This is a genomic window from Pseudoalteromonas atlantica (assembly GCA_007988745.1).
Taxonomy (GTDB): Bacteria; Pseudomonadota; Gammaproteobacteria; order Enterobacterales; family Alteromonadaceae; genus Pseudoalteromonas; species Pseudoalteromonas atlantica.
In genome coordinates this window covers 1-51,960 of the sequence record BJUT01000028.1, presented here as the reverse complement: position 1 = coordinate 51,960, position 51,960 = coordinate 1, and the positions used below count along the sequence as shown (strand labels likewise).

Here is a 51,960-nt window from a genome sequence, read left to right as displayed (position 1 = left end):
TGCTACGTTATCGCCTATTTGTGGGGAACAACCACACTATATAGGCTCTGCCTTGCCTAAATACCAAACAGACAGCTGCAAATTTAACCTTAAAAGATCAACAGACCCTAGCATTAAGTAAGAAAGTGCTAATGAGTATAAAATTTCAGTCAAAGTAAAAGCCATTTTATTTTAAATATAAAATGGCTTTGTTAGGTTGGGTTTAACGCAGGGTGAGCTGCTGGTTTATTTCTTCAAAAATACCGGCGTCGTCTATGGTTGAAGGTATTTGTAGTTCGTCGCCATCGACCAGTTGACGTAAATTTTTGCGTAGTATTTTACCTGAGCGAGTTTTTGGTAATCGCTCTACGCTTACTATCGTTTTAAGGCACGCTATAGCGCCTATTTGGTTGCGTACTGTTTGCACAAGCTCTTGCTCTACATCGGTAGGGGAGCCGGTAAAGTCGTTTTTAAGTACGATCATGGCCATCGGTAATTGGCCTTTTAGTGTATCGGCAACCCCAAACACCGCGCACTCTGCAACGGCTGGGTGGGATGCGACTATTTCTTCCATTTCGCCGGTTGAAAGCCTATGACCTGCTACGTTTATAACATCGTCTGTACGGCCCATTATAAATAGGTAACCATCGCCATCTATGTAACCACCATCGCCGGAAAGATAATACCCTGGGTACTGAGTTAAATAACCGGTTTTAAAGCGCGCTGTGTTTTGCCAAATGGTGGGTAAGCAACCTGGTGGCAGCGGCAATTTTATAGCCACCACGCCTTGCTCGTTTGGTGCGCATTGCTCGCCTTGCATATTCAATATTTGCACATCAAACCCAGGAGTTGGCACGGTAGAGCTACCTGGTTTTGTTACTAATTCTTCTATGCCTACGGGGTTACAGGCAATGGCCCAGCCGGTTTCTGTTTGCCACCAGTGATCGAGTATTGGCAGGTTGGTTTTTTCTTTTAGCCAGTTGTACGTTGGCGGGTCGAGCCGCTCGCCAGCTAAAAATAGTCGTTTTAAACTACTGGTGTTGTACTGCTTAAAGCCCTTTGCATTTGGGTCTTCTTTTTTGATGGCTCTAAACGCAGTGGGCGCTGTAAATAATGCATTTACTTGGTACTGCTCTACTACTCGCCAAAATGCACTGGCATCAGGTGTGCGAACTGGTTTGCCTTCAAACAACACTGTTGTACAGCGATAAATTAGCGGGGCATACACTATGTAGGAGTGCCCAACGACCCAGCCTATATCTGAGGCAGCCCAAAATACGTCGCCGGGCTGCATGCCGTAAACGGTTTCCATGCTGTAGTGCATAGCAACACCATGGCCGCCGTTTTCACGCACTACGCCTTTAGGCGTGCCTGTAGTGCCTGAGGTATATAAAATATAAAGAGGATCACGCCCACTTAAAGGTACTGGCTCTACTGCAGTGGCTGTTTGCATTGCCTCATCCCAGTTAATATCTCTTGTGGGGATAAGCGTGGCAGCTACTTGTTCGCGCTGGTAAATAACGCAGTGATCTATTTTATGATTGGCAAGATCTATGGCGTGATCAATCAGCGGTTTATATTCTATTACGCTATCTACCTCTACACCGCACGAAGCGCTCAGTATGAGTTTAGGTTTAGCATCGTCTATACGTACGGCGAGTTCATGCGCTGCAAAGCCACCAAATACCACAGAGTGTATAGCGCCTAATCGGGCGCAGGCCAGCATGCCTATTACAGCTTGGGGGATCATGGGCATATAAATAACAACGCGGTCGCCTTTACTAACGCCTAACGATTGCATTACACCGGCAAATTTAGCTACCTCTTGCTGTAACTGGTAGTAGCTATACTTCTGCTGCGTGTTGGTTACGGGGGAGTCGTAAATAAGCGCGGTTTGCTCGCCAAAACCGGCAATAACGTGTTGGTCGAGCGCTAAAAAACTGGTGTTTAGTTGGCCATCATCAAACCAATGGTAAAGGCCGTCAGTGTCTTGTGTGTAGGCGTTTTCGGGCTTTTTATACCAAGGTAGGCGCTTTGCTTGTTCAAGCCAAAATTGTGCTGGGTTTTGTTTAAAGCTTTCGTATTGTTGTTTATATGGGCCTAACATAGTGGGCTCCTAATACTAAATGTGTGTGAGAGACCTTACAAAAGGTAGGCTTTTTTTTAATCGATAGGTATTCGACTATGGTCGGCTAAAAGTTAAACAACACTTTAGGTTTTAAAATACAAAATTGACAATACAAAGCGTGTGGCTCAGCATGGCGAGCAATTAAAATAAGAGAAAACACAATATGAGTAACGTAGTAAGAGTAGGGGTTGCGGTTATTATAATGCGCCAAAACACTATTTTATTAGGTGAGCGAATAGGGTCGCATGGTGCAAATACATGGGCAACGCCTGGTGGACATTTAGAATTTGGTGAAAGTGTTGAGCAGTGCGCAATACGCGAGGTATTTGAGGAAACAGGGCTAAATGTGAGTAAAATTACTAAGCTTGATTTTACTAACGATATTTTTAGTGCTGAGAATAAACACTACATTACTTTATACGTAAAAGCCGATTACGAGGGCGGCGAGCCTGTGCTAAACGAGCCAAATAAATGTATGCAGTGGCGCTGGTGCGACATTAATAATTTACCATCGCCACTGTTTACATCACTTAAAAACTACTTAACTACAACAACGCTTACGGTTTAGTTGATGGGCTTAATACTAATTTTTTAAAGCTCACTTGGGCGTAATCACCATTTTGCTTGTCGGTGGCCCAATCGCCAGTGCCTAAACAGCCTGGGTACCAAATGCCTTTAGCGCTTTTGGTGCTACATTGGTTATAAGCACCCGCTTTAAAGTAATGCCAATCGGCAGCATAGCCATTAGGGTGATCTTTTTCATCTACCTTGCCATAGGCATCTACGTTATTGCCTAAGTTAATTGCGTAGTTAACGTCTTTTTTGCCTTGGGCGCTAAAGGTTAAGTACATCATGTTTTTATGCACGTTTACTGTGTAACTAAAGTCTTCGCCAAGCGCTATGCCTGTCGCACCGGGATCGTCCGAGTTTTCCCAGGTATTACCCCACACAGGGTATGTAATGTCGGTTCGGTTAGGATCTTTTTTTGGTAAGTTACGTTCGTAATTCCAAAAAACAGATCCGGTTTTATGGCCAGGCCATTTTTTATAATAAATTTTAAGTGGTTCGTTACCCCAGCCAAAACCCAGTTTTGTATCTATTAAGGCTTGGTCTTTACCTGCGTGAATTTGCCCTACCACCACAGAGTAAGCGGCTTTTTTATTAGGATCGTTAGCGCGAAGCGCAACATGATCCACCTTTAGCGTGGCTTCCATTTTTCCGCCTACCGAGCCAAAGCGCTCCGATAGCGGGTGTACAGCTAGGGCAAAATTATTCTTTGAATTTTTAGTTTTTATTTTGGTATTAGTGCCGCGGATCATTTGTCTTAGTTCACTGCGGGTATTGGTTGAATTGGCACTGGTAAGCGCTTTATTTGGCGAGGTAAATACCATATAACCTTGATCATCAAGGTAGAAAAAATCAGGGTGCGCGTAGGTTTGGATCTCTTCTACGTCTACGGTATCTATTTTTCCATCGTTATTGAGATCTACAGGTACGTTTATTTTCCATTGCGATAAATCAAATTTTGACGCAGGTACTGCGACATTACTATCAACAGGTGTACTTGTGCTGGCACAGCCCATAAATAGCAAAGGGGTAACAGCAGCCAGTGCTGTGAGTTTAAAAGTAGATGTTAGATTTTTCATTGTTGTCTCTGTGTGATGATATTAAAAATGAGCGATATTAACTTCGCTTAACTTTAATCTAACATACCAATTTAAAATATCAACATTACCAATTTTTTGTTTTTGTAGTTTTTATAGTGCCTTTTTGGTTATACCAAAGTGGTTTTTTTGTTGTTGTTGTTTTTTGCGTTTTTTATTTAGGTGTTTGCGCTGCGCTTTTTTTACATGCTTAACTATCCACTTTGTCATAAGAGGCATAAGTTCTGGCGCAAAGTTATGGCCCATCCCAGGGACTACTCTTAGTTTGGCTTTTTTTATAAGGCTTGCCGTTTTTTTGCCTGCACTTACGGGTATTACCACATCGTCGCTGCCGTGAATTACTAAAGTAGGCGTTTTAATTTTACGAATTAAATGTTGCCTGTCTTTACTCGCGGCCATAGCAATAAGCTGGCGTTTGTAGCCACTTGGATTATGCGAGCGCTCTACAATTTGCGTTGCATGATGGCGAAGTGCGTCTTCTGATTGAGGGTAAGCGGGGCTGCCAATAAGTTGGTTAAGTTTAATGTTGTAGTTTATTGCCTCATCACGGCTGGATGTTTTGGGCTTTAATTTGGCAAGCTTTATAAATACGCCAATGCTTTTGGCACTCAGCCTTGGCAGGCTAGAGCTTGACATAATAGTGGTTAAACTTAGCACCTTTTTTTTATGTTGAGCTGCAATTAGTTGAGCAATCATACCGCCCATAGAAGCACCTACAAAATGCGCTTTTTTTATTTTAAGCGCCGCCATAAGCGCTAATACATCGTTTGCCATATCATCAAGTAAATAGGGCGTTTGCGTGCGTATGGGCAGGCGTTTACTTAACCACGATTTAAATAAACTCGGGCTAGGGTGGTGCTCTAAATGAGTAGAAAGGCCAGTGTCGCGGTTATCAAAGCGTATAACCCTAAACCCTATTTTTACTAAGGTGTAGTAAAGCGAGTCCGGCCACACGGTCATTTGTGCGCCTAAACCCATAATAAGTATGATTGCGGGGGCTTTTTTATCGCCTTCGTCTTGGTAACTGAGTTTTATACCCTGAGGTGTTTTAATTGTTCGCATAGCCAACTAGCAGTGTTTGCGTTGCTAAAATTATAGACCCTGTTTATTACAACTTGTTGGCAGTAGCCGGAAGCGGTAGTTGCCACTTGGTTAAAATAGCCTGATATTCGCCGTTTTCTTTTAGCGTGTTAAGTGCATGGCTAATAGCGCTTGCGGTGTGTTTATCTACGGTTTTGTTGGCACTAAAATATAATTTTGAAGGGTAGTCGGTTAAATGAATTCGCTTAGTTATTAAATTGGGATTTAGGCCTGAGTGCTTTAGCTCGTTATTTAATGTAAGTGTATTGGTTAGTACAAAGTCAATGCGTTTTTTATAAAGCATTTGCCACAGTTGCTGATAGTAGCTTACAAGAACAAGGTTTTTGTCTTCGGTAAAACCGGCGTTTTTTAAATAGGTGGCACTTGAATAGCCACGTATTGTGGCCACTTGGTAAAATTTTGCGTGATTAAGGTGGGTAACTTCATCAGTACGGTTTTTTAAGCTAACTAAATAAGCATCGGCAAAGTATGATTCACCGAGCCAGGTGTATTGCCTTGCTCTAATGGGGGTTTTTAAAAGAGACAACGCAATTGCATTTGGGTTGTTTTTAAGCATTGTAAAAATACGCGCCATAGGAATTATTTCAAACTTGGCGGATAGCTTTGTGTGCTTAATGGTGGCTTTGGCTAAATCGACTAATGCGCCGTCGGGTTCGTTATTTTCATTTATAAAATGATAAGGTGGGAGATCTTCTGCTACAAAGGTAATGGTCTGTGCGTTGCACATGGCGCTATAAAGCATAAACACACAAATACTTAATACTACACGCACAAATTTAACCCACATTTTTAATTATTATGCGCTCTAGTTTAAAGAGTGTTGATTAAAAGGTATACCATAAATGTTTATTTAATGTGAATAACACTGCGGTTCATTTACGTTTTAAAAATTGTGTGGGTGTGCAATGGTGCCATCGTAAAAAAGCACGATTAAACGAGCTCTGATCTTTAAAGCCTAACAGGTTAGCTAGTTCGCTAAGTGGCAGCGTGCCAATTAACGTGTGGGAGCGGTTTTTTCTTTCTTGTTCGAGCAATTGCGCAAAGGTTACATGTTGTTTTTTTAAATGTCGCTGTAGCGTGCGCGGTGTTACGTTTAGTGCGCTTGCAACTGCAATAAGCTGGCAATTTTGTAATGTTGTTTTTGCAATAAGTAGCTGTTTAACTTTTTCTGTTAAGTACTGCTGACTTTTAAAACGCGATAGCTGCTGTTGTGAAAGCTGCTTAAATGTAGCATTTACAATGGCGTTGTCGGTTTTAAAGGTAAGGTTTAAATAACTGCTCGGAAAGTTTATTTGGTTATGCGCTGCGCCGCTTATAACGGGGCATTTAAACCAGGCCTCTAACTGTTGTGTGTGCCTTTTAGGCCAATTATGTATAAAGCTGATACTGCTTGGGCAAAGCGATGCGTTTATTAATTGGCGAATAACGCTTACCCACGCAGTCATGTTTCGTAATACTACTTGTTCATTACAATGAGGATGAGCATGCCAGCGCACCGTAGCGGTGTCTGCAGTTTGTAAAAACTGCGCTTTACCAATATCTGCCACTAAGCTGTCGTAATTTAACAGTGCCTTTATAGCGCTACTTAGGGTATCGCTCGATTCTATTAAATAGCCCAATATACCGTAATCTGCGGGGCGAATGTGCATACCTAAAGTAAAACCAAACAGCGGATCGTTTAGCGCTTTTTGGCCATACACAAGCAGCGCATTGTAACTTTGTAAACTAATACGGGGTGCTAATTGCTGACTATGCTGGCGACTAAATTCAGTAAACCCGATTGCCTTAAGAGCCGTATTAGAATCAATATCTTGGGTTTGCAAGTAATCTAAAATGCTCGAAAAGTAATGATCAGCCAGTGTATGCATTTGTCGTCTAAAGCTAAAAAATGGTCGTGTATGAGCAAGCTTGCCATGTTCAATTTTTATATGCTAGTTACATGAGTAATTATCTTCGCTGTAAACAATGATCTTTATATCAATCAAACAAACGCTTAATGCAGATCCTTTGCAAATAATAACCACCTTGTTGGATCATCAGCAGTTAGATCGCTTTTTTAATGCCAAGTTTGAGCTAATAAAAACAGCAAATAGCGGTGAGCTAAAAGGCGGTAAAGGCGCTATTAGGCAAGTAAAAATGGCAAATGCCACGTTTAATGAGCGTATAATAATGGCTAACCCCAGCCACATTTGCTATCGAATAGAAGGTAATAAGCCTGTGGCGCACCATCAAGGTGATATTTATTTAGTTGCTAATACAGGGGCTAAAAGTATCACTACCGAGCTTAATTATTGTATACGCTGCAAAGCGCCGTGGTGGCTGCCAAATGCTTTGCTAAAACACCTAATTAGTAAAGATATAACCCAGGCATTAAATAAACTGCAGCATTACTTTATGGTGGGCAAAGTATGAACTCAGAAATTATTTTACTTGCCCTAAGCCCTGTATTTTTAGTGTTTGTATGCTTTGAATTTGTAAAATTTAAGCGCTATTACAATATAAAAGACAGCCTAGCAAACACCGTTTTAGCCTTGTTGCACCAAGGCGCAGATGCAATGGCACTGCTGCTACTTATGCCATTTTTTTACATGCTTTACGAGTACCGCTTATTTGATATAAAGCTGAGTGTATTAAGCGTTGCTTTTGCATTTTTACTGCAAGATTTTTTGTACTATTGGTTTCATCGTGCGTCGCATCATATTCATTGGTTGTGGGCTGCGCATGTGGTGCACCACAGCTCCACTAAAATGAATTTTACCACTGCGTTTAGGCAAAGCATAATGTACCCAGTAGCCGGCATGTGGGTATTTTGGCTACCTATGATACTGCTAGGCTTTGACCCTTTAACCGTATTTAGCGTAGTGGCACTTAATTTGGCATATCAATTTTTTGTGCACACGCAAATAGTGGCTAAGTTAGGCTGGTTTGAAAGCGTATTTAATACGCCATCGCACCACAGGGTTCATCATGCAATTAATAAACGCTACCTTGATAAAAACTTTGCCGGTGTGCTTATTATTTGGGATAAATTATTTGGCACATTTGTAGAAGAAGACAAAAATCAGCCCTGTAAATACGGCATAGTAGGGCAGCTAAATAGTAATAACCCACTAATAATAACGTTTCATCAGTGGGCTCATTTATTAAAAAGTACCTATACGGCGAAAGGATTAAAAGCTAAATGCAAAGTGCTATTTGGCTACCCAACCAGTAGCGTTAAAGTTAAATAACAGACTTAAAAGTAAAACTGCACTGCAAAACTAGCCGCAGTATTATAGCTGTGCCATTTTTCGTGCTTTATTTGGCTGCGAAGCGCTATATTACGCGACAGCGCGTAGCTCCAAGTTAGGGCAGCTTCGCTGTGGTTATTAGCATTATTATCGCTTAGCCAAAACATATTACCTGTAAGGGCTAGTTTGTGATTGTTATTTACTTGCCAAATAACGCCCGCCTCACTGCCTAATCCAACGCTGAGCTGGTTAGTAATATCTCCAGTATTTAGCTCAAACTGTCCCAAAATGTAGCCATGCACACTGTTTGGATTGCCATAAGATTTACCGTATCCACCCTTGGTAAAAAAACGGCCAGAGCGTTTGTTTGGGCTTGGTTGCCTATCAAAGCCCATTTTTATATTCCACGACCAGCTATCAAATACACGGTTATCGGGGGCAAGCGACATAGCATCAAGTAAGTAAAAGTGCTCAATATGGCTATTCCCGCTATCTGATAGGTTGGCTGATAAGTCAAAAAAGCTAATTTGTGCACCGGGTATAAAGCCTGCGGGTCTGTCTAGTAAATCATGATAAGCAAGGCGATAAGCTACATTGGTGGTGTTTTGCTGGTTATTATTTTGCACTCTTTTAGCCGTTAGCCTTGAAGAGCCATGGCCTTGCTCTGGTGACGCTTTAGGCTTTGCCGGCTTAGACAAAGGTGAAGGAACCGCATACTTACTGCGCATTAAAAGTAACTTAGTAAGACGAGGGGCTATTTCCTCACGGTTAAGTGCTTTGTCGTAAAATTCAAAATTTAACCATTCGTACGCCATTTCTAATATGGCAACAAGTTCTTGCTGTGAGTAATTACGTGTATTTAATGGCTTGCCTTGCATAAGGGCTCTGGCATCACTTAGTTGTTGGTCACTTAATTGCGTTGAATAGTGGAATAACTTAGTGCCAAAGGCGGGACGATAATTTGGCGTTTGCAGTAAATTGTTATCCCTTAACACGGCAACAGTGTCTGAAGGAATAGCCTGCATATTAAATTGTGAGGTTAAGTTAAGCTCCTCATTTGCTAATTGCAGTAACGCGAGTAACTGATAGGAGCAATTTTCGTCTATAAAAAAATAATCAAAAGTGGCGTTTTGTAGCTCCCACAAATGCAGTAATACCAGCTCAACTTGTTGCTCGGTTAAGTTGAGTTTGTATTCCCAAATATCGCGTGATTCTAAATCATTATATTCGCGTACTTTTTTATAATACGGCATAAGCGAAAACTTACCCGGGTAGCTACCAATAAGGCCTTTTAATGCGTACATAGCAGCGTTATCTGAGCCATCAGGTTCTGCCGCAAAGTTTACAGCAAAGGCAATCAGCTCTTTACTACGGGTTTGATCTTTAGCATCGATGCGCAGCAAAGTGTGCCCAAACATAGAAGAAGGGCTGTTCATAAATGCAGTAGGGAATACAAGCGTAACTCCTTTAGGATTAATGACTTGTTGCCAGGCCTTAAGCTCAGCGCAATCAAGAGCAGGCCAATTGTTTTTAATTTTTGATTTTAGCCATGTGTAGCGAGCTGGAAATTGGCAGCTGTATTTTTGTTGACTGCTTTTATTGGCATTAAATGCGCTAATGGTGGCATTTAGCTCATCTACTGGGCTGGTTTTACCTGTAGGCGATAAAAAAAACTCGGCGCTATCTACTTCGCTTTTAAAGCTACCTAATGTGGTATTGCGGTAGTGGCCCAGTTTAAGCCAATAAGGGTGTGTGGCTAAGGTACTTTTTTCAATACTTTTAGCATGTGAATGCGTACTAAAAAGTATGGCTAGCAAGGTAAATAATATTTTTTTCATAATCACTAAATCATAAAAAAGCCGCTAGAGGATACTCTAGCGGCTTTATTTATACATATAAAACCGGCTAATTTAGCTGATTAAGAAAGAGTATAAGAAGCTAGTTGTGCATCGCTTGCTACAACAGCGTTTAGGTTTTCTAACACTGTTTGTGAAGTTACGTTCTCAGAAGTAAATACTGAAGAAAACTGTGCTTGAGCAAGCTTGTTGAATGCTGCTTTATCTTGTTCTGAAACGCCCCAAACCTCAGCAAGTGTTGCTAAAGTTTCGCCTTCACCTTGAGACATATCACGAGCAAGCTGCTCCATGTTGCCATCGATGAATAATGCGATTTTTTCAGAAGAAGTAACTGTACCAGTACCGTCACAACCTAAAGTACCAAATGTGATACCGAAAGTTTGGTTACCAGAAGTACCATTAGTTGTAGCGCCTAAAATTTTAACGCCTTTACCTTGCTGACCAGCAAATAACATAGAGCCTAGGCCACAACCAATATCTTGGTCAGCCATTGCATTAGAGAAAGGAAGTAAAGAAAGTGCTGCTACTGCGATTATTTTTTTCATATTCATAAATCCATATACGATTAGTCTTTATTTAGGGTAAATAAAGATCGCGGAGGATTCTAACAGAGTTGTAGAAAAAAGGAACATAACTAGCTATGAATTTTTTCATGTTGCGTTTACTTTAAGCAATAAAATAAACAAGTTACTTACTGTTTTTAGCTTGCTTTTAAGAGCTTGGCTTTTTACTTCTTGGCGCTCCGAGTAAAATAAACATGTGGCAAATACAAATAGATAAAAACGCACTCACACCTAAGGCACCGCCATAACCATCAAGCTTTGGTACTAGGTATTCAAATAAAAACGAAAATAAAATAGATGAGCTGGCCACGGTATAAATACCAAATCGGTGTGGGGCGCTCATGCCTATAAACGTGCCGCCAAAAAACACGACTGAGTATAAGTCGGGGTTTAGGTTTAAAGCACTTAATAGTAAATAAGCAATAATAGAAAGCGAGGCCGATGCACGTATGCCGTCAAAACGATTATGTTTGGCTAAGTAAAACGTTAGAAACGCACCTAATAAGGCTATAAATGGGTATTCTAAATTCATAAAACCATTCCTTTGGCCAACATAAATAAAGCCACGCTGGCAAAGGCAACACTGCCAAGCTTACCGCCAAATCCGGTAAACATATTTATGGTAAGCACATATAAACTGGCGCCAATAACAGAAATTATGGCTATTTCCCAATAACTTGTAATTAAGTATGTAGAGCACATACCGGCAAAACTACCTGCGTAAATAGCCGCATAGGGATGATTTTTAAACCGAGCAGGAAAAGGAATAAACGAGCCAATTAGCCCTGTAAGCGCCGCCGAAATAACTAAAGGCAATGCAAAAGTAGTGTGCATGGCAAAGCAGGCAACAAAGCCTAAAAAGAAGGTTATAAACTTTAAAAATAAGAATTTAATCATAGTGGCGCATTTTAAACTAATCCTTTTACGCTTTCTAACTATCTCTAATAAATAAAATGTGGGTGTTAGCGTTAAATGTTATTAAGGCTACTTTTTAAGCTGGATTGGTATTAACTATGCTTATTTGTGGCTGTTAATGTTTCATAAATTATATTTTATGTATAATAGAGGTTATTAATATACAAATTTAAAAGATTAAAGGTAATTTATGTCTAACTGTTTGCACTTGGCTATACCCGCTGGCGATTTAAAAGTAGCGAAAACGTTTTACTGTGATGTGCTTGGCTGTAAAACAGGGAACAGCGAAGAAGGGCGCTGGGTAGACATAGACTTTTGGGGTAATGAGCTCACCTTACACCAAAGCGAAGAGCGCTTACCCACTGTTCGCCACGATGTAGATATGGGCGCAGTGGCGGTACCGCATTTTGGTATTCATTTATCTGAAGATGAATTTAACGGTTTAAAAAAACGTATAGAAGATGCGGGGCTTGAATACCTAGATAAACCGTATCGCCGTTTTGTTGGTGATGAGTTTGAACAAGAAACCTTTTTTATTGAAGATCCAAACGGCAACGTGCTTGAAATGAAAACCATGGTAAACCCTGAGGTTTTATTTAAAAAAGCGTAAGCAATATTTATTAAAGAATAGGCCACTTTTGTAGTGGCCTTTTTTGTACCTATAGATGAAAATAATTACACCGTATGAGTGATATTTATTCACTCTACAGTACGGAATTTTAAACGTAGACTAACGCGCAACTCTCATACTTTATAGTTATTTATGTTGCTGTTAAAACTCACCATTGCGCCATTACTTTTATTATTTATTCACTTTGCTCAAAAACGCTTTGGCAGTTTTGTAAGCGGTATTATTCCGGGCTTGCCTATTACATCGGGCCCTATTTCGTATTTTATTGCGCTTGAGCAAGGTAAGTTATTTGCCAGTAACTCGGCTGTGGCGTCGCTGTATGGCATGAGCGGTATAGGCTTATTTTGTTTTTGTTATGCTGCCATGCTTGCAAAATACGGGGTAGTTAAAGCGCTGTTTGCTGCATTAACACTATGGTGCGCTTTTAGTGCATTTACCTTGTTATTGCCGGTGAATATTGCCTTTGCATCGGTGCTCTCGCTCAGTACTTTATTGGTGCTTGCGCTGGCATCGAGTAAGTTAAAATTTGCGCCCGATGCCAAACCTTTTACCGCTGCGTGGGAGCTGCCGCTAAAAATGTTACTGGTCAGCTGCTTTATTATGTTAGTTACGTTTATATCGGCAAAAATAGGGGCAATGTGGAGCGGGTTACTTTCTACTTTTCCGGTAATTTTGGCGGTTATGGGCAGTATTGCGCATGCAAGTGATAAAAAATACTCGGCGTATAAGGTGCTTAACGGCGGCATTATTGGCTCGTTAGGGGGCTGTGTGTTTTTTGCTGTGATTGCACTCGCGCTTAAGTTTGAATTTGTGATTTGGCAGGTATATGCAGCGGCTGCAGTGTGCTCAACTTTATTTACCATTATTATGAGCCACTATGTAAACCGTAAACAATTTGCCAAGCCGGCTACGGTTTAATAGCAATAAGCAGTATTGCTTAAATTTAGCCATCTACTAACGTGAGCGGTTTAACCTTTCGTTGTATTTTTTCGTGGTACATGGCGGTGTCGCCCGCTTTTAAAATTTCATCAATAGAGTGGGGCGGTTCACTAAATACGGTAGTACCCATACTCGCTTTAATGGCTATAGGGTCGTTGTTGTGATTTATTGTGAGCCTATTTAAGGCGGTTTTTAAATGATGAGTTTTAGGATTTACCTGCGCATTAGTATAAAAATGTGCAAGTACGACAAATTCATCACCGCCTAAGCGCCCTACAGCATCGCTGCTGCGAACACTGCTTTTTAAGCAACGGGCAACGTTGCATAAAGCGTCATCGCCTACAGCATGGCCGTAGCTGTCGTTTATTTGTTTAAAGTCGTCTAAATCTATATACATCAAACATAATACGCCGCCTTTTTTGGCGTGCATATTGATAAGCGCGGATGATTTTTTAGCCCAGCCCCTGCGGTTTAAAATACCACAAAGGGGGTCGTAGTCTGCTTCGGTTTCGGCGCGCTTTTGTGCAATTCGCATTCGGCTTATACGCCTTGAAACCGCAACAGCTAATAAAAATGATTCAACCGCAAACGCTAAGACAAACCCATAACGCTGCATAAACGGGCTTTGGTTAATAAGCAGCACCCTAAAAATCATACTTACTAATACAAAGCTAAGCGCTACAAATACGAGTGTTGCCTCGCGTACACCTTTGAGGGCTTGCATGGCTGCTAAAGTAAAAATAACAGCCACAATAAACAGCGAAGAATAAGCCATTATATGCCCTGCTATTGTCCAAAATAACAGGTCGGTAACGAGCATTTTAAGTACCGCGCATAGCATTACAGTACAGGCCAATGTTTTGAGCAGCTTGGTTAATTTAGGCCAGCGTTTATTAGTCTCGAGTAACGCAAGCATAAACCATGTGGCACTTAGTACGGTTAAGCCAATGCTAAGTAGGTATAAGTTAAAAATAACGCCAGAGACATGCTGCGTTACAAATAAATACAGTTGCCCTTCTTGGAGTAAAATAAAGCTGCCAATACAAAAAATGTAAATGCTGTAGAGCTTAAATACACTTTCGTTAAGTCTATGTCCCATTATTAATACATAAAAAATAAGTGTAATGCACAACCCATAAAATGAGCCCATAATCAGCGAATGTTGCTGTGCTTTTTTAAAATAAATATGAGTTGGCTGCCATTTAAACCGCGGTGTGTAATTAAGCTTTGATTCTAATGTTATTGTGGCTGTAAAAGCCCCCGAGTCCATTAAGTAGGCTACTTGCCCTGCTTTTAAGGGCGCTTTTACAGTGTTGTTTTGCTGCCAAGTAAAGCTATCTAGCCCCGGGCGTAAAAAGCTTAGTACGCCACCATTTTTAACAGAGCAACTTATTTTATATTGATTAACACCGCGTTGAGCAGTGAGTTCAGAAGGAGTATTTACCTTTAGCACAGAGGCAGGCGTGGGTGAGTTTAAGTGCTTTATTTTACATGTATCGGCAGCATGAGAATCAAAAGTAATAAATAACGTGAGCAAAGTAATGAAAACAAAAAAGAGCGCCCCCTTATTTTTAGGTGGGAAAAACGTCAATCTATTACCTTTATAGCTCATAAGCGGATCCAATTTTTACTACTTTTTTTATACTAGCAGAGCCGGACTATTTAGCTATTAGTTTACTGTTTAATAACGCTTAAAAGTGCGCTATTAAACTAGCTCCTGAGGTGCTTATGCCCGCTAAGTACAAAATAGCCGCAACTTAGTTAAGCAATTAAAAACACCATGTTGATAATTTGGCAATAATATTCGTATTAATTGTTTTAAATGATGATAGTAAACTGTACTCATTGGTTACTAGCCTTATTAACAATAAAACAGGATCACACTATGAAATACTTACACTCATTATTAAGCTCTAACGCAGGAATGGCAGCACTTATTTTACGTGTACCCGTTGGTTTAATTTTAGCAGCGCACGGCGCACAAAAATTATTTGCTTGGTTTGGTGGCTACGGTCTTGAAGGCACAGGGCAGTGGATGGCAAGCATTGGCCTTGAGCCTGGCTATTGGCTTGCAATGATGGCAGGCAGCGCTGAATTTTTTGGCGGCATTGCCTTAGTCATTGGTTTATTAACGCGCCCAGCGGCTGTAGTTACGGCGTTTACTATGCTGATTGCGATATTTAGCGTACACATTAGTCATGGTTTATTTGCAGCAAACAACGGCTATGAGTTCGCACTTACTTTGTTAGTTGCCACGGCTGCACTGGCTATACAAGGGGCAGGTAGCTTATCGGTTGATAACGTAATTGCTAAAAAGTTAGCGAACAAATCGCTGCCTCAGTAGTAGTAAATAACAATTCAGTATTAAAAAAATAGCGGCTAAATTAGCCGCTATTTTTGTATGGGTTAAGCGCTGTTTTATTTAGCACTGAATTTTAAAGAGTAGTTGTATTGCTTTTGCTCTAGTAAATACTCTTTATGGGTACTTGGGCTCCACGAGTCATCGCCGCCAACCCCCATATGTTGATGGTCAATATGTACATGTAAGCAATCATCAGCGACTAGCTCATTAGTGTGCTTTGCTTGCGTTAACATGCTTTGCGAATACTCGTTGGCGGCAAATAAAAACGTACCAGTCACGTTTAAGTTATTAATGCTTAGTAATTGGCAATCACTACGTACGCCATTATCGGTTGGGAATATATACGGAGTATGTAGCTCATTATATTGTGCGCTGTAATACCCTAAGCGCGCAGCAGCTTTACGATCTGGGTAGTTTTCAAATGGGCCTAAACCAAGCCAATTTACTTGTATATCGCTTGGTTTATTAAGCGTTGTGCTTACCCCTATGCGTGGCATGGGCGGGAGAGTATCGTTTAGTTGTACATCAATATTTAAGTTAATTTCACCTGTATTATTAAGTGTATAAAACCAAGTTGTTTTTGCTTGTACTGCGCCATTAAATTCATAACTAAATACACAGGTAATACGTATATCTACTTTTGATTGCACGACTTCAAACGAGCGACATGTACGCTGCCACTGCCCAATACCTGCTCTTAACCAGCGTGCTTCCCATGCGTTAGGGTCTAGGTTGTCTACTTCGCTTACGCCTATGTCGTTATCAAGCGGGGCGCGGTAAAAATTATCAACCAATGGGCTTTTAATAACTTGGGTTTGATTGTGCAGCCATTGCTCAATAAGGCCTGATTGGCTATTAAACACAAGTTTAAAGGTATCGCCTTCAATGCTTAGCTGTGTGTTGGTTTCGCTAATATTTAGTGCGCCGTGCGTTGAGGCGTTTGTTAACGCAGGCGAAAATGTATCAGCGCTTAAACTTTGGCTATTTATAAGCTTAAATTGCTCGGTGTTTAATACATGCTCGGCATTTGCAAAGCTTGAGTCGTTAATCAGTGCAACATCTAAATTAAGGTGATATTGCGCACCTGCTTTAAACACCAATTTTGTATTAATCGTTAGCGTTTGCGTGCTTTGCGGAGCAATATTAATAACTTGCTCGCCTTGCTCTACACATTGGCCATTTTCTATTAACTGCCAAACCAGTTTTTCGTTATCGGTTGCTCTAAATACATAATCACTAAATACATCAACGGTGTATTGGTTTTGAGTTTGCTCTCGCAGCGTAAATTGTAAATGTTGCTGGCTGTATTTAGCTTCAAACAGGCTTGGGTGCGGTGTACGGTCTGGAAATAATAAGCCGTTTATACAAAATTGGCGGTCGTTTAGTTCATCACCAAAATCGCCACCGTAAGCCCAGTAATGCTTGCCGTTTTTATCTGTTTTAGATAAACCTTGATCGACCCAATCCCAAATAAAGCCACCTTGCAAACGCGGGTATTCTCTAAATGCTTGCCAGTAATCGTCAAAGCTACCTAGGCTGTTACCCATTGCATGGGCGTATTCACATAAAATAAGTGGGCGCGTTTCACCTGGTAGGCTTAACCATTTTTTTATAGAGTATTTAGGTACGGCGTCATCGGCAACATGGGTATCTACACGGGCATACATAGGGCAAATAATATCGGTTGCGGTGGTATTTGCGCCGCCACCTTCGTATTGCACTGGGCGCGATGGGTCAAAGCTTTTAGACCAGCCGTACATCGCATCGTGGTTGGCACCGTGCCCGCATTCGTTACCCAGTGACCAAATAATAATAGAGGCGTGGTTTTTATCGCGCTCAACCATTTGCGTATAGCGCGACATAAATGCACCAGCCCACTGCGGATCGCTCGCTAAACGCCCCATAGGAAACATGCCGTGGGTTTCTATATTGGCTTCGTCTACTACGTATAAACCTAGCTCGTCACATAACTCGTAAAAGCGTGGATGGTTAGGGTAGTGAGCGGTGCGTACTGCATTAAAGTTATTTTGCTTCATCAGCTTAATATCTTCAATCATGTCGGTGGTACTCACCGTGTGGCCGTTTTCGGGGTGGTGTTCGTGGCGGTTAACACCGCGAATAAGTAGCGGTTTGCCGTTTAAGCAAAGCTGCCCGTTAAGCATTTCTACTTTTCTAAAGCCAATGTTGTAGGCTTCTACATCTACAGTGTTGCCTTGCTCATCTAGTAAGCTTACAACACAGCGGTATAAGGTCGGGGTTTCGGCGGTCCATTTTTTAGGGTTTTGTATATCAATTGTTTGAAATACTACATCGCTCCAACCGCCTTTTTCATCAACGCGTTTATTGTTAGTGCTTTGTATGTGTGGCTCACACAGTGCCTGTTCACCATCAAAAACCTGTACTGCTACTTGGTAGTTATTTGGCGCATCTATTGCGGTTTTTATATGTAGCGCTGCATCGCGGTAGCAGGCGTCTAAATCTGGGGTTATAAATACATCGCGTATTTGGTGTTGTGGTTTAGTAAGTAAATTAACATCGCGGAATATACCGCTTAGCCACCACATGTCTTGATCTTCTAGGTAACTGCCATCGCTCCAGCGAATAACCATAACCGCAATGCGGTTGGTGCCAGCCACTAACAGTTTGCTTAAATCAAATTCGCTGGGTAAGCGGCTATCCTGCGAGTAGCCCACCCATTGACCGTTACACCAAAGGTGAAACGCCGAGTTTACGCCTTCAAAAATAATATGATTACGCTGAGCTAATTGATCCGCCGTAATAGTAAACTCAGTGCGGTAGCAACCTGTTGGGTTATCGCTTGGTACAAATGGCGGGTTTACTGCAAAGGGGTATTTAACATTACAATAAATAGGTTTATCAAAGCCGTGTAGTTGCCAGTTAGAAGGCACTGGAATACTTTGCCAGTCGCTGGCGAGTGTTTCACTTAGCAATGACTCATCAACCGCTTCGGGTTTATCAAATAATTTAAAATCCCACTGGCCGTTTAAACTTTGTTTTTGTGATTGTGTGTTGGTACGGGCATGGTCAACGCTTTTAAAACCATTAAGTGGGCTGTGTGCTTTTACTTGATTAACTTGCACCGAAATAGGGTTTTCCCAATCGCGACGGTTAATTATGTGCTGTAGTGAGTTCATTAGTGTCCTATTGCATGTGTGGCAATTAAAGTGGCTTAAATATAGCTAAAATAATGTGTTGCGGTTATGCTTAAAGCTCTCTTTTATTTATCCAAAACTATCATTTTAAATTATGCGCAACACCATTGTAGATGTACTCGATATTGGCCCAGAGTGTACAGAGCGGTTTATTGATTTAGCCACGCTTTCGCAAATGCCAAGCCTTGAAATAGAGCTGGCAGGTTGCTCAAATTTATTGGGTGATTATTGTGTTGCGCGTACTAACCCGCTTGAACACACTCTTTTTTATACCTTGGCTGGCCAGGGCACGCTAAAAACCATTAATAACCAATATGCACTTGCCGAAAATAGCTTAGCTATATTGCCTGCAAGGCAAAGTTTTGAGGTTAAAATAGCGAGCGAAAAATGGGATGTTATTTGGCTAAACCTTGCAAACACCAAGCGTTGGCAACATTTAAATTTAGCGCAGGCTAAAGTATTAACTAATCAGCAGTTAGCGCCATTACATTTAGCTATGGAGCTTTTATACAGCGAGACAAACGCTACTTTGCGCGAAGGCGTAATGCCTATTTTAAGCCACTACTTAAATACTACGCTTCAAAGCGAGCCGCAAATAGGCGGGCAAAATAGATTAACCAGCTTGTTTTTAGAGGTAGAAGAACGCCTGCAGTTTGATTGGACAATAGAGGCTATGTGCGAACAAGTACATTACTCAGCACCGCATTTACACAGGTTATGCCAAGCGCAATTTGGTAAAAGTCCTATGCAGCAGCTGATTTATTTACGTATTAAACGGGCTAAAAACTTGCTACTAAATACCCGCTGGCCGGTTGCCCATATTGCCGCTTACGTGGGGTACCCTAATATATTTAATTTTTCAAAACGGTTTAAAAAATCAGTGGGCGTGTCACCCACTGAGTTTAGAAAAATGAGCATTTAAAAAATAGCTTGGTATAAAAAGCCTGCACCAATAGCCATAGTAATAATGACAAACAAAAAGGCGGCTATCATTTGGTTTTTAAAAATTGATTTAAGCAAAATAACTTCTGTTAAGCTTGCGCCCGCGCTGCCAATTATTAATGCCATTACCGAGCCAAGCGCCATGCCTTTTTTGACCAATGCGGCACTTAGCGGAATAACGGCTTCGGCTCTAATATAAAGTGGAATACCAATAATGGCTGCAATAGGAATGGCATACCACATACCATCGCCCGCATATTTAGCAATTAGCTCGGTAGGAATAAAGCCATAAATAAACGAGCCTATTGCTACCCCTAGCATTAAGTACGGAAACACCTGTTTAAAGTCTTTAAAGGTTGCATGCCACACTTTTACCCAGCGATTAGGCTGCGCTTTTTTAGTAGGCTCTATTGCTTTAGGTTCGCCGCAGCTTGTGGTTGCACAGCTTGGCTCAACTTCTTTAGGCTCACTACAGCTTGGTTTTGCGCAGCTACTAGTAGATTCTGTGCTGTAAGCTTCTGGTTTTACATACCTTTCAAAGCCTAGCTTTTCAAGGGTATAGCCTGCTACAACCGACACCACCATAGCCACTAAAAAGTAAAATAAAGCGACCTGCCAGCCAAAGGTAATTACAAATAACCCAATGATCACCGGGTTAAGTAGCGGGCTGCCAAATAAAAATACCATCATAGGGCCAAAGCCCGCTCTCGCTCTTAATAATCCTTTTAAAAACGGAATGGTTGAGCACGAACAAAATGGTGTAATAGCCCCCAATAAAGCAGCAACAACGTAGCCCTTACCGTTTTTTGAACTTAAAATAGATTGAATTTTTTCGGGTGTTATAAATAGCTGTAAAACACCCACTAAATAACTAATAACAATAAATAAAATAGTTAACTCTGTAGCTAAAAAGGCAAACATGCCTAACGCCTCTTTTGCCATTGCTAGCATTTCATTACTCATAACGCACTCCAAAGTACACAGGGTATAACTTACGTTAAGTAAGTTATATTTCGAATTTTATGGAAGTATATTGATGGGCAATAATATCGTCAATACTTTATTTCTAGATATATAGAAATAGTTTTTATGCCCTTGTTTTTAAATGTTTTATTTTTTAACTTTTAAGGTAACTTGCTAATAAAGCTGTATTTAAAGATTCAAATTGTTATTATTTCTAATAATTTAGAAATTACGAGGTTGTAATGGAAATTATCGACGTTGCAAAAGCATTAAAAGAATTAGGCCATCCTACGCGTTTAACTATATATAAGCGTGTAGTTAAAGCAGGGCACACTGGAATTAGTGTTGGCAATATACAAGAAGAGCTAAGCATGGCGGGCTCTACACTTTCGCACCATATATCGGGCTTAGTTAACGCTGGGCTAATTAGCCAAAGGCGCGAAGGGCGCACGCTTTATTGCGTGGCTATGTACCAGCGCTTAGACGATGTAATTGGTTTTTTACAAAACGAATGTTGTGTAGACGAAGGGCAGTAAACTTTTATCAACGGTTTTGCGCGTTGTTTATTGACCTCAAGACGCGCGCGGGTTTAATATGCCGCTGTTCCTAGTTTGTAAAATAGGAACCTACTTTAAATTTAATTAGGTAATGGATGCGCTCAAACTACTTTTTAGTCGTGATACTTCTTGTGCTTGTACACAGCTTTATTAGCTGTGATGCTGCCGCGTATCATTTACAAGAAGAAGTCGATCATGCTTCGCACATTCAGTCTGTGGCCGATACAGACGATGAAGACGCGCAACCACCTACCGAAATTCATGCCCATCAGCATTGCCACTGTGGTTACTACAGTACGATAAATCATTCAATAAGCCCTGAACAAAGCCAAGCCACAAACAATGCTTGTTACAATGGTTTAAATTACCCACCAGATGTTCCGCCACCCAATTTTTATAGCTAGTTTTTAATTTTAAACACTTTGTATATAACTGCCTGCGCCTGTGCGCTACAAGGCTAGTTATGTACATATTTAGGTTGCTTAATCGCGCTTGTTTTTAAAATAGGCATAGTGATTAAGCCAACTCTGTTTGTTAAAACGGATATGCTATATGAACAAAAAACTACTTATGCTGGTGGCGCTACTGTGTGCACTACCAACACTGAGCGCTTTGGCAAAAAGCGAGCCTCAAAACGTATTAACGCTAAAGCAAGCGCTTAAAAATACCGAGCAGCAAAACTTACAGCTTAAACGCTACCCGTACCATCAAAAAATATTAACCGCGCTTAAAAGCCAAGCCGCGCTTTCACCTAACCCTGAGCTGAGCTTTGAAGCTGAAAACTTTTTAGGAACTCATGGCTCTCATGCGTTTTCGGGGGCGCAGTACACGCTGGCTTTAAGCCAGTTAATTGAGCTTGGCGATAAACGCCAAAATCGTATTAATTACGCTACTGCAAATATAAAAGCGCAAACAATTGAGTATAAAAATACTCGGTTAGCACTTTTAGCAACCACCGCTGAGCGTTATTACCAAGTGCTAAAATTTCAGGCGTTAATTGCACTAAACAGTGAGCGTAAAAACACTGTTAAGCAGGCACTCAACGCAATTGAAAAACGCGCTAAAGCCGGTGCGGTCTCAAGTGCTAATGTAACCCGCATGCGTTATGCATTAAGCCAAGTAGATTTAAACACGGCCATGCTACAAAGTGAATTTGAGCGCTCTCGCTTAGCACTCAATGAGCTTTGGCAAGAGGAGCAAGTGAGTGATTACTATGCGGGAGATTTATCAAAAATAGCTGCTATTAAAAGTGAGGCAGCGTTACTTGATATGGTAAATACAGCACCAGAATTTGCACTACTACAGCAGCAATACATGCAACAAACGGCTAATTTAGCACTGCAAAAATCAACGGGTCAAAGTGATTTAACCCTTGGTGGTGGTGTGCGATATAACCAGCAAGCTGATGCCAGCTCGTTAGTGTTTTCGTTTTCAATGCCGCTGCAATTAAGTAACGCTAATGGCGGTAATATTGAGGCGGCGCAGCATCAGCTTACGCTACTTAATGAACAACAAGGGCAATTACGTATACAGTTACGTAAGCAAATACGCACGCTCTATGCGTATTACCAAGGTAAAGCGGCGCAAGCACAGCTTTTAACACAGCGCGTTATTCCACAAGCGCAAACGCTCATAAAACAAAGTTTAAAAAGCTATCAACAAGGGCAAATATCGGTATTGCAATTACTCGATGCACAGCAAGCTTTATTTGATTCTAAACGTGCACTTATCAACACCCATAGCGAGCTATATCAAGTGCTCCTTACCCTTGAGCGTTTAACTGGCCAACCTTTAATTGAGACTCATCAATCATGAATAAAACTCTTATCGCATTATTAATTACGCAATTACTTACACTCCCATTTTTAAGTAGCATGGCTATGGCATCTGATGACAATCACGAAGAAAGTCATGGTGACAGCCACGAACAAGGCCATAAAGACGAACACACACAAAAAGGCCCACACGGCGGCTTTTTACTAACCAATAACGCCCTTGATTTAGAGCTTAAATTAACCCAGTTTGCCGGTAATACCGAGCTGCGAATATATGGGTTTAAGAACAATAAAACCGTTGATATAAACCAGTTGGACGTAACCATAAACGTGCAGCGTTTAAGTGAAGCGCCACAGCTAATTCGCTTTAAAGCTGAAGATGACTATTTAGTAAGTACCGTGAGCGTAAACGAGCCGCATTCTTTTAAGCTTGATGTAATGGCTCGCTATAAAGGCGCTGAAATAAATTATCATTATGAGCAAGAAGAAGGGCGCACAACGCTAAGCGAGAAAGCAAGTGAACGCGCTGGTATTAAAACTGACATTGCAAAAGCAGGTAGCGTTGAGCTAACCGATACTTTATTTGGTGTTATAGCACCCACTGCGCAGAGCACCGTTGAAGTAATGGCGCCTTATACCGGGTTAGTTAACGATATTTTTGTAAGCATTGGTCAAAGCGTTAAAAAAGGCGATAAGCTTGCCAGCATAACCAACCGTGAAACCCTACAAAATTACACCATAAAAAGCCCAATTACAGGTGTTATTACCGAGCAATATTTAAAGCGCGGCGAGCTTGCCAGTAGCGCTTTAATGCAAATAGTAAACCTTGAAACCGTATGGGTTGAGCTGTCGGCCTTTCCCGATAACATTGAAAAGCTCGCCATAGGGCAAAGCGCTACAGTGTATGACTTACATCATCATTTAAATGCCCAAGGTGAGGTGTTTTACATAGCCCCAATGATGAGTGGTGGGCACATTGCACGTGCGCGAATCGAGCTTAAAAACCCTGATGGCCATTGGCGACCAGGTATGCATGTTAATAGCGACATTAGTACTGCAAAAGTAGATGCGGCTGTACGCGTCAAAGCGAATGCTATTCAAGAATTTAACGGCAAACCTAGCGTGTTTATAAAAAGTGGCAATGTGTTTGAAGTACGCCCAGTAAAACTCGGTGCTAAAAACAGCGAATGGGTAGAAGTGCTCGAAGGGCTTTCGCCAAACAGTGAGTACGTAACTGAGAATAGTTATGTAATTAAAGCCGATATTTTAAAAAGCGGCGCAAGTCACTCTCACTAGGAGGCAACATGATTAACTGGATAGTTTCGTTTGCGGTTAAGCGCCGCATGATGGTGCTTGCACTCACACTTTTATTTGCTGGGTTTGGCGTATACAACACACAAAATTTAGCCGTTGATGCGGTACCCGATATAACTAATGTACAAGTGCAAATAAATACCAAAGCGCCGGGCTTTACCCCGCTTGAAGCCGAGCAGCGCATTACATATTTGATTGAAACTGCAATGGCGGGTATTCCTAAGCTTGATTACACCCGCTCAATTTCGCGTTATGGGCTCTCGCAAGTAACCGTTATTTTTAATGAAGGGACCGATATTTATTGGGCGCGCCAGCAAATATCAGAGCGCATACAAAGTATTAGATCAGATTTACCTGCCAATATTGAGCCAAACTTAGGGCCAATTGCCAGTGGGTTAGGGGAGATTTTTACTTATTCTGTGCATGCAAATAACGGAGCATTAAAAGACGATGGTACGCCATTTAATGCAGAAGATTTACGTACCCTGCAAGATTGGGTTATTCGCCCGCAGCTATTAAAAGTAAAAGGCGTTACCGAAATAAACAGCCAAGGGGGTTTTGAGCGCCAGTACCAAGTAGCGCCCATGCCTGAAAAGCTACTCGCTTATAAGCTCACACTAAGTGATGTTATTACAGCACTTAAATTAAATAACAGTAACCAAGGTGCAGGGTTTATAGAGCGTTTTGACGGGCAATATTTAGTGCGCTCACCAGGGCAATTAAAAACCATTGATGATATAGCCAATACCGTGGTTGCTAAGCGCGATGATGCACCCGTTCGCATAAAAGATGTGGCGAACGTGCGTTTAGGCAAAGAGCTCAGAACCGGCGCCGCTACTTATAATGGTAAAGAAACCGTGCTTGGCACCGCCATGATGCTCATTGGTGAAAACAGCCGCGTAGTGGCAAAAGCCATGGCTGAAAAACTTAAAGATGTACAACTTAGCCTACCAGCAGGTGTAGTGGTTGAGCCTGTATACGACAGAACAACCCTAGTTGATAAAACCATAGACACTGTAAAAACGAACCTGTTCGAAGGGGCTGTGCTAGTTATTGTTATTTTACTGCTGTTATTAGGTAATGTAACCGGTGCGCTTATTACGGCCATGGTTATTCCGCTTAGTATGTTATTTGCCATTACCGGTATGGTAGGTAATAGAGTGTCGGGTAACTTAATGAGCTTAGGCGCAATCGACTTTGGTTTAATTGTTGATGGCGCTGTAATTGTGGTTGAAAACTGTTTAAGGCAACTTGGCCTTGCGCAACATAAGCATGGCAGGCTACTTACACTAAACGAGCGTTTAAATGTGGTAACCGCCGCCACTAAAGAAGTGTTCAGCCCAGCAGTATTTGGCATTTTAATTATTATGCTGGTGTATTTACCGTTATTTGCACTGAGCGGGGTTGAGGGCAAAATGTTTCAGCCAATGGCATTTACCGTTGTAGCTGCACTAGTTGGCGCACTTATTTTTGCCGTTACCTTTGTACCTGCCGCTATTGCGGTATTTGTACGCGGTAAAGTGAGTGAAAGCGAAAATGCAGTTATGCGCGGTATTAAAAAAGGTTATAAACCGCTACTTGGCTTATCGCTAAAACTACCGTGGGTGATGGTATGTATTGCGGGTGTTTTAGTGATTGCACTTGGCTTTAAAGTTAAAAATATGGGCGCTGAGTTTTTACCGCAACTAGATGAAGGCGATATAGCCATGCATGCACTGCGTATTACCGGTACCGGTATTGGGCAATCGGTAAAAATGCAAAAAGAGCTAGAGCAAGCCATTTTAGCTAAGCCGGAGGTGGCAAAAGTATTTTCAAAAATTGGTACGCCCGATGTAGCAAACGATCCGATGCCACCTAACGTTGCCGACACCTTTTTAATGTTAAAACCGCGTGAGCAATGGCCAAATCCTGCTTTACCTAAAGAAGAACTGGTTAAGCAAATTCGCCATTTGGTAAATGAAGTACCAGGTAACAACTATGAGTTTACCCAACCAATAGAAATGCGCTTTAACGAGTTAATAGCTGGCGTGCGCGCCGATGTGGCAGTGCGTATTTACGGCGATGATTTATCAACATTAAAACAGTATGGCGAAAAAGCCACAGCCTTGGTGCAAAGCATTACTGGCGCAACCGATGTACGCCTTGAGCAAATGGAAGGCCTGCCTACGCTTTCGGTTACGCCGCTTCGCGACCACATGGCGCTGTTAGGTTTAACAGTAACTGACATACAGCAAAGTGTAAGCGCTGCTATAGGTGGTGTAAAAACTGGGCTAATTTATGTAGGCGACAAACGTTTTTCGTTATTAGTGCGTTTAGATGAGCGTTGGTCTAGCGATATAACACAGCTTGCACGTTTACCTGTTGCTGTGCCAAAAAGTGCTAATCCCGACCTTGCATTTGTACCGCTGGGCGAAGTTGCAAATATTAGTATTAATAAAGGGCCTAATCAAATAAACCGTGAAAGCGGTAAGCGTAATGTTGTAGTAACTGCAAATGTAGAAGGGCGCGATTTAGCAAGCTTTGTAAGCGATGCACAAACTGCTTTAAATGCGCAGCTTAATTTACCTAGTGGTTATTGGATTGAATACGGCGGCACGTTTGAACAACTAGAATCGGCAAGTAAGCGGCTATCGCTGGTGGTACCGGTTACTTTATTACTTATATTTGGCCTGCTTTATAGCGCGTTTAATTCACTGCGTGATTCGTTAATTATATTTAGCGGCGTACCACTTGCCCTTAGTGGTGGTGTGCTTGCGTTACTGCTACGCGATATGCCGTTATCAATATCGGCAGGTGTGGGGTTTATCGCGCTAAGTGGTGTAGCGGTATTAAATGGCGTGGTTATGCTGTCGTTTATTAAGCAGTTAAGAGCCGATGGGCTTAGTTTGATAGATGCAATACAAACCGGTGCGCTTTCGCGCCTGCGACCAGTACTTATGACGGCTTTAGTGGCGAGTTTAGGGTTTATTCCTATGGCGCTAAATACAGGCACCGGCGCTGAGCTACAAAGGCCGCTGGCAACGGTTGTGGTTGGCGGAATTATTTCATCAACTCTACTGACGCTATTAATATTGCCTGCGCTTTATAAATTAGTGCATGCAAAGTTTATTAGGCATAAAAAGGCTGAGCTTATTTAGTATAGTCTGCAATTTTTTTAATATAAATTATCTATCTGGTTAAATATCTTAACTAAAATAAGCACTCATTTTTTACTTTACTGTGAGCAGAGGAATAGAGTTAAAGGTACTATAGGTATGCAAAACCATCATTTTTCGGCTGATTTCCTAAAATATTAGGCCTTGAGTGAAACAGAGCTAACAAGATATGTCGTGTAGCAGTATAAAGCTATTTTAATGGCTTTTTACTGCTAACTTTTTGTTTATAAAATCGCGCATTTCATCGGTTAATACACTGCTAGAAATATATTGCATACCTTTATTATGGTGCACTAAGTAGCCGTGGTTAGTTTTAATAATATGGGTTATTTCTGCCCACTTAAATGTATGGCTTTTATAGTGGTTTTCGGTGCTAATAGCGTCATCGGTAAACGAAAGAGTAACCGTTGAGCCCGAAGCACGACTAAACATTTGGCGCGTAACCCACCAAGGCCTGCGGTAATAAAAGGCAACGCATTCTAATACACCTAGCATTATTAAAAATGTACCTAGGTAATGATCGTCCATAGCGTAAATACTAATTAAACCTAAGCACACCAGTAATGCCAGCAAAAAATACTTTGGCTTGGCTGCTTTACTATAAGAGTGGGACTCGTCAAAGCATTCGTAGTAGTAGGGTTTATCGAGTGTGTAAGTGGTGGTCAGTGCCATAATTGCTAATAAGTAATAGTTTTCGCTATTTTAACAAGCTAGCGTAAAAATCACACCCGTTAATGTAGGCTATGCATTATAAGAGTTAGAAGCCGCTTTTTATTAGCGCACAAAAAAACGGCTTATTAAAAGCCGTTTTTTACGTTACCAAACAGATTAACAGTTAGTTTCTTCTGCGTTAACGCCTTCTTTTACATTTTCACATGCATCTTCAACAGAGTTTTGCACGTCAGTTACTGCTTCATCAATACGCTCACCTGCTTCTTCTGCGTGGTTGTCTTCACAACCCATCATAAAGAAACCTGCAAATACGGCGATTAGTGCTGCTTTTAAAGTTGTTGAGTTCATAATGTAATTCCTTGTATATGTTGATTGTTTAGTGTTTTAAATATGTTAGTAGCTACCTGGGCGATTTACCGCGCAGCGCACCTGAAACTAAAGAAATCACTAAAAGTACTAAAAAGATAAAGAATATAATTTTTGCTATACCAGCTGCGGCACCTGCGATACCACCAAAACCTAACACTGCAGCGATTAAAGCAATAACTAAAAATGTAATTGTCCAGCGTAACATTGTTTTCTCCTTGGTTATCAAATTCGTTCGAAAGTAATAATGCCAGTTGCGTGCCAGAGTTTAATTTTATTAATTTTCAATATGTTATGGTTTTTTGAGCGAAGATTGTAAACTTAGGATTGGTAAGTTTTACGTTTAACGATGTAACTTATTCACACTATTGTAAAGAGAGTAAAAAAATAAATATTTTTTGTGCGCTGCTTTACTAGTCTTGGTAAGACCAATTTACATTTTAGCCCAAACTGATTTTTTACCTGCCGTTTAACTTACTATTTTTTATAGTTTTTAAGTTTTTTTGGGTTTAACCATATAACCTTTGCCTATAACGGTTATTTTTATCATCTATATCTAAGCTAGTTTAACCCTGTATTAGCTATGTTAACTATTGTGGCTGTATGTTATTTTAATTTTAATTGGTTTTACCAATTGACAGGTGGTGGACAAAGTTAAAAGTTTTGTTATCATTCGGTGAATAATTATTTAAATAAAGCGGTTTTTTATATCGCTATATAGTGCAGGGGGAGAAAAATGGATATAGGAGCTGTACTCACAACCGCAGGTAGCTTGATGCTGACGGGCATGGTGGGCGTGTTTGTATTTCTTTCAATATTGATTGGTGCTGTGTCACTCATGTCTAACTTGGTTGCTCGTTTTGACGAGGCTGAAGTTGCAATACCGGTTAAATCACCATCTTTAAAATCTCAAGGTGTGCCAAGCGAGCACATCGCTGCTATTAGTGCTGCCATTGCTCAGTACAAATCAAATAATAAATAAGAGGCACACATGGCTAAATTAAAATTAACAGAACTTGTTTTACGCGATGCTCATCAGTCTTTACTTGCAACCCGTATGCGCTTAGATGACATGCTCCCTATTGCTAGCAAACTTGATGATGCCGGTTATTGGTCTATTGAGTCATGGGGCGGCGCTACGTTTGACTCGTGTATTCGTTATTTAGGTGAAGACCCGTGGGAGCGTATTCGTGCCCTTAAAAAAGCAATGCCGAATACTAAACAGCAAATGCTATTGCGCGGGCAAAATTTATTGGGTTACCGCCACTATGCCGATGACGTGGTAGAAAAGTTTGTAGAGCGTGCCCACAAAAATGGTGTAGATGTATTTCGTATTTTTGACGCCATGAACGATGTACGTAACTTAGAAACGGCAATTAAAGCGGCTGTAAAAGTAGGAGCACACGCGCAAGGCACTATTTCTTATACTGTAAGCCCAGTGCATACCCTTGATATGTGGTTAACCCTTGCAAAACAGCTAGAGGATTTAGGTTGTCACTCTATTTGTATTAAAGATATGGCAGGCTTATTAAAACCATATGATGCAGAGCAACTTATTAAAGGGCTAAAAGAAACCGTTTCTATCCCTATTGCTATGCAGTGCCATGCAACCACAGGTTTAAGTACTGCTACATATCAAAAAGCCATTGATGCAGGCATTGATATGCTTGATACCGCTATTTCTTCAATGAGTATGACTTACGGTCATTCAGCTACAGAAACCATTGTAGCGATTGTTGAAGGAACGCCCCGCGATACCGAATTAGATTTAAACCAGCTAGAAGAAATAGCGGCTTACTTTAGAGATGTACGTAAAAAGTACGCTGCCTTTGAGGGGAGCCTTAAAGGTGTTGATGGCCGTATTTTACTCGCGCAAGTACCTGGTGGCATGTTAACCAACATGGAAAACCAACTGAAAGAGCAAGGCGCAGCAGATAAGCTAAATGAAGTATTACTTGAGATCCCACGCGTGCGTGAAGATTTAGGTTTTATTCCGCTAGTTACTCCAACATCGCAAATTGTAGGCACACAAGCAGTACTAAATGTGCTTACGGGTGAGCGTTATAAAACAATTACCAAAGAAACCGCCGGTGTTTTAAAAGGCGAGTATGGTTTAACACCTGCACCTATGAACAAAGAGCTGCAAGAGCGAGTGCTTGATGGCAGCGAGGTTATTACGTGTCGCCCTGCAGATAATATAGCCCCAGAGCTTGCATCGCTTGAAGCAGAGCTGCAAAAAGAAGCGCAAGAACAAGGTTTAACACTTGCTGATGAGCAAATAGATGATGTGCTTACCTATGCATTATTCCCACAGGTTGGCCTTAAATTTATTAAAAATCGCAACAACCCAGATGCCTTTGAAGCAGTGCCAAGTGCTGATGATGCAAACGCTAAGCCTGCAGCAAAACCTGCAAATAACAAAGGTGTTAGCGCTGAGCAATACAGCGTTAAAGTTGACGGTAAAGTTTACGATGTAGTGGTTGCGCAAGGTGGCGAGCTTAAAGAGGTAACGCTAAAAGATTCAGAGCACTTACCACAATCAGCATCGGTTGCATCAGGTGAAACACTGAATGCGCCACTGGCGGGTAATATTTTTAAAGTAAAAGTAAAAGCAGGCCAAGCCGTAAACGAAGGCGATGTGGTTGTTATTATGGAAGCGATGAAAATGGAAACCGAGGTTCGTGCAATGCACTCAGGTACTGTGGCTGAGGTCTTAGTGTCTGAAGGTGATGCTGTGACAACGGGCGATGCAATTATAGCGATGGCGTAGGAGTAGCTTTAATGGAAGGTCTTTTAAACCTTTGGCATGCTACCGGCATTGCTAACTTTACGTTTCCTGGCTTAATAATGATTGCGGTAGGGTGTTTGTTGTTGTTTTTAGCCATTGCTAAAAACTTTGAACCCCTATTACTGCTGCCGATTGGCTTTGGCGCAATACTGACTAATATTCCGGTTGCTGGGCTTTCTGACCCAGGTGGTTTGCTTTATTACGTGTACTACGTAGGTATTGATACGGGGATCTTCCCTTTATTAATTTTTATGGGAGTAGGGGCGCTAACCGATTTTAGTGCGCTTATTGCCAACCCGCGTATGTTATTACTGGGTGCAGCCGCGCAGTTTGGTATTTTTGCCACCTTGTTTGGGGCAATTTTATTAAACTATGTACCTGGCTTTGAATTTAGCTTACAAGATGCCTCAGCCATTGCCATTATTGGTGGTGCCGATGGCCCTACAGCTATATTTTTAGCATCAAAGCTTGCCCCTGATTTACTAGGTGCCATTGCGGTTGCTGCTTATTCTTACATGGCGTTAGTGCCAATTATTCAGCCGCCTATTATGCGCGCATTAACTACACCTGATGAGCGTGCTATTAAAATGCCAGAGCTGCGCAAAGTATCTAAAAAAGAGAAAATAGTATTTCCTTTAATGGTACTGAGCTTAACCGCTATGTTTTTACCAGCGGCTATTCCCTTAGTAGGTATGTTCTGTTTAGGTAATTTAATGCGTGAGTCTGGTGTTGTAGATAGGCTTAGTAACAGTGCCCAAAACGAAATTATTAATATAACCACGATATTTTTAGGTTTGGCAGTGGGCTCTAAACTAGCGGCCGATCAGTTTTTAACTGTAGAAACTATTGGTATTTTGGTGCTCGGTGCGTTGGCATTTGCTATTGGTACAGCGTCGGGTGTGTTTATGGCAAAAGGCCTTAACAAGCTTTCTAAAACACCTATTAACCCTTTAATTGGTGCTGCGGGTGTATCGGCAGTACCGATGGCGGCGCGTGTAGTTAATAAAGTTGGGCTTGAGAATAACCCACATAACTTTTTACTTATGCATGCTATGGGGCCAAACGTAGCTGGAGTACTAGGAAGTGCCGTAGCCGCAGGTATATTACTGGCGCTTGTTGGCTAGTATTTAGGATTTAATCCAACCGATTAGCGCAGTTTACTGCGCTTTTTTTATGCCTATAAAACTGCACGTATTAAAGTTTGTTTGCAGACGTATTTTTGTTTACAGTGAGGGCTATGCACACTAATAAGGATAGTCATCATGCTTCACACCCCTTTGGCAAAATATTTACCTCATGTTAGTAGACTCGTTTTTGGCTGTATGGGCCTAGGCGGCGGTTGGAATAAAGACGCCATTACTAAGGCTCACTTAAAGCAAACTCACGAGTGTATTGATGCAGCCATAGCTGGCGGCATTAACTTTTTTGATCACGCCGATATTTATACCTTTGGCAAAGCCGAGCAGGTATTTGGCCAAGCACTAGCTGAGCGACCAGAGCTGCGCGAGCACATGTATATTCAATCTAAATGCGGTATACGCTTTGAAGATGATAAAGGCCCCAAGCGTTACGACTTTTCGGCCAAGTGGATTGAAGAGTCAGTTGAAGGTTCACTTAAACGTTTAAACACCGATTACCTTGATGTGCTTATGCTTCATCGTCCTGATCCGCTAATGGAAGTAGAAGAAATTGCACAAGTATTTAGCTGCCTTCAAGAAAGCGGCAAAGTACGTAATTTTGCCGTATCAAACATGCAGCAGCACCAAATGAACTTTTTACAACATGCCCTAGATATGCCTATTGTTGCTAATCAAATTGAAGCAAGTTTACAAAAACACCAATTTGTTGATGAAGGCGTTTATGCAGGTAATGCAGATGGAAAAGATCTTAACTTTACACCGGGCAGTGTAGAGTATTGCCGCCACTTTGATATTCAAATACAAAGCTGGGGAAGTTTATGCCAAGGGCTATACACAGGGGGCGATTTAACAAATGCATCGCAAGCCGACATAAATACCAGCATACTCGTAAATAAGCTTGCTGCACTTTACGATACAACGCCTGAGGCGATTGTTTTAGCTTGGTTATTACGCCACCCTGCATTAATACAGCCAATTATTGGCACAACGAACGTTGAGCGTATTGCAGCGTCATGCGGTGCGCTAAATGTTACGTTAAGTCGCGAACATTGGTATGCATTGTATGTAAGCGCCAAAGGCCATGAATTACCATAATTAAGGTTTAGGAATGAATATATTTGTTATTTTAATTTGCTTGTTTGTCGCTCTAGCGGTGCTGATACCTTTGCTTGAAAAGTACCAAGGTAAAATGGGGTTGGATGGCGCAACCAAATACAGCAAATATATTTGGCCGCTGGTTATGGTTTCTTTAGTCGTACAGCTAATTTATGTATTAATGAACTAATAAACTAATAAATTAATAAAAAACACAAAAAAGCCTTTGCAGGTTAACCCTGCAAAGGCTTTTTTAGTATCTATAACTTATACGTTACTTAAGTGCTAGCTGTAGTTCGCGATTGCGTTCAAGCTGTGCAATAAAGTTTTCGGCAATAGGTTTAAACTTAGCAAGTTCAGAGCGTGGTAATGGCTCAGACTTAGGTAACTTAACGGTTTTAGGATTACGGTGTACACCATTTACTAAAAATTCGTAGTGCAGGTGCGCGCCTGTTACACGGCCGGTAGAACCCACTGTACCAATTTTGTCACCTTGTTTAACCTTTTGGCCTGTTTTAACAAGCTTTTTGTTAAGGTGTAAGTACTTAGTTACGTACTGTGTGCCATGGCTTATAAATACGTAGTTACCATTGTACTTACTGTAACCTGCTTTAATTACTTTACCGTTACCCGAGGCTACAACCGGTGTGCCTGTACGTGCTGCGTAATCAATACCACGGTGCGCTCTTACTTGCCCTGTTACTGGGTGTAAGCGACGTGGGTTAAAGCTCGAGCTAATATACTTAAAGTTTACCGGCGCACGTAAAAATGCTTTTTTCATGCTGCGCCCTTCAGGCGTATAAAAGCTGCCGTCGGTATGGCGAATAGCCGCATAACGCTGGCCTTGGTTTATAAATTCTGCCGCAATAATTTTACCAGTGCCAATAAACTCGCCATCAACATAATGCGACTCGTAAATTAGCCCAAACTGATCGCCCTTACGAATATCGTTGGCAAAATCCACATCCCAACCAAATATATCAGCAAAGTTCATTATTTGGCGCTCGCTTAAGCCTGCAGCAATTGCTGAGGTCCAAAAGCTGCTAGAAATTTCGCCACCGGCTGTTTTGCTCAGTGTTTCTATTTCTTTGCTATCTATTGATGTGTCGTAATTACCTTCGTCATTTAAGGTAACAAACAAAGTATCTGTTTTTGAAATAACATAACGAAGCTGAGCTAAATCACCGTTTTCTGCTGTTGCAAAACTAAGTATTTCACCTGGGTGAATTTTAGTTAGTTTGCGTGTTTCAGCATTGGTGTTAATTAGCTTGTGAAGCGTTTGCGCTGAAAAGCCAGCACGCTTGAAGATAATTGCTAAATTATCGCCGTTTTTAACTTGATGATCGACTAAGTCGTATTCTGACAGCTTTTCTGCTGCTTCTGGCGAATTTAATTCAGTTAATTTTTCGTTGTCTTCAACTTTAACTTGTAACTCGTAACGCTTACCAATTTCTAGTGCATTTGCACTATTGTCTTTGGATGCAGTCGCTTTTTCTGAAGGAAGAAAGGCTAAGCCAACAATAGCAGAAACCAAACCTAGAATAAGCAATTTGTGTTTTTTGGGAAGCGTGTTAACCACGTGAACCATAACGTGCCTTTTCTGCTGTCGTGAAAATAAAATATATATTAATGCAGGATATACGTAATAAGGTACGAATACTAGTAAATAAAGCTAAAAGCCCCGCAAATGTTAGTAAAATGACAATTTATATTTGTTTAAGTTTATCGATTTAAACTGATTCTAAAGTGCGCTAAAATCGGCGTTTAAACACCATTTCTAATTGCCTAACACAGTGAGACTAGGCTTATTGAGTTTAGTTGCATTATTCGCATAAAAAATTGTTTTAATTAGGTAGAAATTTGTTATGTTAGCAACATAAGTGCTTTTGGTTTAAATCTGTTTTAAACCCTTATGTAGCAAGTCATCTAGTTGCCCCTTCGTTGGCAGAATTTTGGAGTAATACACAGTGGATTTACAAACCGCTCTAGCAGAGATAAAACGCGGTGCAGAAGAGATATTAATTGAAGACGAATTAGTTGAAAAACTAAAGTCGGGCAAAAAGTTAAAAATTAAAGCCGGTTTCGATCCTACCGCGCCAGACTTACATTTAGGTCACACTGTACTAATTAATAAAATGAAAACCTTTCAAGATTTAGGTCATGAGGTTATTTTCTTAATTGGTGACTTTACCGGCATGATTGGCGATCCAACAGGCAAAAATGTAACACGTAAACCACTGACCCGTGAAGATGTACTTGCCAATGCTGAGACTTATAAAGAGCAAGTTTTTAAGATTCTAGACCCAGCTAAAACCACCGTTGCCTTTAACTCTTCGTGGATGGAAAACCTCGGTGCCGCAGGCATGATCAGACTTGCAGCTAATCAAACTGTAGCGCGTATGCTAGAGCGTGACGACTTTAAAAAGCGTTACGGCAACGGACAACCCATTGCAATTCACGAATTTTTATACCCACTCGTACAAGGCTGGGATTCGGTTGCACTTGAGTCAGACGTAGAGCTTGGTGGTACTGATCAGCGCTTTAACCTTTTAATGGGCCGCGAGCTTCAAAAAGTAGAAGGCCAAAAGCCTCAAACAGTATTAATGATGCCATTACTTGAAGGTACTGACGGCGTTCAAAAAATGTCTAAGTCGCTTGGTAATTACATTGGTATTACTGATGCGCCAAACGATATGTTTGGTAAAGTAATGTCGATTAGCGACGTACTTATGTGGCGCTATTACGACTTACTAAGCAGCTTATCAATCGAAGAAATTGCAGCGCAAAAACAACGCGTAGAGCAGGGCACTAACCCGCGTGATATTAAGATTGAGCTGGCGAAAGAGTTAATTGCACGTTTTCACAGTGAAGAAGCTGCGCAAGCCGCACACGATGACTTTATCAAACGTTTTCAGAAAAAAGCGCTACCTGATGAAATCCCTGAGCTGACAATTACCATTGCAGAAGAAGGTATTTTAATTGCTAACTTACTTAAAGAAGCTAATTTAGTAGCCAGTACTTCTGAAGCAATGCGCATGATTAAGCAAGGTGCAGTAAAACTTAACGGTGAAGATAAAATCACTGATACAAAACTTGAAGTAGCAAAAGGCACGACCGCTATTTACCAAGTAGGTAAACGTAAGTTTGCCAACATTACTGTTGCGTAAGCGCAGTTAAAACTAAAAAACCAGTTTAGGCTGGTTTTTTTGTGCGCGTATTTTGGCTGCTAAAAAAACACTAAATCAGCTTTAATATCTCAATACTGATAATAACTAACAGCCAAAAGGCACGCGCTTGATTTAATCTATTTATGATCACAGGGACGTCTTCGGCTTTTGGGAGTCGCTCGGTTCCAATTCGCATTTTATTAAAACGCTTACCAAAATAAACCGCAGGGCCGCCTAGCTGTGCGCCAATAGAGGCGGAGCACACACTTAAAATCCACCCTGTATTTGTTTGATAAAAGTGTCTGCCATAGTGCTTTATGTAATGCATACTTTGTTTACTGGCTTTGCTTGCAGCAATTGTTAATGCAAGTAAGCGTACGGGGATAAATTCGATTATAAACAAAAGTAGTTTAAGCGGTTTTAAAAAGTGGCTATTAGGTGAAATATCGGTGCGCCAAGCATGCTGCATTAAAGTCAGTAGCCGATACGCTAAAGCGGCAATTGGCCCAAGTAATAAAAATATAAATATAACGGTAAAGTAATTACGGGCAGTTCGTAAAATTAAGCTTTCAATTAAGGCTTTAATAATACCTGGCGCTGAGAGCTTATTGACCTCTCGGGCAAGCAGTGGCTTTACGAGTTCACGCGCGGTAGATTTTTGGTTTTGTTTTACTAACTTTGCAACACGCAGGGCTTTTTTTTCAATCGCTTTGCTTTCTAGGCACAAATATAAAATGAGGCCCGCGAGGAGCTCAGGATAAAAGGCAAATTCAAGCAGTAACACAATAATAATAAGAATAACGCTTAAAACTAGCGTACAGGCAAGAGTGGAGGCTAAATAAAGGTAACTTTTAGGCTCACTTGGTTTATAAATCCGTTTTCCTATAGCACTAAATACAGCGGTTAATACTGTATTAGGGTGATACCAGCTTTTTAACGGGAAAAAGCGCTCAGCAATGAGCGCCACAAAAAAGGCAATAAAGTCCAAATGGTTTTGAACAATATTGCTTAGCATTTACAGCGTAACTTTTGTTAGTTTTTCCAATAGTGCAACAACCATTTTTGATGAGTTGATTGATGCAGTCTCTAAGTATTCTTCAAACGATTGCGGCGACTCTTTACCGGCAATGTCAGACATAGAGCGAATAACCACAAATGGCGTATTAAGCGCAAAACACGTTTGTGCAATAGATGCGCCTTCCATTTCTACTGCAAGCATTGTAGGAAAGTCGCTGCGTGCTTTATCAATTCGCACTGGATCACACATAAATGAATCACCCGTACAAATTAAGCCTACTAAGGTTTTTACTTCGCTAATTTGCGCAATGGTTTGCTCGGCAGCTTCAACTAGTTTTGGGTGTGCGGCAAAGCCTGCTGGCATTTGTGGAACTTGGCCGATTTCGTAGCCAAAAGCGGTTACATCTACATCGTGATGGCGTACTTCTGAAGAGATAACAACATCGCCAACACTTAAAGAGGGATCAAAGCCACCGGCAGAACCTGTGTTGATAACACAGTCAGGATTAAAGTTATCAATTAATAACGTGGTTGCAATCGTTGATGCCACTTTACCAATACCCGATTGCACAAGTGTTACTGTATTACCTGCTAATTCGCCTGTGTAAAAGGTAAACCCTGCTTTTGTTAGCACTTGTGGGTTTTGCATTGCTTCACGTAAAATTTTAACTTCTGGCTCCATTGCGCCAATAATACCAACATTCATAGTGTTTGATTCCTGAGTTTGAATACGTAGATTATACGTGAAGTTAGCAATAAAAAACAAAAAAGCGAGCTGTTTTACGGCTCGCTTTAAATACTTTTAGGAGAGTATTTAATTCTATTTTAAATTTCGGCTAACGCAGTGGTTTGGGCTTTAGCCTGAGAAGGTGACAATACCGCAGGTTTACTTACACGATTACGTGTTGGACGAGCCGATTGCACCGCTGCAGGTTTGCCTAATTTAAACATAATTGCATCGCGCACCTCAGAAGCGCGGTAGCCTGATTTTACTTTCATACGAATATGTGGAATGCCAGCGGATTCTAAAGCGCCGTTTACAAACCAGTCGCGCTGCGCTTTGTGGCCATCTTTATTGGCGTTGTTAACTAAATCGACCGCTGCCACTATCGTCATTTTTTCTTTATCTACCAGCACAAAATCGAGTTGTTTATTTTTAGCTTTAGCTAAAGCTGCACGTTTTGATTTAGCAGAAAGGCCTTGCTTGCAGTCGATTACATCGATGAGTTTGACGCGGCTCACAATTTTGTATTGATCGCCTACCGCACGCTCTAAAAGATTTAAAAATGCACCCTCAACCTGTGTAAACACGGTTTGTTTGCGGGTAAAAGGATAGGGATTGCCGCCATCATCACTAAATTTTGACGCAACCACAGAGGCCCCAACCACTAATACTAAAATTGATAATAAAGCGAATTCCATACGGTAACTCCATAACAACAAATTGACACTGCTCAAGTAAAGCAATTTACGTGCCTAAAAATTGGTTGTTATGGCTAATTACCGTATGTATTTATTATTAATGCAGCAGGGCTGCTAGGCTTTGTAACCGCCCTCAATTCCTTTAACGGCAATAGCGACTGCATCATGCGCATGGAGTGATTCGTAATGATTAATTTGTAGCCAGTAATCACTAAAGTTATCGTTTTCAAGAACCGCTTTAATTTTACGTGCAGCGTCTTCACAAAACATTAAATTTTGACCGTTAAGGCGGGCAAATTCTTGCTCATCTTCACGTTTTACTGCCGCTTGTACCGGGGTTTTTAGTTCAGCTTCTAATGTATCAATTAAATTTACTACGTCAAATTCACTAATCGTGTTGTCTAGCTTTACTTTAACGTTTGCAATTGAACGCTGTGAGTGAGGCGTTGCCACAATACCCTGTGTTGTACCTAGCCATGCTAAAACGTCTTTTTGATTAAGTGTTTCTTGGTTAAACTTTTCGCTAAAAGCATTTTGAATAAGCTGGCGAGCAAGTGCTGCAGAGCATGGACAGGTTGATGAATAAGTAACATCCACGCTTAGCTCGTAGCTAATTACGCTATTTTCAATAGTGCTGGTTAGGGTAATTGGGTAGCTTTTCCAACCTGCTTTACCGCTTAATAACGATTTACGACGCAGCGGTAACTCAAATTTAAACTCTATTTGGGCTTTGTCACTTAATCCTTCGTGGCTGGTGATAAAGGTATCGAGTGCTTGAGCTAAAGTTTGTGGGTTAACTTGTTGCTCTGTAGAGAGTAAATCAAGCGCTAAAAATAAACGCGACATATGAATGCCTTTAGCGTCTTCTTTATGCAAATTAACAAAGGCACGCGCTTTTGCGTTAACGGTAACGGGTGCTAAATCTTTCGATTCAAAAATAAATGGCAGTTCTATTTCGCCCATACCAACCCAGTCTAACTTACCTGTTTGTAAGGCGGGAGCCGTATCAGCTATATCGGGCATGTTGGTTTGCATGTGCGCTACTCGTTATTGGTCATAATAAAGCGCAGCATTTTACACTAAATAATTTATTGCTGAAATGATGAGTTTAACAAGTAGGCAAAAGTAAACATGAAAATTTTCTGTTTTTGTCGCACAACATGAATATAGCTAATAGAAAAATGCTAAAATCTGCTGCAAAATGCGTTTGACTATTAATAGGCACTTTTTATTTATGCCTAGTAACGAGATACACTGACCTATGACCGATTCTTCTTTGAGCCCTTGGGCTCGAGTACTTTCTAGTTTAATAACTCGCTTTGGTGAGTTAAAAACCGCGGCAATGTGCTACGCGCTTTTGTTAGGCGTGTCGCTTATATTGTCGAGTATGTTTTATTATGTGGCACTGGGTGAGGTTAATTTAGTTGATATTTTGGCTGTGGTATTTTTTACCGCGGTTGTATCTCCTTTTATGATCAGTATTTTACTCAACTCGATTAGACAATTAGATGCCTCATACGCTTATTTAGACAGCGCCACAAAACAAGAAAAGCTGTTAAATCAAACATTAAAAGATAATATCAACCGCCTCAACATTGAAATAGATGAGCGAAAAATGGCTTTTCATGCCAAGCATCGCGCCATTGAAGAGCTTCGCCGCGAAATAGCAGAGCGTAAAAAAACACAACAAGAACTTGCTCAGCAAGGCATGCTCCTTCGCTCTATTGTCGACTCTTCCCCCGATTTATTTTATTACCGAGATAACAACGGCGTGTTTGCCGGCTGTAATAAAATGTTTGAAGAGGTTATGGGCAAAACCAGTGCTGAATTAATTGGTAAAACAGTTGAGCAAATTTTCCCGAGCTACTTTTTAGCAGAAGTACTCAGAACCGATAAACAAGTAGAGCAAACGCATCAAGCGCTGACAATTGATGTTGAATATATGGTTAATGGTGAAAACCGTTGGTTTGAGCTGCGTAAATTACCGTTTATAAACGATCAAGGTGACTACATAGGTTTGCTTGCATTTGGCCGTGATATAACCAGCCGTAAAGAAGCAGCACAAGCGCTTGAAACAGCCTATAAGGATAAAGGTAAGTTTATAGCAACGCTTAGTCATGAGCTGCGCACGCCATTAAATGGCATTGTAGGTTTAACCCGAATGCTACTTGATACAGAGCTTAATAAGCAGCAACGCAGTTGGTGTAATACGGTATTTTCGAGCGCTGAAACCTTAGGTAATATTTTTAACGATATTATAGATTTAGATAAAATAGACCGAGAGCAGTTAGATATAGCAACCGACTCTATTAACGTTTCAGACTTTATTAACGATGTAGTGAACTTTGCAGGTTTAATTGCTGAACAAAAAGAGCTTGAATTTTCAATTGAGCGAAATGGCACATTAGATGTTTACGCACTCCTAGACCCAACGCGTTTACGCCAAGTGGTATGGAACTTAATTAATAATGCCGTTAAGTTTACCCAGCATGGCGAGGTAAAACTCACATGTAGCCGAGAAGAGCGTAACGACGGGCCGTGGCTTGAACTTAAAATATCAGACACAGGGCAGGGGATCCCAGAGGATCAACTCTCGCGCATATTTGATATGTACTACAAAGCCCCAGATTTAAGCGGTAAAAATGCGATTGGCTCAGGCATTGGTTTAGCCGTAACCAAAGCGTTGGTCAGTGCAATGAAAGGCACTATTTCGGTAACCAGTACAGAAGGTGAAGGCAGCTGCTTTACAGTACACATACCGCTTAGCTTATGTGTAGCGCCTACCGAACAAAGCTATGCCGGTAGAGGTTTATATATTTTACTTGTAGAGGATGTGCCATTAAATGCTGAAATTGCGACAAACCTGTTAGAGCAGCGCGGCCATGAAGTAATTTGGGCCGAAACAGGTGAAGATGCACTCTCGTTTGTAGAAACCGAAGACGAGCTAGATTTAGTACTACTTGATATGCAACTGCCCGATATAAATGGTGATGAGGTGGCAAGACAAATACGTGCCGATAGCCATTTTGATAAACTACCTATCGTTGCGCTTACAGCGAATGTACGTAGCGCCGAAGAAGACTTAGAAGGTATTTCGGTGCAAGGGGCGCTTGCTAAACCGATTAATACAATAAAGCTTGATAAAATGCTAGCTGATTTGTTTGATATTCAACAAAGTGAATCAGACAAACCGCTGCTAACGGTAAGTAAAGAAGCGCTTGAGGGCATTAATGCAGGTGTGCTTGATGTTGAAACCATTGAAGACTTTGTAAACTCTATGGGGCTTGAAGTATTTAAGCGCAGCAGTGGTTTGTTTGAAAAACTAAACCCGCAATATCAGCAAGAGCTGCAAAGCGTGTTAAATGAAAACGACAGGGAAGAGTACAAATCGGTGGCGCATAAGCTTAAAGGTGCTGCGGGCTCTGTAGGATTAAATGACGTACAGTTACATGCTAAAAAGATGGAACACGGTGCGCTTGATGAATCAGATGAAGTACTAAGAGAATGGTTGGATACATTGGCTGATAAAATAAATGAAGGACAAATTGCCCTTCATTCGTTTTTACAATTATTAGAGTAAGCGGTTTACTCTAATTAAGCGTCGATTTTACCAATAAAGCGGTAACCTTCACCATGGATGGTGCTGATTAGCTCAGAAGTAGAATTATCACTTTCGAAGTGCTTACGAATACGACGAATAGTTACATCTACTGTACGGTCATTAGCGCGAAGCTCACGGCCAGTCATATGCTTAATAAGTTGCTCACGGCTAAAAATACGCCCTGGAGAATCAAGCATTAAACGCAGCGCTCTGTATTCACCTTTAGGTAAACGCTTAGCATCACCATTTGGTGACGTTAAACAACGGCTGTTTTCGTCAAGTTCCCAACCATTAAATGTAATTACACCGTTGGTTTCTAGCACTGACTCTTCGCCGCCTAGCGCTGTACGGGTAATTAAGTTGCGAGCGCGTATAGTCAATTCACGAGGGTTAAAAGGTTTAGTGATGTAATCATCAGCACCAATTTCTAAACCTAAAATACGGTCTACATCGTTATCACGGCCGGTTAAAAAGATTAAACCGACTTTACGTTTTTGGCGTAATTCACGTGCTAAAATTAGCCCGTTTTTACCCGGTAGGTTGATGTCCATAACTACAAGATTGACGTCATCATTATTTGTAAGCTTGTCATGCATATCATCGCCATCAATGGCTTCAATAACTTTGTAACCTTCAGCTTCAAATAAACTCACGAGGTTTAGTCGAGTTACGTCTTCATCCTCTACGATTAGAATGACTGGCGTTTGCATTATTAATTAACCTTTTTGGAATATTTTATTTACAAAAAATCGAATCTTAACTAAATAATTCGATTACTAGAGATTATAGGATTATACCCAAATGTTAACAAGAAAAAACAAGTTGGATAAAAATAAAACAGTAGGGGTGTTCCAAACTAACCAAAAGGCATTGTGCAAAAGCTACTGTTTAATGATATATAACGGATGCAGCTTTTTGAATTATGAAAACGAAGCCATTTCCTTTAATAATTGATACATCCACCAATCGCTTAAAGGTACTAAAAATAATCGCGCAAATTCAAAACGGAATTATATCATTTTATAACCTTTCATCAATGTATGTGATACTGCAAAAGCAATAAAGTTCAGAAATTGTATCGCTTAATTATTAGATCAAGTTAAATAATTAAACATGAAATATCACATGCTCTCTCTATAAGGTCATTAAATGGTAATTCAAGTAAAAAGCGTAAATAAATACTCTTTTTTTAAACACTTTTTATGGAATTGTAATAACAAAGCGTACGCCGGGTTTTGCATCTAGGTCATACAGTATATGCCCACCTAGTGCTTGGGTTACTAAGTTGTACACTAAGTGCATGCCTAAACCACTTGCCCCTTGGCCTCGCTTAGAGGTTACAAATGGGTCAAATATCCTGTTTTTGACGTTTTTATCAACGCCTTGGCCGTTATCTGTGTAGATTATTTTTATTTGTGGGCCTGTTATTTCTATATCAAACTTAATTTCGTTATTTTCGCTATTGCTAAAACCATGAATAGCAGAGTTTAAAATAAGCTGTTGGAAAATTTGTTGTAATGGCTCAGATTTACTCTCAATGGTTAAATCACTCGGACAATTAATCACTACGTTAGGCTTTGACTTTATTAACTCTGATTGAATCGACATTAACACATCAGATATTAACCTATGGATGTTTACATGGGTTTTAATCCCGTCATCTTGAATTACAGCTACCTTTTTAAAGTTAGAGATAAGGTCGGCCGCACGGTTTAGGTTTCTATAAATTAAATCAAGGTTTTCGATACCTTCGTCAATAAAGCGTTTTAATTGGTTAGAAGTAAGAGACTTATTATCAAAACTAAGCTGAATATCGGCAAGTTTATCGCGCAGCAAGGTTGAGCCAGTAATACCTAGGCCAATTGGGGTGTTAACCTCATGGGCTACGCCGGCTACCATTTGCCCTAATGATGCCATTTTTTCGTTTTCTACTATTTGTTCTTGGTATTGATGCATTCGCTCAAGGGTAGAAAGTAGCTCTTGGTTTGCTTCGCGCAGGGCTATTGTTCTTTGGCTTACCTTTTCTTCTAAGCTTTGGTTGAGTTGTTTTATCTCTAGTTTGTCTTTTTCATGACGTTCTATTTGCTTACGGGTGCGAGTAAGCATGATATTTAAGCTGTTTGATAAGGCTGTAACCTCTTTTACGCTGGTGCTTGGTGCGCGTACGTCATAGTTATGATTTTTTGATACGTCTTGTAGCAATACACTTAAGTGTTCAATAGGGTTAGCGATACTTTTTTGTGTTTTTATCGCTATAAAGTACACAAAAAACAAAATAAACAGGGTAAGGAAAATATCTATAATAATTTTTTGTTTTATAAATTCATCTAGGCTTTCTAAGCTGCCACGCATATAAACGTAACCCACCACCTGCTCGTTATTAAGTACAGGTGTTATTAGCTCAATGTAGTTGTTGGTCACTCTTGGCTCGTTAAGCTCTTTAATGCTGTCTACTCGCAGCGGAACAGGTGGGGTTTTTTTAGCATTAAAGCTAATAAAAAATACAGGTTTACTCGATGTTTTTTCTATTGCGTAAATATGAATGTTTTTAACAAGAGGGATTTTATCAAACGACTTTAGGCGTTTTTCTTCTGTTTTTCTGTCGTCTTTTACCAATGAACCTGCGGCATCAAAAGCAACAATATCGGAAAGGATCACGAGCTTGTTTATGATCAGTTCCTTTTGTTCTTTTACACTCATATAAGTGGAAATTGAAACCGATAAAGTTAAACAAATAGCAGTGATAAGCATGATTGTGTTGATCAGCGCTTTTCGAATACTTTTTTGATGTACTTTTTTTGGCATTATTGCTGCATCGCCTAAGCATGAATATTTATATTTAGAACTTTAGTTTAGCAAAAACCATAGAAAGTGAAGGGAAATAGTGAAATTAATTCTGATATTTATTCGAAAGTTAGGCTAAGTATTAATTACACTTAGCCTAACTAAGTATAATTAGTTAGCTACTGTAAACGGCAAATTTGTTATTTTTGTACACAGTGTGGAAGCTACCAAACTGCGCCTCTAAAATTGGCGGGTATTTTAAAAAGCTATTAGCCACTATGCTTAGCTTTCCTACCTTGGTTAAGTGCTGCTTAGCATTTGATAAAAATGCTTCTGCAATTGTGTAGTCGGTCGCTATGCCAGTATGAAAAGGCGGGTTACTAACTATTAAATCAAACTTGCCGCTAATACTTTTTAAGCCATCACTTAAAATAGTGCCGCCTTTAATATTATTAAGCTTTAATGTTTGCTCAGTAGCATAAGTTGCAAGTGCGCTCACATCGCTGCAAGTAAAAGTCAGTGCTGGGTTTTTAATACCTAAAAAAGTGGCTATTAAGCCCGCACCACAGCCAAAATCCAGTACATTACCTTGTTTAGTGGTCGGGGCATTTTCTAGTAGCATTTTTGTGCCAGCATCTAAAGCGCCGTGGTTAAATACACCCGGAACACTGATAGCATCAAACTCTACTCCTGCTACATTTACTCTAAACGTTTTATGGTAGCGGCTAATCTCAAAGGTTGGGCTGTTCTCTAGTTGCTCAAATGAGAACAAAATACAATGCTTAGCAGAGTCAATTTTATTACTGTACTGCGCTTTGCCCGCGAGCTGCTTTTCTATCGATTTAACGCCACTTTTATTTTCGCCTACCACAAGTAGCTGTGCTTTTTCGTTAATAACGGCGCGAATATTATCAAGTGCCATTAATACTTCAGGCTTTGATTTTGGGTAGTAAAGAATGACTAAATCGTAATCGTTGGCGGCCATTTCATGGTTAACACACACATCTATGCCATTTATTTTTTTAGCAAATTCCCCATTAGCATGGTTATAACTAAATGCGGTGATGGCACTTTGAGGATTTAGCTGCTTTAGCTCTGCTAAAAAGCCATCTTGAACAAAGTTGACCACCAAGATAGATTTTCCCACTAGTTCTTCGCTATTACGAAGTAACAGTAAACTTGGGTTGGTTAATACGCTCATAAATGGCTTTGCCTTACAAATTATTGATTAGTAAATTGGTGTAATTATTTTGTGCGCTCAAACATTAAGTCCCACACGCCGTGACCTAAACGGTGGCCGCGCTGTTCAAACTTAGTTAGCGGGCGCGAATCAGGGCGAGGTACGAAGTCGTTGGTAGATGACTGATTTTTATAGCCTGGCGCTGCTTGCATAACTTCTAGCATGTGCTCGGCGTAGTTTTCCCAGTCAGTAGCCATATGAAAAACACCGCCAATTTTTAATTTGCTACGCAGTTTTTCAGCAAATTCTGTTTGCACTATACGGCGTTTATGATGACGCTTTTTATGCCATGGATCAGGGAAGAATAACTGCAGCGTTGTTAAGCTTTCATCTGCAAGGCAGTCAGCGAGTACTTCTACTGCATCGTGTTCAAATACACGTAAATTAGTAACACCGGCTTCATCTGCATCCATTAAACATGCGCCAACGCCTGGGCGATGTACTTCAATACCAATAAAGTTTAGGTGCGGTGCATTTTTTGCCATTTCAACTAATGACTTGCCCATACCAAAACCAATTTCTAATACTACATCATTGTTATTGCCAAATACTTGAGCTAAGTCGAGTAGGCCGTTTTTATGCTCAAGCCCCATAGTTGGCCAGCATTTTTCAATTGCGGCAGCTTGGCCTTTAGTTAAGCGGCCTTCGCGTTTTACAAAACTGCGAATTGTGCGGATATACTTACCTTCTTGCTTAGCTTGCTCAAGGTTGTTGTTACTTGATTCACTCATATTATTGGCCTGACAAAAACAATGTGTTTAAAAATGGTTGCGTATTATCCCTGACCACGCAGCTAATCACAAGTATTAGCGTGTTATAGCGCCTTCATAGCTTGATCTTTTTATTAACTGCAATAGACTGAGCCGCTATTGAGCATGAGTAAAAGTAGTATATGTTGGATTTAAATAAACAGCAGTCAGACAAATTTGCTAACCAAGTGGTTCAGTGGTATCACCTTCATGGGCGTAAAACATTGCCTTGGCAACTAGGTAAAACACCGTATAAAGTGTGGGTATCAGAAGTAATGTTACAGCAAACGCAAGTTGTTACGGTTATTCCATACTTTGAAAAGTTTATGGCAAGCTTCCCAGATATCATTGCTTTAGCAAATGCAGATGAAGATTTAGTGTTGCATCATTGGACTGGCTTAGGTTACTACGCACGGGCACGCAACTTACATAAAACGGCCAAAATAGTGCGAGATAAATACCAAGGTAAATTTCCAACTACACTTGAAGAAGTCATGGATTTACCCGGAATAGGGCGCTCTACCGCAGGTGCGGTATTATCGCTGTCGCTTGGCCAGCACCACCCTATTTTAGATGGTAATGTTAAGCGAGTGCTTGCCCGTTATTTTATGGTTGAAGGGTGGTATGGGGTAAAAAAAGTAGAAAACCAACTTTGGCATTTGTCTACCCAGTTAACCCCTAAAAACAATGTGACTGAGTTTAACCAAGCCATGATGGACTTGGGCGCCAGCCTTTGCTCTCGCAGTCGCTTTGACTGCCAAGCGTGCCCACTTAATAGCGATTGCGGTGCGTTTAATGCCGGTAAGGTTAAAGAGTTTCCTCATTCTAAACCTAAAAAAGCGGTTCCTAAAAAGAGTTGTCATCAGTTAATAATTCAACATGACGAGAAAGTTTTAATGGAAAAACGCCCAAGTAGCGGTATTTGGGGCGGTCTGTTTGGCTTTTTTGAGTTTAACGAATACAGCGAAATGGTGTTATTTTTAAATCAGCAAGGCTTAAAAACCGAGCTGGAAGAGTTAACGCCTTTTACTCATGTGTTTTCGCATTTTGAGCTGACAATAAATCCACATGTGCTTAATATTAATAACGTACCGGATGTAGTAAACGATAAACAACTTGTGTGGTACCCACTCGATCAATCTATAGAGGTGGGTTTAGCCGCACCGACTAAAAAGTTGGTTAAACAAATGAGCCCAATAGGTTAAACTATTAGCATTTAGCGCTTAAGAGAGTCAATTATGGCACGTACAGTATTTTGTCAAAAGTTACAAAAAGAAGCCGAAGGGCTTGGATTTCAGTTATACCCTGGTGAACTAGGCGAGAAAATTTTTAATAATATTTCTAAAGAAGCATGGGGCCAGTGGCAGCATAAGCAAACTATGCTAATCAACGAAAAGCATTTAAATATGATGGACCCAGAGCACCGTACGTTTTTAGAAGAGCAAATGGTTGGCTTTTTGTTTGAAGACAAAGACGTAGAAATTGAAGGTTATCGACCTCCTGAAAAGTAATTTTTAGGCATAAAAAAAAGGGCTGTATAGCCCTTTTTTTATAGCTATATTTTATAGCGTTTCTTCATCAGTATTCGCTGAGCGCACTTGCTCTTTTAAAAACTGCGCAGCTTTAGAATATTCAATTTCAAGGGTATCTCTTTGCGCTATTAGCTCATCAGTATCAAGCTCAGTATTTCGACACTTCTCTTCAAACTCTTCTGCACATTGCGCAACGGCCTCTGCACCAATAGTTTTAGAGATAGCCTTGAGCTGATGACAAGCACTGCTTATCTCGTCTCTGTCATTAACCATAACGCCGGAATTAATGCTTTTAATTAGGCTTTGGCTTTGCTCTAAAAACATTTTGAAAAAGCGTAATTGTTTGGCTTCGTCGCCGTTTACATAAGTAGATACTGCGTCCATATTAATAGGCATGGCAGGCTTTTGATGAATGACAACAGTTTGGTCTTTATTATGCTTATCATACCAACGCTTTAAGGTATCTTCTAAGGCATTAAGCTCTATAGGTTTAGTAATAAAGTCATTAATACCTACCGCCAGGCAACGCTCTTTTTCACCTTTGAGCGCATTGGCAGTAACCGCAATAATATAAGGCTGAGCGTCTATAGAGTCTAACAACTCGGCTTCATCACGAATTTTTTCAACCATATCGTAACCTGACATTTTTGGCATATGTAAGTCGGTTAATATGAGCGAGTAATTGTTTTGACGCCACATATCTAAACCTTCTTCACCGTTATTTGCTACTTCAACGCCATAGCCTAGTATATGCAGCTGGTCGGTTAAAACTTGCTGGTTTAGTAGGTTATCTTCTACTAATAAAATGAGTTTATTTGCATCGCGTGCTTGTTCAACATTTAAATAATTGTTGAGTGTTTTTGTTTTTTTAATTTGTTTAGGTTGATGCAAGCCTGCTGCTACCAATATCGACATCATAAAGTTAGATTTACACAGCGGTGAGGCATTAATATAAAATACATTTTTATGGTTTATAGCGGCTTCATCAAGCTTACTTAATACCACCACTTGTTGATTATTATCTTCAAGTGAGTAAATAAGACGACGCAGTAAAGAGTTAACTTTTTCCATATCATCTATGCCATCGACAACCCATATAATGTCGTGCTGCTCTTGTTGAGCTTCTATTTCTTGCTGGTTGTGCACGTAGGTAATTTTAGCGCCCATAAACGATAAATAGCGGTACATTGCTTTTTCGCGCTCTAAATGATTGCTCACTACCACTACATGTTTGCCATTGAGCGCATTTTTATGTGCGTACTTAATTTTTCCCGAGGTACCAAATGGAAGCTCAACGGTAAATTCGCTACCAATGCCTGCATGGCTAGTTACATTAATCGTCCCGAGCATAAGCTCGGTTAAACTTTTACAAATAGAAAGTCCTAAACCAGTGCCGCCGTATTCACGGGTAATTGAGTTTTCGGCTTGCACAAACGGGTTAAATATTTCTCGCAGTTGCGCTTGGGTCATGCCCTTGCCGTTATCGGTTACGCAAAAACGCAGCGTAAAATGATCCGCCGTATTATGGGCCACTTCTACCGATATTTTTACGTGCCCTTGGCGTTTATCATCAGTACTGGTGAACTTAATTGCATTACTACATAGGTTATACAGTACTTGGCGAACCCGTATTGTATCGCCAGTTAAATTAGTTGGAATATCTGGCGCAATAGAAAGCTCTAAATCTAATTTGCGCTTTTTAGCAACAGATGAAAGCACGCGAGCAACCTCTTCAATCGTATCAGTAACTGAAAAAGGCGTAGGGTCAATATTTAGCTTACCCGCTTCAATTTTAGAGAAGTCTAAAATATCATCCAAAATACTTAATAGTGAAAACGCTGACTCACGGATAATAGTACTTAAACGATGCTGCGCGCCATCAAGCTCTGTTTGTCTTAATAAATCTATAGTGCCAATAACGCCGTTCATAGGGGTGCGAATTTCATGGCTCATAGTGGCTAAAAAGGTCGTTTTAGTTTCGCTAGCGCGTTGTGCTTTTAATGTCGCTTGCTCTAATGCAATTGTTCTTTGTTGTACTTCGCTCTCAAGGCCTGTTTGTAATTTTTGAAGCTCTTTTTGCGCAGCCTCTTTTTCAGACATTACTGAGTTAACTTTATCTAGCAGCAAGTTAATGTTTTTAGCCACGCCAGATAAGCCTAAGTCTAGTTTTTCACTTACTTTACTGTCGTAATTGCCATTTTCGGTAATCGCTTGAAGTTCTTCATTTAATAAATGACTACTTTTACGCAAGCGAGTATTTATATAGGTATTAAATAGTAGGGCTAATGCAAATAAGGCAAACACGCTTACAATTGCAATAATATAGGCTATTACTTGCGAGTCTTGCTGCGTTAAAGGCGGTGCTGGTAACTGCTGTTTTATTATTAGCTCACCAATAGGCTGGTCGTTCAAAAGCAATATATGGTGCAATATACCTTGCTCAGTTAAATGCTCATCTACTTTTTTAGACTCGATAGCGGGTTTAGTGCTGCTATATACAAGTTGGGTTTCTGAGGTGGCATTAAAGCGATAGAGCGTATATTCAAACTCATCATCTAATATTGAGGTAAGCTCAAGTAGCTGGCGAACCTTGCCTTGCCCATACATAGTAAGTGCATCTACCATTGGTAAATCAAGTTGTTGTGCTAGCTGCGTAATACTTACTTTTTGTTTGGCTGCTGGTGCAGGTTGTGTGTTTTGCGAATAAAACGCAAAGGCAACAATAGCAAGCGCTGTTACTGCAATATTAATAATTAAAAAAAACGGCAGTAAGCCTTTTACCGGCGAAGAGAGTTTACTCTGCATTGATTGTTCCCATTGGTATTTGTCTGTACGATAAGCCTTAACGCATTATCAATGTGATCGTATCATTTACATCAAATAATACACTACGTTTTTAGTCTGGTTTAATTGGTTAAATTAAGGTTTTTCGTAAGTTTTTGTTGGATAAATAAACATTAGTCTATAAAAACTCGCTTTGTTGTGTGAAAACCGTTCAAACAGTTATAAAGAGTAAAAAAAAAGTTGACTTGTAAGGGCAAAACTCGTTTAATACGCCGCACGCCCAGATGGCTCAGTCGATAGCGCTGAGTGGGAATTGCATTAAAAATCATTTATGACTTTTTAATTAGCACTGTTAAA

General features: G+C 40.6%; 46 protein-coding genes. 21 read left to right on the top strand and 25 right to left on the bottom strand.

Features of this window, described 5'->3' with window-relative positions:
- Nucleotides 1-202 precede the first annotated feature (202 nt).
- Nucleotides 203-2,086: an AMP-binding protein gene (locus tag PAT01_RS12445; RefSeq protein WP_138578502.1), complete on the bottom strand. Its 1,884-nt coding sequence runs from the start codon at nucleotides 2,084-2,086 to the stop codon at nucleotides 203-205.
- Between the two features lie 184 nt (nucleotides 2,087-2,270).
- Between PAT01_RS12445 and PAT01_RS12440 the strand changes: the two genes are divergently transcribed.
- Entirely contained in the window at nucleotides 2,271-2,675 is a 405-nt protein-coding gene (locus PAT01_RS12440; RefSeq protein ID WP_024033224.1) for a nucleotide triphosphate diphosphatase NUDT15, read from the top strand.
- On the opposite strand, the gene PAT01_RS12435 is transcribed toward PAT01_RS12440, so the two are convergent.
- From PAT01_RS12435 to PAT01_RS12420, 4 genes are all read right to left on the bottom strand, one after another.
- A complete protein-coding gene (locus tag PAT01_RS12435) occupies nucleotides 2,665-3,753 on the bottom strand; it encodes a polysaccharide lyase family 7 protein (RefSeq protein WP_055252782.1) in 1,089 nt (362 codons plus the stop codon). The two genes, PAT01_RS12440 and PAT01_RS12435, sit on opposite strands and share 11 nt — an antisense overlap.
- A gap of 111 nt (nucleotides 3,754-3,864) precedes the next feature.
- Nucleotides 3,865-4,833: an alpha/beta fold hydrolase gene (locus tag PAT01_RS12430; protein ID WP_154945566.1), complete on the bottom strand. Its 969-nt coding sequence runs from the start codon at nucleotides 4,831-4,833 to the stop codon at nucleotides 3,865-3,867.
- Nucleotides 4,834-4,879: 46 nt separating this feature from the next.
- A complete protein-coding gene (locus PAT01_RS12425) occupies nucleotides 4,880-5,659 on the bottom strand; it encodes a substrate-binding periplasmic protein (protein ID WP_154945565.1) in 780 nt (259 codons plus the stop codon).
- Between the two features lie 85 nt (nucleotides 5,660-5,744).
- Nucleotides 5,745-6,740, bottom strand: a complete 996-nt coding sequence (locus tag PAT01_RS12420) for an AraC family transcriptional regulator (protein ID WP_154945564.1) — start codon at nucleotides 6,738-6,740, stop codon at nucleotides 5,745-5,747.
- A 97-nt stretch (nucleotides 6,741-6,837) separates the two neighbouring features.
- On the opposite strand from PAT01_RS12420, the gene PAT01_RS12415 reads away from it, so the two are divergent.
- Together PAT01_RS12415 and PAT01_RS12410 are read left to right on the top strand one after the other, a co-directional pair.
- Entirely contained in the window at nucleotides 6,838-7,284 is a 447-nt protein-coding gene (locus PAT01_RS12415) for an SRPBCC family protein (RefSeq protein WP_096740121.1), read from the top strand.
- Nucleotides 7,281-8,102, top strand: coding sequence for a sterol desaturase family protein (locus PAT01_RS12410; RefSeq protein WP_096740120.1), 822 nt, complete (start codon nucleotides 7,281-7,283; stop codon nucleotides 8,100-8,102). Before PAT01_RS12415 ends, PAT01_RS12410 begins: the two co-directional genes overlap by 4 nt.
- Nucleotides 8,103-8,107: 5 nt before the next feature.
- Here PAT01_RS12410 and PAT01_RS12405 read toward each other — a convergent pair whose 3' ends face one another.
- From PAT01_RS12405 to PAT01_RS12390, 4 genes are all read right to left on the bottom strand, one after another.
- Entirely contained in the window at nucleotides 8,108-9,940 is a 1,833-nt protein-coding gene (locus PAT01_RS12405; protein WP_154945563.1) for an Lnb N-terminal periplasmic domain-containing protein, read from the bottom strand.
- A gap of 80 nt (nucleotides 9,941-10,020) precedes the next feature.
- Nucleotides 10,021-10,503: a DUF3015 domain-containing protein gene (locus PAT01_RS12400; RefSeq protein WP_024033216.1), complete on the bottom strand. Its 483-nt coding sequence runs from the start codon at nucleotides 10,501-10,503 to the stop codon at nucleotides 10,021-10,023.
- Nucleotides 10,504-10,669: 166 nt separating this feature from the next.
- A complete protein-coding gene (locus tag PAT01_RS12395) occupies nucleotides 10,670-11,053 on the bottom strand; it encodes a hypothetical protein (RefSeq protein WP_024033215.1) in 384 nt (127 codons plus the stop codon).
- Nucleotides 11,050-11,355: a hypothetical protein gene (locus PAT01_RS12390; protein WP_138578549.1), complete on the bottom strand. Its 306-nt coding sequence runs from the start codon at nucleotides 11,353-11,355 to the stop codon at nucleotides 11,050-11,052. Before PAT01_RS12390 ends, PAT01_RS12395 begins: the two co-directional genes overlap by 4 nt.
- A gap of 271 nt (nucleotides 11,356-11,626) precedes the next feature.
- Between PAT01_RS12390 and PAT01_RS12385 the strand changes: the two genes are divergently transcribed.
- Nucleotides 11,627-12,046 carry a VOC family protein gene (locus PAT01_RS12385; protein ID WP_024033213.1) on the top strand — a complete coding sequence of 140 codons (420 nt, stop codon included), beginning with the start codon at nucleotides 11,627-11,629 and terminating at the stop codon, nucleotides 12,044-12,046.
- A 153-nt stretch (nucleotides 12,047-12,199) separates the two neighbouring features.
- Nucleotides 12,200-12,985 carry a hypothetical protein gene (locus tag PAT01_RS12380; RefSeq protein WP_232423966.1) on the top strand — a complete coding sequence of 262 codons (786 nt, stop codon included), beginning with the start codon at nucleotides 12,200-12,202 and terminating at the stop codon, nucleotides 12,983-12,985.
- Between the two features lie 25 nt (nucleotides 12,986-13,010).
- Here the strand turns inward: PAT01_RS12380 and PAT01_RS12375 are convergent, their stop codons facing one another.
- Nucleotides 13,011-14,597 (bottom strand): sensor domain-containing diguanylate cyclase, encoded by a 1,587-nt coding sequence (locus tag PAT01_RS12375; RefSeq protein ID WP_249318433.1) that lies wholly within the window; start codon nucleotides 14,595-14,597, stop codon nucleotides 13,011-13,013.
- A gap of 294 nt (nucleotides 14,598-14,891) precedes the next feature.
- Between PAT01_RS12375 and PAT01_RS12370 the strand changes: the two genes are divergently transcribed.
- A complete protein-coding gene (locus PAT01_RS12370; RefSeq protein ID WP_138578516.1) occupies nucleotides 14,892-15,350 on the top strand; it encodes a DoxX family protein in 459 nt (152 codons plus the stop codon).
- A 74-nt stretch (nucleotides 15,351-15,424) separates the two neighbouring features.
- Here PAT01_RS12370 and PAT01_RS12365 read toward each other — a convergent pair whose 3' ends face one another.
- Nucleotides 15,425-18,523 carry a beta-galactosidase gene (locus PAT01_RS12365; protein WP_138578518.1) on the bottom strand — a complete coding sequence of 1,033 codons (3,099 nt, stop codon included), beginning with the start codon at nucleotides 18,521-18,523 and terminating at the stop codon, nucleotides 15,425-15,427.
- Between the two features lie 112 nt (nucleotides 18,524-18,635).
- Between PAT01_RS12365 and PAT01_RS12360 the strand changes: the two genes are divergently transcribed.
- On the top strand, nucleotides 18,636-19,463 hold the full coding sequence (locus PAT01_RS12360; RefSeq protein WP_138578520.1) for an AraC family transcriptional regulator: 828 nt from the start codon (nucleotides 18,636-18,638) through the stop codon (nucleotides 19,461-19,463).
- Here PAT01_RS12360 and PAT01_RS12355 read toward each other — a convergent pair.
- Nucleotides 19,460-20,446 carry a permease gene (locus PAT01_RS12355; protein WP_054982782.1) on the bottom strand — a complete coding sequence of 329 codons (987 nt, stop codon included), beginning with the start codon at nucleotides 20,444-20,446 and terminating at the stop codon, nucleotides 19,460-19,462. The two genes, PAT01_RS12360 and PAT01_RS12355, sit on opposite strands and share 4 nt — an antisense overlap.
- A 242-nt stretch (nucleotides 20,447-20,688) precedes the next feature.
- Here PAT01_RS12355 and PAT01_RS12350 point away from each other — a divergent pair, with 242 nt between their 5' ends.
- The 5 genes from PAT01_RS12350 to PAT01_RS12330 all read left to right on the top strand — a co-directional run bounded on the left by PAT01_RS12350 (nucleotide 20,689) and on the right by PAT01_RS12330 (nucleotide 27,229).
- Complete coding sequence (locus tag PAT01_RS12350; protein WP_024033207.1) at nucleotides 20,689-20,982, top strand: ArsR/SmtB family transcription factor; 294 nt, start codon at nucleotides 20,689-20,691, stop codon at nucleotides 20,980-20,982.
- Between the two features lie 116 nt (nucleotides 20,983-21,098).
- Nucleotides 21,099-21,407, top strand: a complete 309-nt coding sequence (locus tag PAT01_RS12345) for a hypothetical protein (RefSeq protein ID WP_138578522.1) — start codon at nucleotides 21,099-21,101, stop codon at nucleotides 21,405-21,407.
- A gap of 148 nt (nucleotides 21,408-21,555) precedes the next feature.
- A complete protein-coding gene (locus tag PAT01_RS12340) occupies nucleotides 21,556-22,818 on the top strand; it encodes a TolC family protein (protein WP_154945562.1) in 1,263 nt (420 codons plus the stop codon).
- Complete coding sequence (locus tag PAT01_RS12335; protein ID WP_154945561.1) at nucleotides 22,815-24,074, top strand: efflux RND transporter periplasmic adaptor subunit; 1,260 nt, start codon at nucleotides 22,815-22,817, stop codon at nucleotides 24,072-24,074. The genes PAT01_RS12340 and PAT01_RS12335 overlap by 4 nt, the downstream gene beginning before the upstream one ends.
- Nucleotides 24,075-24,082: 8 nt before the next feature.
- Complete coding sequence (locus PAT01_RS12330) at nucleotides 24,083-27,229, top strand: efflux RND transporter permease subunit (protein ID WP_154945560.1); 3,147 nt, start codon at nucleotides 24,083-24,085, stop codon at nucleotides 27,227-27,229.
- Between the two features lie 213 nt (nucleotides 27,230-27,442).
- Here PAT01_RS12330 and PAT01_RS12325 read toward each other — a convergent pair whose 3' ends face one another.
- From PAT01_RS12325 to PAT01_RS12315, 3 genes are all read right to left on the bottom strand, one after another.
- On the bottom strand, nucleotides 27,443-27,919 hold the full coding sequence (locus PAT01_RS12325; protein ID WP_138578528.1) for a YcxB family protein: 477 nt from the start codon (nucleotides 27,917-27,919) through the stop codon (nucleotides 27,443-27,445).
- Between the two features lie 156 nt (nucleotides 27,920-28,075).
- A complete protein-coding gene (locus PAT01_RS12320) occupies nucleotides 28,076-28,267 on the bottom strand; it encodes a hypothetical protein (RefSeq protein ID WP_004587517.1) in 192 nt (63 codons plus the stop codon).
- Between the two features lie 52 nt (nucleotides 28,268-28,319).
- Nucleotides 28,320-28,493 carry a DUF1328 domain-containing protein gene (locus PAT01_RS12315; protein WP_002961939.1) on the bottom strand — a complete coding sequence of 58 codons (174 nt, stop codon included), beginning with the start codon at nucleotides 28,491-28,493 and terminating at the stop codon, nucleotides 28,320-28,322.
- A gap of 528 nt (nucleotides 28,494-29,021) precedes the next feature.
- Between PAT01_RS12315 and PAT01_RS12310 the strand changes: the two genes are divergently transcribed.
- The 5 genes from PAT01_RS12310 (at nucleotide 29,022) to PAT01_RS20085 (ending at nucleotide 33,497) form a co-directional block, all read left to right on the top strand.
- Nucleotides 29,022-29,267, top strand: coding sequence for an OadG family protein (locus PAT01_RS12310; protein ID WP_138578530.1), 246 nt, complete (start codon nucleotides 29,022-29,024; stop codon nucleotides 29,265-29,267).
- Nucleotides 29,268-29,276: 9 nt separating this feature from the next.
- Nucleotides 29,277-31,055 carry a sodium-extruding oxaloacetate decarboxylase subunit alpha gene (gene oadA, locus PAT01_RS12305; protein ID WP_064385655.1) on the top strand — a complete coding sequence of 593 codons (1,779 nt, stop codon included), beginning with the start codon at nucleotides 29,277-29,279 and terminating at the stop codon, nucleotides 31,053-31,055.
- An 11-nt stretch (nucleotides 31,056-31,066) separates the two neighbouring features.
- Nucleotides 31,067-32,197 carry a sodium ion-translocating decarboxylase subunit beta gene (locus tag PAT01_RS12300; RefSeq protein WP_004587520.1) on the top strand — a complete coding sequence of 377 codons (1,131 nt, stop codon included), beginning with the start codon at nucleotides 31,067-31,069 and terminating at the stop codon, nucleotides 32,195-32,197.
- 138 nt (nucleotides 32,198-32,335) lie between these two features.
- Nucleotides 32,336-33,307, top strand: a complete 972-nt coding sequence (locus tag PAT01_RS12295; protein ID WP_004587521.1) for an aldo/keto reductase — start codon at nucleotides 32,336-32,338, stop codon at nucleotides 33,305-33,307.
- Between the two features lie 13 nt (nucleotides 33,308-33,320).
- Nucleotides 33,321-33,497 carry a hypothetical protein gene (locus PAT01_RS20085; protein ID WP_004587522.1) on the top strand — a complete coding sequence of 59 codons (177 nt, stop codon included), beginning with the start codon at nucleotides 33,321-33,323 and terminating at the stop codon, nucleotides 33,495-33,497.
- Nucleotides 33,498-33,581: 84 nt separating this feature from the next.
- On the opposite strand, the gene PAT01_RS12290 is transcribed toward PAT01_RS20085, so the two are convergent.
- Complete coding sequence (locus PAT01_RS12290) at nucleotides 33,582-34,895, bottom strand: peptidoglycan DD-metalloendopeptidase family protein (RefSeq protein WP_138578531.1); 1,314 nt, start codon at nucleotides 34,893-34,895, stop codon at nucleotides 33,582-33,584.
- Between the two features lie 379 nt (nucleotides 34,896-35,274).
- Between PAT01_RS12290 and tyrS the strand changes: the two genes are divergently transcribed.
- Nucleotides 35,275-36,474, top strand: coding sequence for a tyrosine--tRNA ligase (tyrS, locus tag PAT01_RS12285; RefSeq protein WP_138578533.1), 1,200 nt, complete (start codon nucleotides 35,275-35,277; stop codon nucleotides 36,472-36,474).
- A 70-nt stretch (nucleotides 36,475-36,544) separates the two neighbouring features.
- Here tyrS and PAT01_RS12280 read toward each other — a convergent pair whose 3' ends face one another.
- The 4 genes from PAT01_RS12280 to folE2 form a co-directional block, all read right to left on the bottom strand.
- The gene (locus tag PAT01_RS12280; protein ID WP_138578535.1) at nucleotides 36,545-37,489 is read right to left on the bottom strand and encodes a cobalamin biosynthesis protein CobD/CbiB; all 945 of its coding nucleotides are present in this window, start codon (nucleotides 37,487-37,489) and stop codon (nucleotides 36,545-36,547) included.
- Nucleotides 37,490-38,197, bottom strand: coding sequence for a 5'-methylthioadenosine/S-adenosylhomocysteine nucleosidase (gene mtnN, locus PAT01_RS12275; protein ID WP_004587526.1), 708 nt, complete (start codon nucleotides 38,195-38,197; stop codon nucleotides 37,490-37,492). It lies immediately after the preceding gene.
- 119 nt (nucleotides 38,198-38,316) lie between these two features.
- A complete protein-coding gene (locus PAT01_RS12270; protein WP_138578537.1) occupies nucleotides 38,317-38,913 on the bottom strand; it encodes a DUF2726 domain-containing protein in 597 nt (198 codons plus the stop codon).
- Between the two features lie 114 nt (nucleotides 38,914-39,027).
- Nucleotides 39,028-39,948: a GTP cyclohydrolase FolE2 gene (gene folE2 / locus PAT01_RS12265; protein WP_055254809.1), complete on the bottom strand. Its 921-nt coding sequence runs from the start codon at nucleotides 39,946-39,948 to the stop codon at nucleotides 39,028-39,030.
- A gap of 226 nt (nucleotides 39,949-40,174) precedes the next feature.
- Here folE2 and arcB point away from each other — a divergent pair, with 226 nt between their 5' ends.
- Complete coding sequence (gene arcB / locus PAT01_RS12260; protein WP_138578539.1) at nucleotides 40,175-42,493, top strand: aerobic respiration two-component sensor histidine kinase ArcB; 2,319 nt, start codon at nucleotides 40,175-40,177, stop codon at nucleotides 42,491-42,493.
- A gap of 14 nt (nucleotides 42,494-42,507) precedes the next feature.
- On the opposite strand, the gene arcA is transcribed toward arcB, so the two are convergent.
- The 4 genes from arcA to trmB all read right to left on the bottom strand — a co-directional run bounded on the left by arcA (nucleotide 42,508) and on the right by trmB (nucleotide 47,269).
- Entirely contained in the window at nucleotides 42,508-43,224 is a 717-nt protein-coding gene (arcA, locus tag PAT01_RS12255; RefSeq protein ID WP_004587530.1) for a two-component system response regulator ArcA, read from the bottom strand.
- A gap of 490 nt (nucleotides 43,225-43,714) precedes the next feature.
- Entirely contained in the window at nucleotides 43,715-45,319 is a 1,605-nt protein-coding gene (locus tag PAT01_RS12250; RefSeq protein WP_138578541.1) for a HAMP domain-containing sensor histidine kinase, read from the bottom strand.
- 154 nt (nucleotides 45,320-45,473) lie between these two features.
- Nucleotides 45,474-46,499 carry a methyltransferase gene (locus PAT01_RS12245; protein ID WP_138578543.1) on the bottom strand — a complete coding sequence of 342 codons (1,026 nt, stop codon included), beginning with the start codon at nucleotides 46,497-46,499 and terminating at the stop codon, nucleotides 45,474-45,476.
- Between the two features lie 44 nt (nucleotides 46,500-46,543).
- Nucleotides 46,544-47,269, bottom strand: coding sequence for a tRNA (guanosine(46)-N7)-methyltransferase TrmB (trmB, locus tag PAT01_RS12240; RefSeq protein ID WP_138578545.1), 726 nt, complete (start codon nucleotides 47,267-47,269; stop codon nucleotides 46,544-46,546).
- Nucleotides 47,270-47,430: 161 nt separating this feature from the next.
- Between trmB and mutY the strand changes: the two genes are divergently transcribed.
- Complete coding sequence (gene mutY / locus PAT01_RS12235; RefSeq protein WP_029772456.1) at nucleotides 47,431-48,492, top strand: A/G-specific adenine glycosylase; 1,062 nt, start codon at nucleotides 47,431-47,433, stop codon at nucleotides 48,490-48,492.
- A gap of 33 nt (nucleotides 48,493-48,525) precedes the next feature.
- Nucleotides 48,526-48,798, top strand: a complete 273-nt coding sequence (locus PAT01_RS12230; protein WP_004587535.1) for an oxidative damage protection protein — start codon at nucleotides 48,526-48,528, stop codon at nucleotides 48,796-48,798.
- A 51-nt stretch (nucleotides 48,799-48,849) separates the two neighbouring features.
- On the opposite strand, the gene PAT01_RS12225 is transcribed toward PAT01_RS12230, so the two are convergent.
- On the bottom strand, nucleotides 48,850-51,624 hold the full coding sequence (locus PAT01_RS12225) for a hybrid sensor histidine kinase/response regulator (RefSeq protein ID WP_138578547.1): 2,775 nt from the start codon (nucleotides 51,622-51,624) through the stop codon (nucleotides 48,850-48,852).
- Nucleotides 51,625-51,960 lie beyond the last annotated feature (336 nt).

Bases quoted from the DNA above. Each gene is read 5' to 3' on its own strand.
- PAT01_RS12295 (WP_004587521.1), top strand. From the start codon at position 32,336: ATGCTTCACACCCCTTTGGCAAAATATTTACCTCATGTTAGTAGACTC.
- PAT01_RS12415 (WP_096740121.1), top strand. From the start codon at position 6,838: ATGATCTTTATATCAATCAAACAAACGCTTAATGCAGATCCTTTGCAA.
- PAT01_RS12420 (WP_154945564.1), bottom strand. From the start codon at position 6,740: ATGCATACACTGGCTGATCATTACTTTTCGAGCATTTTAGATTACTTG.
- PAT01_RS12440 (WP_024033224.1), top strand. From the start codon at position 2,271: ATGAGTAACGTAGTAAGAGTAGGGGTTGCGGTTATTATAATGCGCCAA.
- PAT01_RS12355 (WP_054982782.1), bottom strand. From the start codon at position 20,446: ATGAGTAATGAAATGCTAGCAATGGCAAAAGAGGCGTTAGGCATGTTT.
- PAT01_RS12280 (WP_138578535.1), bottom strand. From the start codon at position 37,489: ATGCTAAGCAATATTGTTCAAAACCATTTGGACTTTATTGCCTTTTTT.
- PAT01_RS12380 (WP_232423966.1), top strand. From the start codon at position 12,200: ATGTTGCTGTTAAAACTCACCATTGCGCCATTACTTTTATTATTTATT.
- PAT01_RS12405 (WP_154945563.1), bottom strand. From the start codon at position 9,940: ATGAAAAAAATATTATTTACCTTGCTAGCCATACTTTTTAGTACGCAT.
- PAT01_RS12445 (WP_138578502.1), bottom strand. From the start codon at position 2,086: ATGTTAGGCCCATATAAACAACAATACGAAAGCTTTAAACAAAACCCA.
- PAT01_RS12370 (WP_138578516.1), top strand. From the start codon at position 14,892: ATGAAATACTTACACTCATTATTAAGCTCTAACGCAGGAATGGCAGCA.
- PAT01_RS12310 (WP_138578530.1), top strand. From the start codon at position 29,022: ATGGATATAGGAGCTGTACTCACAACCGCAGGTAGCTTGATGCTGACG.
- oadA (WP_064385655.1), top strand. From the start codon at position 29,277: ATGGCTAAATTAAAATTAACAGAACTTGTTTTACGCGATGCTCATCAG.
- PAT01_RS12250 (WP_138578541.1), bottom strand. From the start codon at position 45,319: ATGCCAAAAAAAGTACATCAAAAAAGTATTCGAAAAGCGCTGATCAAC.
- PAT01_RS12320 (WP_004587517.1), bottom strand. From the start codon at position 28,267: ATGAACTCAACAACTTTAAAAGCAGCACTAATCGCCGTATTTGCAGGT.
- PAT01_RS12315 (WP_002961939.1), bottom strand. From the start codon at position 28,493: ATGTTACGCTGGACAATTACATTTTTAGTTATTGCTTTAATCGCTGCA.
- PAT01_RS12245 (WP_138578543.1), bottom strand. From the start codon at position 46,499: ATGAGCGTATTAACCAACCCAAGTTTACTGTTACTTCGTAATAGCGAA.
- PAT01_RS12360 (WP_138578520.1), top strand. From the start codon at position 18,636: ATGCGCAACACCATTGTAGATGTACTCGATATTGGCCCAGAGTGTACA.
- folE2 (WP_055254809.1), bottom strand. From the start codon at position 39,948: ATGCAAACCAACATGCCCGATATAGCTGATACGGCTCCCGCCTTACAA.
- PAT01_RS12225 (WP_138578547.1), bottom strand. From the start codon at position 51,624: ATGCAGAGTAAACTCTCTTCGCCGGTAAAAGGCTTACTGCCGTTTTTT.
- PAT01_RS12350 (WP_024033207.1), top strand. From the start codon at position 20,689: ATGGAAATTATCGACGTTGCAAAAGCATTAAAAGAATTAGGCCATCCT.
- PAT01_RS12400 (WP_024033216.1), bottom strand. From the start codon at position 10,503: ATGAAAAAAATAATCGCAGTAGCAGCACTTTCTTTACTTCCTTTCTCT.
- PAT01_RS12395 (WP_024033215.1), bottom strand. From the start codon at position 11,053: ATGAATTTAGAATACCCATTTATAGCCTTATTAGGTGCGTTTCTAACG.
- PAT01_RS12410 (WP_096740120.1), top strand. From the start codon at position 7,281: ATGAACTCAGAAATTATTTTACTTGCCCTAAGCCCTGTATTTTTAGTG.
- PAT01_RS12365 (WP_138578518.1), bottom strand. From the start codon at position 18,523: ATGAACTCACTACAGCACATAATTAACCGTCGCGATTGGGAAAACCCT.
- PAT01_RS12385 (WP_024033213.1), top strand. From the start codon at position 11,627: ATGTCTAACTGTTTGCACTTGGCTATACCCGCTGGCGATTTAAAAGTA.
- PAT01_RS12335 (WP_154945561.1), top strand. From the start codon at position 22,815: ATGAATAAAACTCTTATCGCATTATTAATTACGCAATTACTTACACTC.
- PAT01_RS12430 (WP_154945566.1), bottom strand. From the start codon at position 4,833: ATGCGAACAATTAAAACACCTCAGGGTATAAAACTCAGTTACCAAGAC.
- PAT01_RS12390 (WP_138578549.1), bottom strand. From the start codon at position 11,355: ATGCACACTACTTTTGCATTGCCTTTAGTTATTTCGGCGGCGCTTACA.
- arcB (WP_138578539.1), top strand. From the start codon at position 40,175: ATGACCGATTCTTCTTTGAGCCCTTGGGCTCGAGTACTTTCTAGTTTA.
- PAT01_RS12425 (WP_154945565.1), bottom strand. From the start codon at position 5,659: ATGTGGGTTAAATTTGTGCGTGTAGTATTAAGTATTTGTGTGTTTATG.
- PAT01_RS12300 (WP_004587520.1), top strand. From the start codon at position 31,067: ATGGAAGGTCTTTTAAACCTTTGGCATGCTACCGGCATTGCTAACTTT.
- trmB (WP_138578545.1), bottom strand. From the start codon at position 47,269: ATGAGTGAATCAAGTAACAACAACCTTGAGCAAGCTAAGCAAGAAGGT.
- PAT01_RS12325 (WP_138578528.1), bottom strand. From the start codon at position 27,919: ATGGCACTGACCACCACTTACACACTCGATAAACCCTACTACTACGAA.
- PAT01_RS12290 (WP_138578531.1), bottom strand. From the start codon at position 34,895: ATGGTTCACGTGGTTAACACGCTTCCCAAAAAACACAAATTGCTTATT.
- mutY (WP_029772456.1), top strand. From the start codon at position 47,431: ATGTTGGATTTAAATAAACAGCAGTCAGACAAATTTGCTAACCAAGTG.
- PAT01_RS12435 (WP_055252782.1), bottom strand. From the start codon at position 3,753: ATGAAAAATCTAACATCTACTTTTAAACTCACAGCACTGGCTGCTGTT.
- PAT01_RS12270 (WP_138578537.1), bottom strand. From the start codon at position 38,913: ATGGAATTCGCTTTATTATCAATTTTAGTATTAGTGGTTGGGGCCTCT.
- arcA (WP_004587530.1), bottom strand. From the start codon at position 43,224: ATGCAAACGCCAGTCATTCTAATCGTAGAGGATGAAGACGTAACTCGA.
- mtnN (WP_004587526.1), bottom strand. From the start codon at position 38,197: ATGAATGTTGGTATTATTGGCGCAATGGAGCCAGAAGTTAAAATTTTA.
- PAT01_RS20085 (WP_004587522.1), top strand. From the start codon at position 33,321: ATGAATATATTTGTTATTTTAATTTGCTTGTTTGTCGCTCTAGCGGTG.
- PAT01_RS12340 (WP_154945562.1), top strand. From the start codon at position 21,556: ATGAACAAAAAACTACTTATGCTGGTGGCGCTACTGTGTGCACTACCA.
- PAT01_RS12345 (WP_138578522.1), top strand. From the start codon at position 21,099: ATGCGCTCAAACTACTTTTTAGTCGTGATACTTCTTGTGCTTGTACAC.
- PAT01_RS12330 (WP_154945560.1), top strand. From the start codon at position 24,083: ATGATTAACTGGATAGTTTCGTTTGCGGTTAAGCGCCGCATGATGGTG.
- PAT01_RS12230 (WP_004587535.1), top strand. From the start codon at position 48,526: ATGGCACGTACAGTATTTTGTCAAAAGTTACAAAAAGAAGCCGAAGGG.